Origin of the sequence: Streptacidiphilus melanogenes, from assembly GCF_000787835.1 — a bacterium.
Lineage (GTDB): Bacteria > Actinomycetota > Actinomycetes > Streptomycetales > Streptomycetaceae > Streptacidiphilus > Streptacidiphilus melanogenes.
Window position 1 is genome coordinate 1 of record NZ_BBPP01000010.1, and the last position, 57,671, is coordinate 57,671.

At 72.7% G+C, this 57,671-nt stretch carries 48 protein-coding genes (1 of these 48 running past the window's edge); 26 read left to right on the plus strand and 22 right to left on the minus strand.

Features of this window, described 5'->3' with window-relative positions:
• The coding region (locus TR49_RS45500) for a hypothetical protein (RefSeq protein WP_236653350.1) at positions 1–230 on the minus strand (230 nt) is incomplete at its 3' end.
• Positions 231–378: 148 nt separating this feature from the next.
• Here TR49_RS45500 and TR49_RS13510 point away from each other — a divergent pair.
• Together TR49_RS13510 and ptsP are read left to right on the plus strand one after the other, a co-directional pair.
• Entirely contained in the window at positions 379–828 is a 450-nt protein-coding gene (locus TR49_RS13510) for a PTS sugar transporter subunit IIA (protein WP_042381329.1), read from the plus strand.
• Between the two features lie 50 nt (positions 829–878).
• Positions 879–2,549: a phosphoenolpyruvate--protein phosphotransferase gene (gene ptsP, locus TR49_RS13515; protein WP_042381330.1), complete on the plus strand. Its 1,671-nt coding sequence runs from the start codon at positions 879–881 to the stop codon at positions 2,547–2,549.
• Between the two features lie 26 nt (positions 2,550–2,575).
• Here the strand turns inward: ptsP and TR49_RS13520 are convergent, their stop codons facing one another.
• Positions 2,576–3,577, minus strand: a complete 1,002-nt coding sequence (locus TR49_RS13520; RefSeq protein WP_042381331.1) for an EamA family transporter — start codon at positions 3,575–3,577, stop codon at positions 2,576–2,578.
• 146 nt (positions 3,578–3,723) lie between these two features.
• Here TR49_RS13520 and TR49_RS13525 point away from each other — a divergent pair, with 146 nt between their 5' ends.
• Positions 3,724–4,533, plus strand: a complete 810-nt coding sequence (locus TR49_RS13525) for a methyltransferase domain-containing protein (protein ID WP_042381333.1) — start codon at positions 3,724–3,726, stop codon at positions 4,531–4,533.
• A gap of 106 nt (positions 4,534–4,639) precedes the next feature.
• Here TR49_RS13525 and TR49_RS13530 read toward each other — a convergent pair whose 3' ends face one another.
• A complete protein-coding gene (locus tag TR49_RS13530) occupies positions 4,640–6,637 on the minus strand; it encodes an acetoacetate--CoA ligase (RefSeq protein WP_042381335.1) in 1,998 nt (665 codons plus the stop codon).
• Positions 6,638–6,809: 172 nt separating this feature from the next.
• Here TR49_RS13530 and TR49_RS13535 point away from each other — a divergent pair, with 172 nt between their 5' ends.
• A complete protein-coding gene (locus TR49_RS13535) occupies positions 6,810–7,766 on the plus strand; it encodes a S16 family serine protease (RefSeq protein ID WP_042381337.1) in 957 nt (318 codons plus the stop codon).
• Positions 7,767–8,109: 343 nt separating this feature from the next.
• Here the strand turns inward: TR49_RS13535 and TR49_RS13540 are convergent, their stop codons facing one another.
• The 5 genes from TR49_RS13540 to TR49_RS13560 form a co-directional block, all read right to left on the minus strand.
• Positions 8,110–9,411, minus strand: coding sequence for an adenylosuccinate synthetase (locus TR49_RS13540; RefSeq protein ID WP_236653351.1), 1,302 nt, complete (start codon positions 9,409–9,411; stop codon positions 8,110–8,112).
• Positions 9,408–10,418: a hypothetical protein gene (locus tag TR49_RS13545; RefSeq protein ID WP_042381340.1), complete on the minus strand. Its 1,011-nt coding sequence runs from the start codon at positions 10,416–10,418 to the stop codon at positions 9,408–9,410. Before TR49_RS13545 ends, TR49_RS13540 begins: the two co-directional genes overlap by 4 nt.
• Before the next feature lie 49 nt (positions 10,419–10,467).
• Positions 10,468–11,565 (minus strand): BUD32 family EKC/KEOPS complex subunit, encoded by a 1,098-nt coding sequence (locus TR49_RS13550; protein ID WP_042381341.1) that lies wholly within the window; start codon positions 11,563–11,565, stop codon positions 10,468–10,470.
• Positions 11,562–12,356 (minus strand): NUDIX hydrolase, encoded by a 795-nt coding sequence (locus TR49_RS13555; RefSeq protein ID WP_042381348.1) that lies wholly within the window; start codon positions 12,354–12,356, stop codon positions 11,562–11,564. Before TR49_RS13555 ends, TR49_RS13550 begins: the two co-directional genes overlap by 4 nt.
• A gap of 120 nt (positions 12,357–12,476) precedes the next feature.
• Positions 12,477–13,043 (minus strand): TetR/AcrR family transcriptional regulator, encoded by a 567-nt coding sequence (locus TR49_RS13560; RefSeq protein ID WP_042381350.1) that lies wholly within the window; start codon positions 13,041–13,043, stop codon positions 12,477–12,479.
• A gap of 103 nt (positions 13,044–13,146) precedes the next feature.
• On the opposite strand from TR49_RS13560, the gene TR49_RS13565 reads away from it, so the two are divergent.
• From TR49_RS13565 to TR49_RS13590, 6 genes are all read left to right on the plus strand, one after another.
• Positions 13,147–13,890: an SDR family oxidoreductase gene (locus TR49_RS13565; RefSeq protein WP_042381352.1), complete on the plus strand. Its 744-nt coding sequence runs from the start codon at positions 13,147–13,149 to the stop codon at positions 13,888–13,890.
• A gap of 195 nt (positions 13,891–14,085) precedes the next feature.
• A complete protein-coding gene (gene mmuM / locus TR49_RS13570; RefSeq protein WP_084724877.1) occupies positions 14,086–15,021 on the plus strand; it encodes a homocysteine S-methyltransferase in 936 nt (311 codons plus the stop codon).
• Between the two features lie 152 nt (positions 15,022–15,173).
• A complete protein-coding gene (locus TR49_RS13575) occupies positions 15,174–15,956 on the plus strand; it encodes an IclR family transcriptional regulator (RefSeq protein ID WP_042381354.1) in 783 nt (260 codons plus the stop codon).
• Between the two features lie 211 nt (positions 15,957–16,167).
• A complete protein-coding gene (locus TR49_RS13580; RefSeq protein ID WP_042381355.1) occupies positions 16,168–16,881 on the plus strand; it encodes an MIP/aquaporin family protein in 714 nt (237 codons plus the stop codon).
• 81 nt (positions 16,882–16,962) lie between these two features.
• Positions 16,963–18,492, plus strand: a complete 1,530-nt coding sequence (gene glpK, locus TR49_RS13585; protein ID WP_042381357.1) for a glycerol kinase GlpK — start codon at positions 16,963–16,965, stop codon at positions 18,490–18,492.
• 124 nt (positions 18,493–18,616) lie between these two features.
• Positions 18,617–20,203 carry a glycerol-3-phosphate dehydrogenase/oxidase gene (locus TR49_RS13590; protein ID WP_042381358.1) on the plus strand — a complete coding sequence of 529 codons (1,587 nt, stop codon included), beginning with the start codon at positions 18,617–18,619 and terminating at the stop codon, positions 20,201–20,203.
• 89 nt (positions 20,204–20,292) lie between these two features.
• Here the strand turns inward: TR49_RS13590 and TR49_RS13595 are convergent, their stop codons facing one another.
• The gene (locus tag TR49_RS13595; RefSeq protein WP_042381359.1) at positions 20,293–21,054 is read right to left on the minus strand and encodes an SDR family NAD(P)-dependent oxidoreductase; all 762 of its coding nucleotides are present in this window, start codon (positions 21,052–21,054) and stop codon (positions 20,293–20,295) included.
• Positions 21,055–21,200: 146 nt separating this feature from the next.
• On the opposite strand from TR49_RS13595, the gene TR49_RS13600 reads away from it, so the two are divergent.
• Positions 21,201–21,779, plus strand: a complete 579-nt coding sequence (locus tag TR49_RS13600) for a TetR/AcrR family transcriptional regulator (protein WP_042381360.1) — start codon at positions 21,201–21,203, stop codon at positions 21,777–21,779.
• A 117-nt stretch (positions 21,780–21,896) separates the two neighbouring features.
• Here the strand turns inward: TR49_RS13600 and TR49_RS13605 are convergent, their stop codons facing one another.
• Positions 21,897–22,298 (minus strand): guanyl-specific ribonuclease, encoded by a 402-nt coding sequence (locus TR49_RS13605; RefSeq protein ID WP_042381361.1) that lies wholly within the window; start codon positions 22,296–22,298, stop codon positions 21,897–21,899.
• Positions 22,299–22,446: 148 nt separating this feature from the next.
• Here TR49_RS13605 and TR49_RS13610 point away from each other — a divergent pair, with 148 nt between their 5' ends.
• Positions 22,447–22,629 (plus strand): DUF6011 domain-containing protein, encoded by a 183-nt coding sequence (locus TR49_RS13610; RefSeq protein ID WP_152627247.1) that lies wholly within the window; start codon positions 22,447–22,449, stop codon positions 22,627–22,629.
• A 29-nt stretch (positions 22,630–22,658) separates the two neighbouring features.
• Here the strand turns inward: TR49_RS13610 and TR49_RS13615 are convergent, their stop codons facing one another.
• On the minus strand, positions 22,659–23,240 hold the full coding sequence (locus TR49_RS13615) for a TOPRIM nucleotidyl transferase/hydrolase domain-containing protein (RefSeq protein ID WP_052434275.1): 582 nt from the start codon (positions 23,238–23,240) through the stop codon (positions 22,659–22,661).
• Between the two features lie 152 nt (positions 23,241–23,392).
• Between TR49_RS13615 and TR49_RS13620 the strand changes: the two genes are divergently transcribed.
• Complete coding sequence (locus TR49_RS13620; protein ID WP_042381364.1) at positions 23,393–23,899, plus strand: hypothetical protein; 507 nt, start codon at positions 23,393–23,395, stop codon at positions 23,897–23,899.
• A 72-nt stretch (positions 23,900–23,971) separates the two neighbouring features.
• Here the strand turns inward: TR49_RS13620 and TR49_RS13625 are convergent, their stop codons facing one another.
• Positions 23,972–24,241 carry a DUF3761 domain-containing protein gene (locus TR49_RS13625; RefSeq protein WP_042381365.1) on the minus strand — a complete coding sequence of 90 codons (270 nt, stop codon included), beginning with the start codon at positions 24,239–24,241 and terminating at the stop codon, positions 23,972–23,974.
• A gap of 332 nt (positions 24,242–24,573) precedes the next feature.
• Between TR49_RS13625 and TR49_RS13630 the strand changes: the two genes are divergently transcribed.
• Entirely contained in the window at positions 24,574–30,993 is a 6,420-nt protein-coding gene (locus TR49_RS13630) for an RHS repeat domain-containing protein (RefSeq protein WP_152627248.1), read from the plus strand.
• Positions 30,994–31,166: 173 nt separating this feature from the next.
• Positions 31,167–31,658, plus strand: coding sequence for a hypothetical protein (locus TR49_RS13635; RefSeq protein ID WP_042381367.1), 492 nt, complete (start codon positions 31,167–31,169; stop codon positions 31,656–31,658).
• Between the two features lie 88 nt (positions 31,659–31,746).
• On the opposite strand, the gene TR49_RS13640 is transcribed toward TR49_RS13635, so the two are convergent.
• The gene (locus TR49_RS13640) at positions 31,747–32,304 is read right to left on the minus strand and encodes a gluconokinase (protein ID WP_042381369.1); all 558 of its coding nucleotides are present in this window, start codon (positions 32,302–32,304) and stop codon (positions 31,747–31,749) included.
• A gap of 191 nt (positions 32,305–32,495) precedes the next feature.
• Between TR49_RS13640 and TR49_RS13645 the strand changes: the two genes are divergently transcribed.
• Positions 32,496–33,191, plus strand: a complete 696-nt coding sequence (locus TR49_RS13645; RefSeq protein ID WP_042381370.1) for a FadR/GntR family transcriptional regulator — start codon at positions 32,496–32,498, stop codon at positions 33,189–33,191.
• A gap of 36 nt (positions 33,192–33,227) precedes the next feature.
• On the opposite strand, the gene TR49_RS13650 is transcribed toward TR49_RS13645, so the two are convergent.
• Complete coding sequence (locus tag TR49_RS13650) at positions 33,228–34,544, minus strand: MFS transporter (protein WP_042381651.1); 1,317 nt, start codon at positions 34,542–34,544, stop codon at positions 33,228–33,230.
• Between the two features lie 89 nt (positions 34,545–34,633).
• Between TR49_RS13650 and TR49_RS13655 the strand changes: the two genes are divergently transcribed.
• The 4 genes from TR49_RS13655 to TR49_RS13670 all read left to right on the plus strand — a co-directional run bounded on the left by TR49_RS13655 (position 34,634) and on the right by TR49_RS13670 (position 36,006).
• Positions 34,634–35,131: an ArsR/SmtB family transcription factor gene (locus TR49_RS13655; RefSeq protein ID WP_042381371.1), complete on the plus strand. Its 498-nt coding sequence runs from the start codon at positions 34,634–34,636 to the stop codon at positions 35,129–35,131.
• Between the two features lie 138 nt (positions 35,132–35,269).
• Entirely contained in the window at positions 35,270–35,473 is a 204-nt protein-coding gene (locus TR49_RS13660; protein ID WP_439654102.1) for a hypothetical protein, read from the plus strand.
• Positions 35,463–35,723: a hypothetical protein gene (locus tag TR49_RS13665; protein ID WP_042381372.1), complete on the plus strand. Its 261-nt coding sequence runs from the start codon at positions 35,463–35,465 to the stop codon at positions 35,721–35,723. The genes TR49_RS13660 and TR49_RS13665 overlap by 11 nt, the downstream gene beginning before the upstream one ends.
• A gap of 16 nt (positions 35,724–35,739) precedes the next feature.
• Entirely contained in the window at positions 35,740–36,006 is a 267-nt protein-coding gene (locus tag TR49_RS13670) for a hypothetical protein (RefSeq protein ID WP_152627249.1), read from the plus strand.
• An 87-nt stretch (positions 36,007–36,093) separates the two neighbouring features.
• On the opposite strand, the gene TR49_RS13675 is transcribed toward TR49_RS13670, so the two are convergent.
• The 3 genes from TR49_RS13675 to TR49_RS13685 all read right to left on the minus strand — a co-directional run bounded on the left by TR49_RS13675 (position 36,094) and on the right by TR49_RS13685 (position 43,720).
• Positions 36,094–40,821 carry a coiled-coil domain-containing protein gene (locus tag TR49_RS13675; protein ID WP_042381652.1) on the minus strand — a complete coding sequence of 1,576 codons (4,728 nt, stop codon included), beginning with the start codon at positions 40,819–40,821 and terminating at the stop codon, positions 36,094–36,096.
• A gap of 339 nt (positions 40,822–41,160) precedes the next feature.
• Complete coding sequence (locus tag TR49_RS13680; RefSeq protein ID WP_042381374.1) at positions 41,161–42,036, minus strand: hypothetical protein; 876 nt, start codon at positions 42,034–42,036, stop codon at positions 41,161–41,163.
• A gap of 187 nt (positions 42,037–42,223) precedes the next feature.
• On the minus strand, positions 42,224–43,720 hold the full coding sequence (locus tag TR49_RS13685) for a hypothetical protein (RefSeq protein ID WP_042381376.1): 1,497 nt from the start codon (positions 43,718–43,720) through the stop codon (positions 42,224–42,226).
• A 438-nt stretch (positions 43,721–44,158) separates the two neighbouring features.
• Here TR49_RS13685 and TR49_RS13690 point away from each other — a divergent pair, with 438 nt between their 5' ends.
• The 4 genes from TR49_RS13690 to TR49_RS13705 all read left to right on the plus strand — a co-directional run bounded on the left by TR49_RS13690 (position 44,159) and on the right by TR49_RS13705 (position 48,033).
• Entirely contained in the window at positions 44,159–44,923 is a 765-nt protein-coding gene (locus TR49_RS13690) for a LamB/YcsF family protein (protein ID WP_042381654.1), read from the plus strand.
• Positions 44,924–44,991: 68 nt separating this feature from the next.
• Complete coding sequence (locus TR49_RS44980) at positions 44,992–45,630, plus strand: 5-oxoprolinase subunit B family protein (RefSeq protein WP_042381657.1); 639 nt, start codon at positions 44,992–44,994, stop codon at positions 45,628–45,630.
• Positions 45,627–46,598: a 5-oxoprolinase subunit C family protein gene (locus TR49_RS13700; RefSeq protein ID WP_236653352.1), complete on the plus strand. Its 972-nt coding sequence runs from the start codon at positions 45,627–45,629 to the stop codon at positions 46,596–46,598. The genes TR49_RS44980 and TR49_RS13700 overlap by 4 nt, the downstream gene beginning before the upstream one ends.
• Before the next feature lie 340 nt (positions 46,599–46,938).
• Positions 46,939–48,033: a WD40/YVTN/BNR-like repeat-containing protein gene (locus tag TR49_RS13705; protein WP_042381382.1), complete on the plus strand. Its 1,095-nt coding sequence runs from the start codon at positions 46,939–46,941 to the stop codon at positions 48,031–48,033.
• On the opposite strand, the gene TR49_RS13710 is transcribed toward TR49_RS13705, so the two are convergent.
• The 4 genes from TR49_RS13710 to TR49_RS13725 all read right to left on the minus strand — a co-directional run bounded on the left by TR49_RS13710 (position 48,020) and on the right by TR49_RS13725 (position 54,142).
• A complete protein-coding gene (locus TR49_RS13710) occupies positions 48,020–49,042 on the minus strand; it encodes an SGNH/GDSL hydrolase family protein (RefSeq protein ID WP_063770085.1) in 1,023 nt (340 codons plus the stop codon). The genes TR49_RS13705 and TR49_RS13710 overlap by 14 nt on opposite strands.
• Complete coding sequence (locus TR49_RS13715; protein WP_063770086.1) at positions 49,039–50,373, minus strand: glycosyltransferase; 1,335 nt, start codon at positions 50,371–50,373, stop codon at positions 49,039–49,041. The genes TR49_RS13710 and TR49_RS13715 overlap by 4 nt, the downstream gene beginning before the upstream one ends.
• An 11-nt stretch (positions 50,374–50,384) precedes the next feature.
• Positions 50,385–51,605, minus strand: coding sequence for a glycosyltransferase family 4 protein (locus TR49_RS13720; protein WP_084724879.1), 1,221 nt, complete (start codon positions 51,603–51,605; stop codon positions 50,385–50,387).
• Positions 51,606–52,672: 1,067 nt separating this feature from the next.
• Entirely contained in the window at positions 52,673–54,142 is a 1,470-nt protein-coding gene (locus tag TR49_RS13725) for a hypothetical protein (protein WP_042381384.1), read from the minus strand.
• Between the two features lie 431 nt (positions 54,143–54,573).
• Here TR49_RS13725 and TR49_RS13730 point away from each other — a divergent pair, with 431 nt between their 5' ends.
• A complete protein-coding gene (locus TR49_RS13730) occupies positions 54,574–55,053 on the plus strand; it encodes a PAS domain-containing protein (protein ID WP_042381386.1) in 480 nt (159 codons plus the stop codon).
• An 87-nt stretch (positions 55,054–55,140) separates the two neighbouring features.
• On the opposite strand, the gene TR49_RS13735 is transcribed toward TR49_RS13730, so the two are convergent.
• Positions 55,141–56,613: a DNA-binding protein NsdB gene (locus TR49_RS13735; RefSeq protein ID WP_042381388.1), complete on the minus strand. Its 1,473-nt coding sequence runs from the start codon at positions 56,611–56,613 to the stop codon at positions 55,141–55,143.
• 387 nt (positions 56,614–57,000) lie between these two features.
• On the opposite strand from TR49_RS13735, the gene TR49_RS13740 reads away from it, so the two are divergent.
• Positions 57,001–57,671 carry the 5' portion of an aminoglycoside phosphotransferase family protein gene (locus tag TR49_RS13740; RefSeq protein WP_042381390.1) on the plus strand. Its footprint extends 418 nt past the window's final position, so only the first 671 of its 1,089 coding nucleotides appear in the window; the start codon lies at positions 57,001–57,003; the stop codon falls past the right edge of the window.

Consider the following 57,671-nt stretch of genomic DNA (forward strand, 5'->3'; position numbering starts at 1 on the left):
ACATTCGCGTAGAGCGGTGCAACGCCCGCCGGAATGAGCAGGCTTGCACACAGCGTCCTCGCTGAAATTTGTTTCTCAAAAGTAACTGGCGTTGACTTTTGGCACGCTGTTGAGTTCTCAAGGAACGAGGCGTTTTCCGCGCCGTTCTTCAGGGGTTTTGCCCGGACCGCGCCGGGCACAACGAAGAAGTTACACACCTCCGCGTCGGGGAGCAAATCGGCGCTGGTCACCCGGATGACGTACAGTCGACGAGTCGGATAGTGGTCTAGACCTCTTGGGATCCCAGCTGTCCGGATTGACATGATTTAGGCTGATCAGCGATGCGGGCCCGCGTGGCCCGCACGCGGGTTCTCCGCCACTCGACGAGGAGGCTCATCCATGACGACCGTCACGTCCCCGCTGGCCGGCGAGGCGATCGGGCTCGCGAACGTTCCCGACCCGGTCTTCTCCGGCGCGATGGTCGGTCCTGGCACGGCGATCAAGCCGGAGCCCGGTCCGGGGGAGGCGGTCTCCCCCGTCGACGGGTCCGTGGTCTCCCTGCACCCGCACGCCTTCGTCGTGCTCGACGACCAGGGCCACGGCGTGCTGACCCACCTCGGCATCGACACGGTCCAGCTCAACGGCGAGGGCTTTGACCTGCTCGTCGAGAAGGGCGACACCGTAAAGCGTGGTCAGCCCGTCATCCGGTGGAACCCCACCGCGGTCGAGGCGGCCGGCAAGTCGTCGATCTGTCCCGTCGTGGCGCTGGAGGCGACGGCCGACCAGCTGTCGGATGTGGCGGAGACGGGTCGGCTCGCGACGGGCGACACGCTCTTCACCTGGAAGTAGCGAAGCGGCACGCAGCCCTTCCACGCAGACTCAAAGCGGAGACCGGTGAGATGACACAGACCCTGCAGGGCGTCGGCGTGAGCCACGGCGTGGCGATCGGCCAGGTGCGGCACATGGGGACGGCGGTGCTGGAACCCGAGGCCAGGCAGATCCCCGCCGAGGACGGGCCGCGTGAGCGGGCGCGGGCCAAGCAGGCTGTCGACGCCGTGGCCGCCGATCTCCAGGCGCGCGGGAATCTCGCCGGTGGTGAGGCGCAGGCGGTTCTGGAGGCGCAGGCGTTGATGGCGCTGGACCCGGAGCTGATGGCGGACGTCGAGCGGCGGACCACCGTGGGCAGCTCGGCGGAGCGCGCCGTCTACGACGCCTTCGCCGCCTACCGGGCGCTGCTCGCGGCTGCCGGCGACTACCTGTCCGGACGCGTAGCGGACCTGGACGACGTGCGTAACCGCATCGTGGCGCGGCTGATGGGTGTGCCGATGCCGGGTGTGCCGGACAGCGACAGGCCCTACGTCCTGTTCGCGCGTGACCTGGCTCCGGCCGACACCGCGCTGCTGGATCCGACGCTCGTGCTGGGATTCGTGACCGAGGAGGGCGGGCCGACCAGTCACAGCGCGATCCTGGCCCGTGCGCTCGGCGTCCCGGCCGTGGTCGCGCTGCCCGGCGCGACCGGCACGGCCGAGGGGGTGCTGGTCGCGGTCGACGGCAGCACCGGCACCGTCATCGTGGAGCCGCCGCTTGCGACGCAGGAGGCGCTGCGGGCCGAGGCGGAGCAGCGGAAGGCCGCGCTGGCGGCGTCGACCGGCCCCGGCCGGACGTCGGACGGACATCGGGTGCCGCTGCTGGCGAACGTGGGCGGTCCGGCGGACGTGCCGGCGGCGGTCGAGGCGGGGGCCGAGGGCGTCGGTCTGTTCCGCACGGAGTTCCTCTTCCTGGACGACTCGAAGAAGGCGCCGTCGGAGGAGACTCAGGTCGAGGCATACCGCAGGGTGCTGGACGCGTTCCCGGAGGGCCGCGTGGTCGTGCGGGTGCTGGACGCGGGCGCGGACAAGCCGCTGGAGTTCCTGACCCCTGCCGACGAGCCGAACCCCGCGTTGGGCGTGCGCGGTCTGCGGACGCTGCTGGAGCACCCGGAGGTGCTGGCCTCGCAGCTGCGGGCGCTCGCCCGCGCGGCGGAGGGCCTACCGGTGCACCTGGAGGTCATGGCGCCGATGGTGGCCGACCGCCAGGACGCGAGGGCCTTCGCGGACGCGTGCCGGGGGGCGGGGCTGCAGGCGAAGTTCGGCGCGATGGTCGAGATCCCCTCGGCTGCGCTGCGGGCGCGCTCGATCCTGCAGGAGGTGGAGTTCCTCTCGCTGGGGACCAACGACCTGGCGCAGTACACCTTTGCGGCCGACCGCCAGGTGGGCGCGGTGGCACGGCTGCAGGATCCGTGGCAGCCGGCGCTGCTGGACCTGATCGCGATGGCGGCGGAGGCCGCGAAGGCGACGGGCAAGAGCTGCGGTGTCTGCGGCGAGGCGGCCGCGGATCCGGTGCTGGCGTGTGTGCTGACCGGTCTCGGTGCGACGAGCCTGTCGATGGGCGCGGCCTCGATCCCCTATGTGCGGGCGAAGCTGGCCAAGGTCACACTCGCGCAGTGCGAGCGCGCCGCGGCGGCCGCTCGCGCGACGGACAACGCGTCCGACGCGCGTGCGGCGGCGAACCAGGTGCTGTCCGGGGAGTGACCCCGGGACAAGGCGGATCCCATGGGTTACGCCCGGGTCGGGCCCTCGTCCTTCGGGACGGGGGCCTGCTTGGTCTTGGCCTCGGTGCTGACCACCAGGAAGACGCCCGCCACGACGACGGCGCCGCCGAGCGCGATGGACCAGGTGACGGGCTCGGAGAGGATCAGCCAGCCCAGCCCCACGGCGACGACCGGGTTGACGTAGGCGTAGGTGGCGACGAGGGACAGCGGGGCGTTCTGCAGCAGCCAGGCGAAGGCGCTGAAGGCGATGATCGAGCCGAAGACCACCAGGTAGGCGAGGGCGAGCCAGGAGCTGGTGCTGACCGCGCCCGGGTGCAGGTGCTCGTGCCGGATCAGGCCGAGCGCCAGGTCGCCGAGGCCGCCGGCGAGCATCTCGTACGAGCTGGCGGTGAAGGGGTTGGCCGGCATCGGCAGGCGGGAGGAGGCGAAGGACCCGATCGACCAGAGCATCGAGGCGGCCAGCACCAGGACGATCCCGGTGAGCCGGACGCTGCCGGAGCTGCCCGGGAGGGTCAGCACGGCGAGGCCGCAGAAGCCCAGCAGGACGCCTCCGAAGGTGGCGGCGCGCGGGCGGTCCCCGAACAGGGTGCGCAACACGATGACCCAGAGCGGGACGCTGGCGACGAGGAGCGCGGCGAGCCCGGAGGGGATGTGCGTCTCGGCGAGCACGACGAGCCCGTTGCCGCCGACCAGCAGGAGCAGCCCGACCAGCACGACGGTGGCGAGGCGGCGCGCGTCGATCTTCAGAGCCGAGGGGCCGGAGCGCCAGGCGACGATCCCGGCGAGGAGCAGGCCGGCGACCAGGAAGCGGATGGCGGCGGAGAGGAACGGCGGCATCGTCTCGACGGCGATGCGGATGGCGAGGTAGGTCGAGCCCCAGACCACGTAGACGATGGTGAGGCCGGTCCAGAGCATGGCCTGCGGTCGACGGGTGGACTGGCTCGAGGAGTGGGCGGGGGCGGCGGTGGCTCCGGTGCGGGTCGAGGCGGCGGCCGCGTCACGCGTCATGTGCGTACCTCTCTGACGGGTCTGTACACCGCATCGTGGCGCAAGGGAGCGTCCCTCCGCTACGGGTATGTCGTCGACGTCTCGCATCACAAGACAACTCTTCTCGATGTATGAGACGTGATCTAGCGTCGTGACTGGAGGTAGAGATGACCGATCATCAGAACCACTACACACACGGCTTCCACGCCTCGGTGCTGCGCTCGCACCGGTGGCGCACGGTGGAGAACTCAGCCGCCTATCTGCTGCCGGAGCTCAAGCCCGGCCTGACGCTGCTGGACGTGGGCTGCGGACCGGGCACGATCACGGCGGGCCTGGCCGACCGCGTGGGCGCCGGGCTGGTGACGGCGGTGGACAGCTCCGCGGCGGTGCTGGCACAGGCCGAGCAGGCCGTGCCGCAGTCGGCCGGGGTGCGCTTCCTGACGGCCGACGTGCACGCCCTGCGCTTCCCGGACGCGTCGTTCGACGTCGTCCACGCGCACCAGGTGCTGCAGCACGTCGCCGACCCCGTGCGGGCGCTGCGTGAGATGCGCCGCGTCTGCCGTCCCGGCGGTGTGATCGCCGTACGGGACTCGGACTACGCCGGCTTCACCTGGTTCCCGGCGCTGCCGGAGCTGGACGAGTGGAATGCGCTGTACCACCGCGTGGCGCGCGCGAACCGGGGCGAGCCGGACGCCGGGCGAATGCTGCGGGCGTGGGCGCTGGAGGCCGGCTTCGATGCCGCGCACATCGAGGCCTCCTCGTCGACGTGGTGCTTCGCGGCCGACGAGGACCGTGCGTGGTGGGGCGGCATGTGGGCGGAACGGATCGTCGCCTCCGGCATCGCCGAGCAGGCGGAGGCGGACGGCTTCGCCACCCGCGCGGATCTGGAACGGATCAGCGCGGGTTGGCGCGCATGGGCGGCGGACGAACGCGGCTGGCTCAGCGTGCTGCACGGCGAGCTGCTGTACCGGGCATAGCCCGGCAGGGGCGCGAGAAGCCACCGGCGTGGGGACGGTCCGCAACGTGCACGACCATCCGCACGCCGGTGGATTCCCGCTCAGTTCCTCGCGCCCCTGACAGGGCTCAGCTCTGGGCCTGGCGGTACTGCTCGAAGATGCGGAGGGCGTCGGGGTTGTCGACGGAGCCGGGGTTGACCGCCTTCTCCAGCGGCGTGCCGCCCAGAATCCGCTTGACCGGCACCTCGATGCGCTTGCCCGTCAGGGTATGCGGGAGGGCCGGCACCGCGATGATCTCGTCCGGGACGTGGCGCGGCGAGAGCTGGGTGCGCAGGGCGTCCCGCACCGCCGTGCGCAGTTCGTCGTCGAGTTCCGCGCCTTCGGCGAGAACGACGAAGAGCGGCATCCAGTAGCCGCCGTTCGGCTGCTCCAGTCCGATGACCAGGGATTCCTTGATCTGCGGCAGGCGCTCGACGACCTCGTAGATGTCGGACGAGCCCATCCGCACGCCCTGGCGGTTCAGCGTCGAGTCGGAGCGGCCGTGGATGACGACGCTGCCGCGGTCGGTGACGGTGATCCAGTCGCCGTGACGCCAGACCCCCGGGAACATCTCGAAGTAGCTCTCGCGGTAACGGACGCCCTCGGGGTCGTTCCAGAAGCCGATCGGCATGGACGGGATCGGCTTGGTGACGACCAGCTCGCCGACCTCGTCGACGACCGGCTTGCCGCTCGCGTCCCAGGCCTCGACGGCCGCGCCGAGGCTCGGTGCCTGGATCTCGCCGAGGTGGACCGGCAGCGTCGGTACGCCGCCGACGAAGCAGCTGCACACGTCCGTGCCGCCGCTGACGGAGGCGAGCCAGACGTCGGAGCTGATCTCGTCGTAGATCCAGCGGAAGCCGTCCGGGGGCAGCGGCGAGCCCGTGGTGCCGATCGCGCGCAGACGGGAGAGGTCGAGCTCGTCGCCCGGGTGCACGTCGGCCTTCTTGCAGGCCATCACATAGGCCGCGGAGGTGCCGTAGACGGTCACGCCGGTCGCGGCGGCGATGCGCCACTGCGCGTCCGTGGTGGGGTAACCGGGGCTGCCGTCGTAGGTGACGATGCTCGCGCCCACCAGGAGACCGGCGAGCAGGAAGTTCCACATCATCCAGCCGGTGGAGGTGAACCAGAAGAACCGGTCCTGCGGCCCGAGGTCGAGGTGGAGGCCCGCCTGCTTGAGGTGCTCGACGGTGATGCCGCCGTGGCTCTGCACGATCGCCTTCGGCAGGCCCGTGGTGCCGGAGGAGTACAGCACCCACAGCGGGTGGTCGAACGGCAGCTGCTCGAAGACCGGCACGGCCGGTGCGGAGGTCAGCGCCTCCCACTCCAGCGCGCCCTCCGGCGCGCCCGTGCCGAGCAGCGGGACGTGCACGACGTGGCGCAGCGACGGCAGCTCGCGGCGCAGCTCGGCGACGACCTCGGTGCGGTCGTGCTCCTTGCCGCCGTAGCGGTACCCGTCGACGGCGAAGAGCAGGACGGGCTCGAGCTGCTGGAACCGGTCCAGCACGCTGCGGGCGCCGAAGTCGGGCGCGCACGAGGTCCACACCGCGCCGACGGCGGCCGTCGCCAGCAGGGCGACGGCGGCCTGCGGCACGTTCGACACGTAGGCGGCCACCCGGTCGCCCGGACCGATGCCGAGGCCGCGCAGCTCTGCCGCGAGCGAGCCGACCTGGCGGCGCAGCTCGGACCAGGTGGTGACGCGCGGCTCGGAGCTGCCCTCGTCGACGTGCAGGATCGCCGGGGTGTCGGCGTTGTGCGGGTCCTCGCCGTGGCGCAGCACGTGCTGCGCGTAGTTCAGGCGGGCGCCCGGGAACCACTCGGCGCCCGGCATCGAGGTGTCACCGAGGACGGCGCTGGGGGTGGTGGTGAACCGGACGTCGAACCACTGGGTCAGGGCGCTCCAGAAGACGTCGAGGTGCTCGACGGACCAGCGGTGGAACTGCGCGTAGTCGGTCTCCGGCTTCCCGTCCGCCAGCGGCTTGGGCGCGCCGTAGTACTCGGCGGCGAAGCGGTGGAATGCGGCGAGCCGGGAAGCAGCCGCTCGTGCGGGGTCGGGCTGCCACAGAGGAGTGATCTCGTCGCTGCTCATGCGCTGTGCGTGCCTCCGAGCTCAGGCGCCCTGCACGCCGGTGGGCAGGGTGGGGAACGCCTGTGCAGAATCTGCCACGAAGGCGGGTCGGCACGCCAGGCAACCCGTGGTGTCTTTGCTCGTAAGCTGTGCTGCGCCGCCCGGCGGAGGCGGCCCGTGAGGGGGGACGCCCATGCTGTTCAAACACACGAACCGGTTGAACCATCTGCGCGAGCACGGCCGGTCGGCGGCCGCCGAGATCCTCTCGGTCAAGACGGTCGGCGGCGGCAACCACCTGCGCGCGATGTGGGCCACCGACGACGACCTGACGGCCTCGTGGATGGACTGCTGGATGCACCTCCGCGTGGTGCCGAGGAACCCCGGGGAACCGCCGTTCGAGGCCACGGTGCTCACCCGCATCCACACGCTCCCGCTCCAGGGCGGCTCCGTCCCCGTCTGGTACGACCCGGCGGACCACGCGAAGGTGGTCGTCGACTACGAGGCCGACGTCCAGGGGAAGATGCACGCCCTGGCGCACGCCGACCTGCTCGGTCACCGCTACGACCAGCGCCTCGGCATGGCCTGGACGCCGGTCGCGGGCGAGCTGCTGCCGGTCGCGGTGATGGTGCAGCGCGGCCGCGGCAAGGTGACGGCGAGCGGGCGCCTGGGCGCACTTTTCGGCGCGACCGCGGAGGCGGCGGTGGCCGCGGTACGCGGACGGGCGGCGCAGCTGCTCCCGCAGCTCGCGTCGGACTGGTTCGCCCACCACGACGTGACGGTGGAGGAGCCGTACGGGGACATTCCACGGCACGCGACGCCGGAGGACGCGGCCGGGGCCGGGCTCGCGATCGCGGCCGGGCTGGTCTCCGTGCTGGGTGGGCACCTGGTCCGGGCCGAGATGGCGCTCACCGGCGCGCTCACCGCCGACGGCGCGCTCCAGCCCGTCACGGGCTTCCCCGAGCGCGAGGACGCCGCGCGGAAGGGCTACGCCACGCACCTGGTCGCCCCGGCAGGCAACGGCTCCGACCCGGCGCACGCGCAGGCCCAGCAGCGCAAGGGCCTCGAGCTGCACTTCGCCCCCGACCTCGACACAGCCCTCCGAGCGGCTCTGGCCCGGCACGCCCTCAAGACCTTCGTCCCGCCGGCCTGACATCCCGTAGGCCCCTCTCCGGACCGCCCGGCGCCACCTGAGCGCCGCCGACGCGCCGGGCGAAGGCCGCGAGCACGCAAGCTCGACGCCCAACACCGGCCCACAGCCGGGCCGCCCGCGCGTTCAACCCGCCGGGGAGAGCGGGGGCGGCACACGACGCGAAGGCCGCGAGCACGGGCGCTCCATGTCCGCCGCCCCGGCCCGAGGCCGGGTCGCACATATCGGGCGGTCCCGCCCGTCGCCCCGCCTCGGCGAGGGACGACGGCGCCGCGCGAAGGCCGCGAGCACGGGAGGCCGGTGCCCGCCGCCCCGGCCGGGGGCCCGGTCGCATGGACGCCGTCCGTCAGCCTGCCTGGGCGAGAGCAGAGCACGGGCCGGGGAGGAAGGTCGCGTCGCCGGTGCGGGGGCCGTGGGAGGTGAGGAGGAGTGGCAGGGCGAGGGCTTCGCTGATCGCGCCGGCCCAGTGGGGTGGGCGTGTCAGGTGGGCGGGGTGGGCGCGGAGCAGGTGGTCGGTGAGGCGCTGGCGGCGGTCGAAGTCGCCCGGGGGTGCCGGGGTCAGGTCGCGGACCTCGCCGCCTGCGAAGTCGTAGGCGTCGCAGAGGCGGAGGCCGTGCGCGCGGGCGGGGGCGTCGAGGTGGGTGACGGCGAGGGCGTCGGCGCCCCCGGCTGCGCGGAGCGCGTAGCGGTGGGCCACGGCGTCGAAGTGGCCACGGCGGAAGCCGCCTTGCCAGGGGCCGCTCGCGTTGTGGGGTTCGGGGAGCACCGCGTCCAGCGCGGCGTCCTCCGTCACCAGGGGGCCGGGACCGTGGCGCGTGGTGTAGCTGCGGACCACGCCCAGCCGCAGCGCGTCGTCCGCCGCGCCCGACTCCGCCAGCAGCGTCCTCGCGTTGGCGAACGTGGTCGTGGACCACGTCGTGTACGGGTGGAAGCCGTGCCACTCGTCGAGCAGGACGCCCTGCGCGCCCTCGAAGACGACCCGCTCGCGTCGCAGCATGCGCGCCAGGTGCTCCTCGTCGGTGAAGCGGACCGCCTGCGCGAACGCGCGGTACGCGGTCAGGCAGTCCTCGACCGGCGGCCCCAGGTGGGCCGCGGGCAGCCCGAGTTGCCCGGCCAGCCGATCCCGCAACAGCGAGAGGAGGCCGGCCAGCCGCGCCGGGACCGCGCTGTCCCCGACGGTGGGCGCGTCCTCGGGGTGCGCCAGCGCGTACGCCGCGGTCTCGCCGATGCCCATGCCGCAGGAGCCGTGGCGACCGGAGCCGCGTGCCCGCTCGCGCTGGCGGTTCGCGGCGGCGTGGTACGGGGTGGTCAGCAGCGCGCGGCGGTCGACGGTCAGGGCGCCGAAGGGGTCGGGGTGGCCGATGTCGACGAGGTGGCGGGCCTCCGCGGCCAGCGCGAGCGGGTCGACGAGCACGAAGCGGGACAGGTGCGTGCGCACCCCGGGGACGAGACTGCCGGAGCCGAACTGCGCGAAGGTGTGGTGCCGTCCGTCGTCCGCGACCACGTTGTGGGCCGCCTGGGCGCCGCCGTTGAAGCGGACCACGGTGGTCGCGCCCATCGACCGGCACAGGCGGTCCACGGTGGCGCCTTTGCCGGCGTCGCCGAACCCGAGGTCGACGACGACGGCGTGCCGCTGACGGATGTTCACAGCCGGGTGTTTCCCGTGCTGTTGGATCCTGCGTCGCCGCCCTTTCCGTCGCGGGGCAGCAGGGAGACGCCGGAGACGGCGACCTGGCCGGTGCCGCGGGCCACCTCGGCCAGCGCCCGGCCGACGGTCGAACCCGCGCGGGAGCCGATGTCGGCGAGGTCCTCGATGCCCTCGTCGAGGTCGATCGCGCCCTCCGCGAGGCCGATGGCGACCGCGATGGTCTCGCAGACGGCGTCGAGGTCGTCGAGTTCGATGACGTTGTTGCCCAGCAGGGTGCGCCAACGGCCGAGCACCTGGTCGTTGCCGACGTAGGAGGATCCGGCGGGGAGGATGTAGTAGACGTCCCAGCGGCGCTTCAGCTCGTCGAGCAGCGCCGAAAGCGGGATGTCCTCCGTGGCGCGCTCGCCGAAGACCTCCCGCACCTGGGCCGCGGACACCTGCCCGTAGGGGAGTTCGTCGCCGATGATGAAGAGGTAGCCGCGGCGGCCGCGCTTCTCGTGGCAGTCGATGGCGGTGTGACGGGCCATCGCGTACATCGCGAGCTCGTAGGACTCACTCATCTGACCGCCGCCCCCGCCCTCGAGGAAGATGCAGCCGAGGTTGTCGTCCATCCGGTTGTCCGACTCGAACTGCCCGAGCTGGAGCGGCACCCGGTCGCAGGTGGCATCGCCGATCGCGCCGAAGAGGATCTGCGGGTCGCGGACATAGCCCTTGCGCAGCAGCAGGCCGAACAGTTCGGGGAGCTTGGTCTGCAGCACGCGCGGGACGGTTCCCATGGAGCCGGTGACGTCGAAGAGGACGGCGATGGCCTGGGAGTCCGGGTGCTCGTCGCTGTCGCGGCTCTCCCGGACGGCCAGCCCGAGCGGGTCGAGGTCCGGGTGGGCGCGCCAGTCGTGGCGCGGGCCGCGGCGGGCGCGGTCACTGTAGTCGAAGGCGCCGATGCCGTGCGCGGCACGGTAGTCGGCGGCGGCGGTGTAGACGTCGGTGTCCCAGCGTCCGCTTCCCATGGTGTTCTCCCCGTTGTGGATCGTGAAGTCGTGCGGGCCGCGGCGTGGTTCAGGCGGCGGGCAGGCGCAGTGGGCGGAAGGTGCGCGGGCCGTAGAGGCGTTCGAGCAGTTGGTCGAGTTCGGCGAGCAGCCGCCAGGCGTCGTGCGGACGGCGGGGCTCGGCCGGGAGCATGCATCCGGCCAGGAAGCTCCGCATCGGCGACGGCGCCTGGTCACCCATCAGTTCGGCGATGCAGGAGCTGGCGAGGTGGATGTCGGTGGCCTCGGTGACGGGCCGGCGCGCCGCCACCTCGGGCGGGTAGCGATCGCGGTGGCGTTCGACCAGGGCGGGCGCGGCGGCGGGCGCGCCGGTGGTGGCGTAGCACCAGTCGACCAGCACCAGGCCGTGCTCGCCGGGGTGGATCAGCACGTGCTCGGGCAGGACGGCCCCGTGGCGGACGCCGGTGCGGTGCGCATGGCCGAGGGCGACGAGCAGTCGGCGCCAGATCCAGGCGGCGTCGCGCGGGTCGAGACCGTGGGGGAAGGCGGTGCGGAGCTGGGCCAGGGTGAGGAAGCCGTCGAGCCGCAGCAGCGCGTTGACCCGGCGGGGCACGGCGGCCGGGTCGGCCGGGTCCACGTGGGTGAAGCTCTCCAGCAGCGTCGGGACGTAGCTGCGGAAGCGCGGTTGGCCGTGCCGGGCGAGCCAGGCGAGGGCGTGGGCCTCGCGTTCCATCAGGTCGTTGTCGGCCGGGGCGTAGGGGGTCTTCAGGACCGCGTCCAACGCGGGGCCGCTGCCCGTACGGGGGCGGCTGCAGGCGGCGCGGAGGGTGGCGACGTCGCCTGCGGCCAGCTCTTCGCCGACCCGGTAGGTGTGCCGGCGTGTCGTCAGTGTTCGTTCAGAAACGCCGTGTTGGGCGGCGCGCAGGCGGTTCAGGGCCGCGCAGGCGGCGGTGGCCTCGGCGCGGCGCCCTGGCGGCGCGGTGTCCGGGTGGAGCAGGCGGGCCAGGCGGCGGTAGCGGCGTGCGGCGGCGTCAGGCGCGGCGGAGGAACCGAAGAGCTCCTCCGCAGTGCCGACCGACGCGAGCGCGGCGAGCGCCTCGTCGAAGGTGCGGGGCCGGGGCGGGTCGGGTGGCCGACTCGCCGCCGCCCACCAGGGTGGTTCGCTCAACGGACTCCCTCCTCGCGGTCGGGGCGCAGCAGCGCCGGGTGCAGCAGCCGGGCGTCGCCGGCTCGGTAGAGCCGGGCCCGGGGTCCGCCGCGGGAGCCGCCCCGTTCGGCGGTCTCCCCCGTGCTCTCCACGAAGCCCGGCACAGAGAGCACCTTGCGGTGGAAGTTGCCGGGGTGGAGCTTCTCGCCCCAGATCTCCTCGTAGACCGCGCGCAGCTCCGGGACGGTGAACTCCGGTGCGAGGAAGGCCGTCGCCAGCGGGGTGTACTCCAGCTTGGCGCGGGCCCTCTCCAACCCGTCGGCGATGATCTGCGCGTGGTCGAAGGCGAGTTGCCGGTCGCCGGTCCCACCCCCGTGGAGACCGACGACCGGGGTCCATGCGGCGCGGGCGGCGTCGCCGCCCGCGCGCGGATCGGGCAGATCAGGAGCGAAGGCCAGGTAGGCCACCGAGACGACGGGCATCCTCGGGTCCCTCCGCGGCGCGCCGTACGAGCCGAGCTGCTCCAGGTGCACGCGGCGCAGCGCGCCGGCGCTCAGCCCCGTCTCCTCGGCGAGCTCCCGTGCGGCCGCCTCGTCCAGGTCCTCCTGCCCGGCTTTGACGAAGCCCCCCGGCAGCGCCCAGCAGCCCTGGAACGGCGGGGCGGCCCGCTCGACGAGCAGCACGTTGAGCCGACCCTGACGCATCGTCAGCACGACGATGTCGACGGTCAACGCGATCGCCGGGAACTCGCGCGGGTCGTAGGCGGCGAGAAACGCGGCCTCGTCGTCAGGACGCGCGGGCGGCCGGCTCATCGTCGCTCCGTTGCTGTCGTCAGGGTCTTCGTGGTCCTGTGCTAGTTGTTCTCAGATCGAGTATTTCTCAGGACGAGAACAACGTAGCGCATGCGTGTGCGATGCGCCAGCGCTTCCCGCCTACGCGCGGAGCGACGCCACGACGGCCAGTACTTCCTCCGTCAACTCAGGCCCCACGGGCCCGTGTTGGTACATCAGCCGGTACCACATGGCACCGAAGACCAGGTCCACGACCGTCGACACCGGGACCTTCCAGCCGTCCGCGCCCTGACGCTCCAGCACCTCCGCCAACAGCGCCCGCCGACCCGCGATGTAGCCGCGCAGCGTCTGCGACAGGCCGGGGTCGGCGAAGGCGTCCGACAGCACGCCCAGCAGCACGTCCGCCGTCGGGGCCTTGGCCGCCAGCGCGAAGGTGCGGTCCAGGAAGAGCCGCAGATCGGAGACGGGATCACCGGAGGGCGCGGGCGCGCCGACCGTCGCACCCAACTCGGCGAGCGCTTCGAGCAGGACCGCGCCGCGGGTGGGCCACCAACGGTAGACGGTCTGCCGGCCGACCCCGGCCTCCTCCGCGATGGCCTTCATGGTGAGCGCGGCGTATCCGTCGCGCACGCAGAGCGCCACCGCGGCGTCGAGGATCGCGCGGTGGGCGTCCGCGCTGCGCGGACGGCCGAGGGGCTTGCTGTTCATGCCGTGACTTTACAAGACACCATGTCTCGATACACAATCGAGGCACAGTGTCTCGTAAAGAGGCGCGAAGCAAGTGCGACGAAGAAGCAGAGTGGGGACGGACATGGCACACACGTCGGAGCGCGTCGTCATCCTCGGCGGCACCTCGGGAATCGGCCTCGCAACGGCGGACCTGCTGCTCGACCGGGGGTACGAGGTCGTCATCGCCGGTCGCAACCAGGAGCGTCTGACGCAGGCGTTCAAGACGCTGGACACGAAGAAGGCCGACCGCCCGGTCACGGGCAAGCCGGTGGACGCGACGGACGGTGAGCAGCTCGCCGCGTTCTTCGCCGAGGTGGGCGGGTTCGACCACCTCGTCGTCACGGTCACCAGGAACGGCGGGGTCACCTCGCTGGCGGACCTGGAGGCCGCCGAGGTGCGCAAGCACAGCGAGGGCAAGCTGCTGGCACACCTGCTCAGCGTCCAGGCCGCGCTCGGCACGCTGCGCGCGGACGGGTCGGTGACGCTGGTCGGCGCGGTCAGCTCCCAGCTGAGCTCTCCGGGACTGGTGGTGCTGGGGGCGATCAACTCGGCCGTGGAGTCGGCCTCGCGGACCCTCGCCGCCGAGCTGGCGCCGCGCCGGGTCAACGCGGTCTCCCCCGGAGTCATCGAGACCCCGTGGTGGGACTGGATCCCGGAGGAGGCCCGGGCCGACGCGCTCACCGGTGCGACGAGCGACACCGCGGTCGGCCGCCCCGGCCGCCCGGAGGAGGTCGCGCACGCGATCGCCTTCCTGGTCGAGAACGCCTACACCACGGGCGTGGTCCTGCCGGTCGACGGCGGGGCGCGGCTGAACGTGCAGCGCTGACGCGGGCGGCAGGCCCAGGCCGACGGCCTTCGGGGGCAGGCGGGGTCGACGGAGCCCGGGATACGGACGCGTCCCGGGCTCTGTCGGTGCACGGAGATAGGGTGAGCACGACGTCGACGGGGCGGGTCTGCCGGAACTTCGGGAGGCTCGCCCCCACGTCGTCCACCAGCCCTTTCGCGCCGCCCGGAGGCTCCTGTGACGTCCACTCGGATCCCGCTCGCCACTGCCCTGGCCGAGGGCCCGGTCGCGCTGGACGGCGGCATGTCCAACGAGCTGGCGGCCGACGGGCACGACCTCTCCGACGCCCTCTGGTCCGCGCGCCTGCTGCGCGACGCGCCGGAGGCCGTCGCCGCCGTGCACCGGCGCTACTTCGCGGCGGGCGCGCAGGTCGCGATCACAGCCAGCTACCAGGCCAGCTTCGAGGGCTTCGCGCGCGTGGGCGCGGACCGTGCGGAGGCGGAGGAGCTGCTGCGCCGCAGCGTCACCCTGGCTCGCGAGGCGGCGGAGGGCGCGGGCGCCCCGGCAGGCGCGGGGGCCGCGGCCGACCGCTGGGTGGCCGCCTCGGTCGGCCCCTACGGCGCGGTCCTCGCCGACGGCTCGGAGTACCGCGGGCGTTACGGGCTCTCCGCTGCGGCACTGCGCGCGTTCCACGCACCCCGGGCGGAGGTCCTGGCCTCGGCCGCGCCGGACGTGCTGGCGATCGAGACGATCCCGGACGTGGACGAGGCAGTCGCCGTGCTCGACGCGGTGGCGGGGCTCGACATACCCGTCTGGCTCTCCTACAGCGCGGCAGCCGGCCTCACCCGCGCCGGACAGCCGCTGGCGGAGGGCTTCGCCGTTGCCCGGGACAACCCCCAGGTGATCGCGGTCGGCGTCAACTGCCTGGCCCCGGAGGAGGCGGCCGACGCCGTCGCCCTGGCGGCGGAGGTCTCCGGCAAGCCGGTGGTCGTCTACCCCAACAGCGGCGAGGGCTGGGACGCGGCGGCCCGCACCTGGACAGGCCCGGCGACCTTCTCCCCCGCACGCGTCGCCTCCTGGCTCGACGCCGGCGCCCGCCTGCTGGGCGGCTGCTGCCGTGTCAGCGCGGATCAGATCGAGGCCCTGAGCAAGACGCTCTCCGCACGACGCTGAGCCGCACTCACCCTGCACATCGGCATCGCTTCGCGCACCTGGATAGTGCAACGTCCGCATCTGCCAGTAGCTTCTGGCAGACTCTGTCTCAGCAGAGCAGCGTCGACATTGTCGAACGACGTTTCCAACAGTAAGTGCGCGGAGGTACTTCGATGGCCGGGTCGATCCAGTCGCTCGAGCGCGCGGCAGCGATCCTGCGGCTGCTCGCCGGCGGCGAGCGGCGACTGGCGCTCTCCGATGTGGCGAACGCGCTCGGCCTGGCGAAGGGCACCGCCCACGGGATCCTGCGGACGCTGCAGCAGGAGGGCTTCGTCGAGCAGGACAAGGACTCGGGCAAGTACCAGCTCGGCGCGGAGCTCCTGCGCCTCGGCCAGAGCTACCTCGACGTCCACGAGCTGCGCGCCCGTGCGCTCGTCTGGGCCGACGACCTGGCCAGGGCGAGCGGGGAGACGGTCTACCTGGGCGTTCTGCACCAGCGCGGCGTGCTGATCGTGCATCACGTCTTCCGGCCTGACGACACCCGGCAGGTGCTGGAGGTCGGCAGCATGCAGCCGCTGCACAGCGCCGCGCTGGGCAAGGTGCTGACCGCGTTCGACCCGGTCGCCCGCGCGGAGCTGATGGAGAGCGAGCGCGAGGCCTTCACCCCGCACACCGTCACCGGCCTGGACGCCATCGACGCGGAGGCGGCGGTCGTCCGCGAGCGCGGCTGGGCCCAGGCGGTGGAGGAGACCTGGACGGGGGTGGCCTCGATCGCCGCACTGATCCAGGACCGGCGCCGCAACCCCGTGGGCGCGGTGGCGCTGAACGGGCCGGTGGAACGCGTCTGCACGACGGAGCCGAACGGAACGGCCGGACCGGTCCGGCCGGAGCTGGTGGTCTCGGTCCGCGAGGCGGCCCGTGCGATCTCCCGCGACCTGGGCGCCCCCCGCTTCTGATCCGCCTGTTTCCCGCCCGCAGAGGGCTACTTCTCGCTGCCGCACGGACGGCGCGGGCACGTCGGCCTGTTCGCCGGCGCCAATTCGCACCTTTTGCCTCCCCTACACAGCCTTGGACGCAGCCTTGACGCACGCCTTACAGCCCCCGTAGTTTTCGCACAGCGGTCGACAATGTCGAACGCGAGCCGCAAACCGCACCCTGGGAGTCGCCGTGTCCGACAGCCACATCTTCTTCGGAGAAGTCATCGGTACCGCCCTGTTGATCCTTCTCGGCGGCGGAGTGTGCGCCGCCGTGACGCTGAAGAGATCCAAGGCTGAAGGGGCCGGCTGGCTGGCCATCACCTTCGGCTGGGGCTTCGCCGTACTGGTGGCCGCCTACACCTCCGCCAGCCTGTCCGGCGCGCACCTCAACCCTGCCGTCACCATCGCGATAGCCGTCAAGACCGGCGAGTGGAGCCACGTCCCGCTCTACCTCCTCGGCCAGTTCGTCGGCGCGGCGCTCGGCGCGCTCCTGGTCTGGCTGACCTACCTGGGCCAGTTCAACCAGAACGACGAGCCGACCCTCGGCATCTTCGCCACCGGCCCGGAGATCAGGAACCCCGTCCAGAACCTGATCACCGAGGCGATCGGCACCACCGTGCTCTGCCTGCTGATCCTCACCCAGGGCCTCAACAAGGAGCTCGGCCTGTCCGGCATGGGCGTCCTGATCACCGCGCTCACCGTGGTCGGCATCGGCCTCTCCCTCGGCGGGCCGACCGGCTACGCGATCAACCCGTTCCGCGACCTCGCGCCGCGCCTGGTGCACTCCCTGCTGCCGATCCCGAAGAAGGGCCACTCCGACTGGGGTTACGCCTGGATCCCCGTCGTCGGCCCGGTCATCGGCGCGCTCGTCGCTGGTGGCATCTACAACGCGGCCTTCGCATAAGCCAGGCTTCCTTCAGCGAAGCAGACCGCAGCACAGCCCCCGCCCCCGCCCTCCGCCCGCCCACTCGTCAACGAGGACGCCATGACCACCAGCAACGGCCAGTACATCGCGGCCATCGACCAGGGAACGACCTCCAGCCGCTGCATCGTCTTCGGTGCCGACGGCCGGATCGTCGCGGTCGACCAGCAGGAGCACAGCCAGATCTTCCCCCAGCCCGGCTGGGTGGAGCACGACGCCGAGGAGATCTGGACCCGCGTCCAGTCGGTCGTCTCCGGCGCCCTGGCCAAGGCCGGGCTCACCCGCGACGACATCCGCGCCATCGGCATCACCAACCAGCGCGAGACCACCGTCCTGTGGGACAGGAACACCGGCAAGCCGGTCCACAACGCCCTGGTGTGGCAGGACACCCGCACCGAGGACCTCTGCAAGGAGCTCGGCCGCAACGTCGGCCAGGACCGTTTCCGCCGCGAGACCGGGCTCCCGCTCGCGAGCTACTTCGCCGGCCCGAAGATCCGCTGGCTGCTGGACAACGTCGAGGGCCTGCGCGAGCGCGCCGAGCGCGGCGAGATCCTCTTCGGCACCATGGACACCTGGGTCATCTGGAACCTGACCGGCGGCGTGGACGGCGGCAAGCACGTCACCGACGTGACCAACGCGTCGCGCACCATGCTGATGAACCTGCACACGCTGCAGTGGGACGAGAAGATCGCCGAGTCGATGGACGTGCCGATGTCCGTCCTGCCGGAGATCCGCTCGTCCGCCGAGATCTACGGCGAGGCCGTGGGCGAGCTGGCGGGCGTGCCGGTCGCCTCCGCGCTCGGCGACCAGCAGGCGGCGCTCTTCGGCCAGACCTGCTTCGACGTCGGCGAGGCCAAGTCCACCTACGGCACCGGCACCTTCCTGCTGCTCAACACCGGCGAGAAGGTCGTCAACTCCTACCACGGCCTGCTGACCACCGTCGGCTACCGGATCGGCAAGGAGGCCCCGGTCTACGCGCTGGAGGGCTCCATTGCCGTCACCGGCTCGCTGGTGCAGTGGCTGCGCGACCAGCTCGGCATCATCTCCACCGCCGCCGAGATCGAGACGCTCGCCTCCACCGTCGAGGACAACGGCGGCGCCTACATCGTCCCGGCCTTCTCCGGCCTGTTCGCTCCGTACTGGCGCTCCGACGCCCGCGGCGTGATCACCGGCCTGACCCGCTACGTGACCAAGGGTCACCTGGCCCGCGCCGTGCTGGAGGCCACCGCCTGGCAGACCCGCGAGGTCGTCGACGCGATGGAGAAGGACTCCGGCGTCACGCTCTCCGCGCTCAAGGTCGACGGCGGCATGACCAGCAACAACCTGCTCATGCAGAACATCGCGGACGTGCTCGACGTCCCGGTCGAGCGCCCGTTTGTCGCCGAGACCACCGCGCTGGGCGCCGCCTACGCCGCCGGCCTCGCCGTCGGGTTCTGGCCGGACCTGGACACCCTGCGCGCCAACTGGCACCGCGCCGCGGAATGGACCCCGCGGATGGACGAGGCGACGCGCGACCGCGAGTACAAGAACTGGCTCAAGGCCGTCGAGCGGACCATGGGCTGGATCGAAGAGGACCAGACGACGGGTCAGTGACGCCCCGTCGTCGCCAGCAACTCGGCGCGGCCGTGCCCCCTCTCAGGGGGAGGGGGCACGGCCGCGCCTCTGGGCCCGCCCGCCGGGACCAGCACCACCTCCAGGAAATTTGAGGGATCTTCCGATGCACTCCATACCGACCCTTGGAGCCAACCGCACGGCCGACCGCGCGCAGGCGCGCGCGCTGCTGAGCAGTGCCACCTACGACCTGCTCGTCATCGGCGGCGGCATTCTCGGCACCGCTGTCGCCTGGACGGCCGCGCAGTCAGGCCTGCGGGTCGCGATGGTCGACGCCGGCGACTTCGCCGGGGCCACCTCCAGCGCCTCGTCGAAGCTGGTCCACGGCGGTCTGCGCTACCTGCAGACCGGCGCGGTGAAGCTGGTCGCGGAGAACCACAAGGAGCGCCGCGCGCTGTCCACGGACGTGGCACCGCACCTGGTCAACCCGCTCACCTTCTTCGTGCCGGTCTACAAGGGCGGCCCGCACTCCGCCCCGAAGCTCGGCGCGGGCGTCTTCCTCTACTCGGCGCTGTCCGCGTTCCGCGACGGCATGGGCCACGTCGCCACCGCCGCGCGCGCCGGGCAGGCCGTCCCGGCGCTGAAGACCGAGGGGCTGCGGTCCGTCGCCGTCTACGGCGACCACCAGATGAACGACTCGCGCGTGGCCGTGATGACGGTCCGCGCCGCGGTCGAGTCCGGCGCGGTCGTGCTCAACCACGCCGAGGTCAAGGGTCTGCGCTTCACCGGCGGGCGGGTCACCGGCGCCGAGGTGCGCGACCGCCTGACCGGCGAGGAGTTCGGCGTCGACGCCCGTCTGGTGCTGAACGCCACCGGTCCGTGGGTGGACCACCTGAGGGAGATGGAGGATCCGAACGCCGCCCCCAGCATCCGCCTGTCCAAGGGCGCGCACGTGGTGCTCAAGCGCAAGGCGCCGTGGAAGGCCGCGCTGACCATCCCGATCGACAAGTACCGCGTCTCCTTCGCCATCCCGTGGGAGGACCACGTCCTGCTCGGCACGACGGACGAGGAGTACACCGGCGACCCGGCCGACGTGCGGGCCACCGGGGCCGACGTCGACCAGATCCTCGGCGAGGCCGCGCACGCGATCCGCGAGGACCACCTGGACCGGGACCTGATCACCTACTCGTTCGCCGGTCTGCGCGTCCTGCCTGGCGGCCCTGGCCAGACGGCGGCCGCCAAGCGCGAGACGGTCGTCACCGAGGGACGCGGCGGCATGCTGTCGGTCGCGGGCGGTAAGTGGACGACCTACCGTCACATCGGCCGCGTGGTGCTGGAGAAGCTGGCGCGGGTGTCCGGCACCGGCCTCGCCGACGACATGTCGACCATCCCGCGCACCGTCCCGCTGCCGGGCGTGGCCAGCCCGAACGCAGTCGCCCACCGCCTGCTGGTGGACCGTGAGCCCGGCGCCCGGATGGACCCGCTGGTCGCACGCCACCTGGCCACGCACTACGGCACGCTCTCGTTCGACCTGGCCCGGATGATCGACGAGGACCCGTCGCTGGGCCGTCAGATCCACCCGGACGGGCCGGACGTGTGGGCGCAGGTCGCCTACGCCGTCGACCACGAGTGGGCGGTCACCACCGACGACGTCCTGCGCCGCCGCACCACCACGACGGTCCGCGGCCTGGACACCCCCGAGGTCCGCGACGAGGTCGAGAAGTTCCTGGCGACCCGCCTGCCGCAGGCCTGACGCTCCACCTCCCCCATCGCCTTGGCCCCGCCGTCCCGTGACGGCGGGGCCAAGGCGTGCGTACGGCGGACGCGATCCGGCCCGGCCGCTCAGACCTGCGCCATGCCGCCGTCGGCGAAGAGCTCGACGCCGGTGATGAAGCTGGAGGCATCGCTGGAGAGGAACGCCGCGGCCTTGCCCATCTCGCGGGGGTCGGCGATCCGCCCGGTCGGGTTGCCCTCGCCCATCGTCCGGACCGCGGCGGCAACGGCGTCGGCGCCCTGTGCCATACCCAGGGCGCTGCGCAGGGAGTCGGTGTCCACGGCACCGGGGCTGAGGACGTTCATGCGGATGCCGGTGCCCTTGACGTCCTGGATCCAGGACCGGATGAAGGCACGCACGGCGGCCTTGGAGCCGCCGTAGAGGCCCATGCCGGCCGGGGGCCGTATCGACGCGGTCGACCCGATGATGACGATCGTGCCGCCGTGCGGCAGCAGCGCGAGCGCCGGCTGGACGGTGAAGAGGACGCCCTTGGCATTGACGTCGAAGGTCCGGTCGAACTGCTCCTCGGTGATCGCGCCGAGCGGGGCGTGCGCGCCGATGCCGGCGTTGGCGACGACCGCGTCGAGTCGTCCGTGGCGGGCGACGACCTCCCGGTACGCCGTCTCCATGTCCGCAAGCCTGGTGACGTCGGCCACGATGCCCGAGGAGTTCGGGCCGATCCTGCCGACCGCCTCGTCGAGCTGGTCCTGCTGAAGGTCGGTGATGACGACGCGGGCGCCCTGGTCCACGAACTCCTGGACGATCCCCAGGCCGACACCGGACGCGCCGCCGGTGACCACGGCGACCTTGCCTGCGAGCGGGAGGCTCATCGTTTCTCCTCTGCCTTGCCTGACCGCACGATGCGGACGACGGCGGCAGGTGCCCTAGACTCGTAAGTGGAGGCACCGCCACTTAGAGACGCTAATCGGAGGCGCCGCCGCTTAGCAACTCTTCTCTTCGAGGAAAGAGCCCTCCGATGACGACAGAGACCGGCCGGCCGCTGCGGGCCGACGCGCGGCGCAACCGGGAGAAGATCCTCTCCACCGCGGTGCGCGTCTTCGCGGAGCAGGGGCTGGACGCACACCTGGAGCACATCGCCAAGGAGGCGGGAGTCGGGACCGGCACGCTCTACCGCAACTTCCCGACCCGGGAACTGCTGATCGAGGCCGCCTACCGAAACGAACTGAGCCGCCTGTGCGACGCGGCCCCCGAACTCCTGGCGACCATGCCGCCACGCGAGGCGCTTCGCGCCTGGATGGGGCGCTTCATCGACTACGCGACCGCGAAGCTGGGGATGGCCGAGGCCCTTCGCGCGGTCGTCGACTCCGGCGTCAACCCGTACGCCCACAGCCGGGAGTTGATGATGACCGCCCTCACCTCGCTGCTGGACGCCGCGGCCGCCACCGGCAGCATTCGATCCGACATCGGCCCGGCCGACATGTTCGCCGCCCTCACCGGCGTCGCCCTCGCCTCGGGCAAGCCCGAAGAGCGCGAACAGGCCGAACGGCTCCTCGACCTGACCCTCGACGGACTCCGGTACGGCACGGGGGACTGACTCCGCCCAGGACGCCGACGGCGCGCCGACCGGCGGCGCCGTCGAACCGACGAACGAGCATGGAAAACGGCCCGGCAAGGGGAGGGGATTCCCCAGCCGGGCCGTCGAACCGGACGATCAGCAGCTGAAGTCGATCTGCTCGAACGACGCGTAGTGGTCGTCGGTGTAGTAGTCGATCTGGTCCGGCTGGTCCTCGACGATGCGGCGCGCGCCGCGGGTGGGGGCGCCCGGGGTCACCACGGTGTACTCGTGGTAGTAGCCGTAGGGCTCGCTGGGCAGGACACCCTCGTTGTTGGAGAAGATCGTCCCGTCCTGGCTGTACGGGAACGGACCGCCCTGGGCGATCAGGTCGAGCGTGTCGTCGGCCTCCTGCGGGAGCGCGCTCTGGCAGACCGTGCCGTTCACGTCGGCGTGCGCACTGGCGGCCGGAAGCAGTACGGGGAAGGTCGCGGCGAGAACGCCGGCGGCGAGAACAAGGGTGGCGTTGCGCGCGTTCCACGCGCGTAGAGAGATGCTCATGACAATGAGTCTGCGGACGAACGGGGCGAGAAGGAAGGGATCATGACATTCCTTCACTGCTTGTTCGCCTAGGAACTTCTGACCCAGCAGAAGATGTCCGGCGAGTGACGCCACCGCAGCGACCAGGGCGTCGCCTACCCTGATGACCATGAGGGACGACGCGTTGATCCCGGCCTCCGCCGTCGAGGAGGCGATCGTGCGCTGCACGGGCTGCGGACGACCGCTGCGCGACCCGGCCTCCCGCGCCCGGGGCCACGGCCCGGTCTGCACGGAACTGCGCCTGCCGGAACCTCCCCGCGCACATCAGGAGGAGACCCTCCCGGGCCTCTGAGCCTCGGGCCTCGAATCGGCGTTGCGTGCCTACTGGTCGCTCGATGCGCGGGCGAGCACCCGTGCCAGCGGTCGCGGCACCCGGTCCGGGGCCACCGCCTCGGCCATCAGCGCCGCGTAGCGCTCCTTGCCGCCCGAGCGCCCGCTCATCAGTCGGCGCAGCTGGTCGTGCAGGCTGCGGTCGCGCAGCGCGGGCTGCTTCTGGAGCGTCCGAAAGGAGCGCAACTGCCCCTCCGCGGCGACCAGGCGCTCCACCTCCTCAGGCCCGAGCGCGCGGATCAGCTCGTCCTCCAGATCGGCCGAGCAGCCGAAGAAGCCGAGCGACTCCAGCCAGGCCCGATCACCTGCCCCCGCCACCGAGTTGACGAGACCGACCTGCTCCAGGCCGCGCAGCACGAACCGCTCCTCGGCCTCGTCGTACAGCCCGGCGATCCTGATCTCCGGGTCGAGCGCATGGAAGCGCGCCAGGAAGTGCCCGATGTTGGTGATCCCGTGCATGGCCACGACCGTGACACCGGCCGCCGCCAGATCCATCTCCTGTCGCCGGGCCAGCACTTCGAGCGCGACCTGGTCGCTGACCCCCTCGACGAGCACGACCGCCTCTGACGTCACCCCCTCATGGTGCGCCCCTGGACGCCCAGCCCACCATCGAATTGGCTCGCGCCCGGGCGTGCACACACGGTGCGACGAACCCGTCACCGATGGGTATGACTCAAGGCGATGGCGTCGGCCTACGGCCGGCATCCACGACCTGGGAGGTAGACATGTCCCAAGTGCAGCCGCTGCCTGGTGACTTCGCGGTGACATCGGTAAAGGGACGGGTGGGGTTCGCGATCTCGGTCGGCGAGTGGCTCAACGGCTCCCGCTTCGGCCACTGGGACCACGCCTTCGTCTACGTCGGCGACGACCAGCTCGTCGAGGCCGAGCCGGGTGGCGCGAGACTCGCCAACCTCGACGAGTACCAGGGCAGAGTGGTCGCCTGGTCCACGGGGCACATAGAGCTGACGGAGGAGCAGCGGACGGCGGTCGTGACCGCGGCGCGGTCCTACATAGGCGTGCCCTACTCGGCCGCCGACTACATGGCGCTCGCGCTCTGGCACTTCCACCTGCGGATCGGCTGGGCGCGCAAGGTGATGGCGTCCCGCGCATCGATGATCTGCTCGGAGCTCTGCGACGCGGCCTACGACGAGGCGGGCGTCCACCTGTTCGCCGACGGACGCGAGCCGGGGGACGTGACCCCGGCCGATCTCGCGCTCCTGATCAAGGCCTAGGGTCCTCACGGCCGAAGGGCTCCGCGACCCCCCTCGCGGAGCCCTCCCGTGCCTCCTGCTCGAAGGCGCGTCCTACTTGAACCAGTACCGGACGCCGTGGTGGTGCGAGCAGGTGCCCGAGGAGTTTCGGCTGTAGGACAGGGAGAGGTCCCGGCACTGCGCCGTCTCGTACCGGTTGGCGGGGCGCTGGCGGTGGGTCCACCCGCACAGCCCGGTGGTGTGGCTGACGCAGCGGTGGGCGGTGTTGGTGGCCGGGAGCGGGGTGCTCGCCTCGGCGGCGACGGCCGGCGCGAGGACGAGCGCGGCGGCGGTGGCGACGGCGGCTATGGAACGACGCAGCAAGGCATCTCCTGCATTGTGAAGGTCCTGTGAACAGACCCGTACTCTGCCAGATCAGCAGGGCAGTTGGCGGCCTGGATGCACGTTCGTGATCTGCCCGGCGAACTCCCGACCCCAGTGGGATGCGAGCGCTCCTTAAGACCGACGCCCACGAACCAGCTGACGCGGCGTCGTATGTCCGCGCAGGTCAGTGATCGCCTGAAGTGTCCAATTCAAGACGACGGTAAGAGCGCCTCGGTGGATCTTGTGTCTGATGTGAGAGTCCGGTTAGCGTCCGCCTGGACTGTCATGATCATCAAGGCTCCAGCAAGGGACAGAACGCCGTGATACCCGGCATGCACCAACGCACCTCCGACACCAGAACGCGCACGGCCCCAAGGCTGTTGCGCGTGCTGGCCGCCGGCGCACTCACTGTGGCGCTCGCCGCCGGCACCCTCGGTGCGGCCCCGGAGGCCGCCGCCCACGCGGACCCTCCGGGACTCCCGCACACCAAGCCGGTCCCGGTCGCGCCCGTGGCCTCCCACTACCGGCCCCCGAAGAAGGTGACCACCCGCCAACTGCCGCGACCAGCCTGGCCAAGCGGCACCGCAACCGTCCCACTGCCAGCTGCGGGCGGGACGGCGAGCGCGCCCAAGGACAGTCACAGTCCGGCCAGGACTCTTGGCTCCCCTGACGCGCCGGTGCGCGCTGGCAGTCTGCCGGTTTGGCTCGCCGCCGCCCCACGCGAACCCGGGACCGGAGCCAAACCGAGCCAGCCCGCGACGCCCGCCGCGGCGAACACCACCCAGGTGACCGTGCTGCCGCAGAGCGCGGCCAGGGCTGCCGGCATCAACGGCGTCCTGCTGCAGGTGAGCCCCCACACGCTGGACCGGATACACCTGACCCTCGACTACAGCTCCTTCGCCGACGCCTACGGCGGCGACTGGGCCTCCCGTCTCCACCTGAGCGTGCTGCCGGCCTGTGTGCTGACAACCCCGCACAAGGCTGCCTGCCGCACCGCCACAGCGCTGGCCACCGCGAACGACAGGCGCACCGCCCGACTCGGAGCGGACCTTCCGACGGCAGTCCTCACGCCCGCGCACACAGCCGCCGGCGTGCAACGGACGGCAACCGCCGCTGCCACAGCGGCGCAGCCGATGGTCCTGGCCGCCGACTCCTCGGCGGGCGGCGGGGGCGGCGACTTCACCGCCACCAGCCTCAAGCCCTCCGGCTCCTGGCAAGCGGGAAGCAGCTCCGACGCGTTCAGCTGGTCCTATCCGGTACCGACGCCGGAAACGCCCGGGAAGCTCGAACCCAAGCTCTCCCTGGCCTACAACTCGCAGGCCCTGGACGGTCTGACGTCGTCGACGAACAATCAGGCATCGGTCGTGGGCGACGGCTTCTCCCTGAGCGAGAACTTCGTCGAGCGCGCGTACCAGACGTGCCACCAGAACCCCACGGGAACGACGAAGACCTGGGACAACTGCTGGTCCCGCGACAACCAGCTGGTCCTGTCCCTGAACGGGCAGACCACCACGCTGGTCAAGGACGACACCACCGGCGCCTACCATCCGGTCGACGACGCCGACGAGAAGGTCGAGTACCTCACCGGGGCGTCCAACGGCGCTCAGAACGGCGAGTACTGGCGGGTGACCACCGACGACGGCACCCAGTACACCTTCGGTCTGAACCAGCTCCCGGGGTGGGCGTCAGGCGACGCCAAGACCAACTCGGTACTGACCGAGCCCGTCTACGCCACCGCGTCCGGGCAGCCCTGCTACAACGCCACCTGGGCCAGCTCCTGGTGCCAGCAGGCGTACCGCTGGATGCTGGACAACGTCAAGGACACCCACGGTGACGTGATGTCCTACTTCTACACCGCCGACACCGCCTACTACGCCCGCGACCTGGGCAAGACGGCAGACACCCCGTACACCCGCGACGCCTACCTCAGCAAGATCCAGTACGGTCAGCGTGACGGCTCGGTGTACTCCACCAGCCCGGCCGGCCAGGTGCTGTTCACCTACAACGGCCGCTGCAACACCGCGGCCACGGGCTGCGCCACCTCCACCCTGTCCTCGTCGACAGCATCGAAGTGGCCTGACGTGCCCTACGACCAGTACTGCGCCGACAACGCCTCCTGCTCGGTCAACTCCCCCACCTTCTGGTCGGAGGAGGAGCTGACCGGCATCCAGACACAGGTGCTGGTCGGCACGACCGAGACCAACGTCGACGCCTGGGCTCTGCAGTACTCCTTCCCGGCGACCGGGGACACGACCACGCCTTCGCTTTGGCTGTCGCAGATCACCCGCACCGGCCAGGACACCTCCGCCGGCGGCTCCGGCTCCCCCGTCGCCATGAACCCGGTGACGTTCTCGGGCACCCCGTTGTCCAACCGTGTCAATCTGAGCGACGGCTACCCGCCGATCACCCGCTACCGCCTCAACACCATCACCACCGAGACCGGCGAGGTCATCAGCGTCGGATACTCCGCGCCGGCCTGCGGGTCGTCCACGCCCAGCGACCCGAGCCAGAACTCCTCGCTGTGCTTCCCCGACTACTGGACCCCGTCCGGACAGACCAACCCCACCGAGGACTGGTTCAACAAGTACATCGTCACCGGTGTCACCGAGCAGGATCCTGCCGGCGGCGGCGTCAACGACACCATCGCGACCGCCTACACGCCGATCGGCAGCCCGGCGTGGCACTACGACGACAACCCGCTCACCCCGGCCAACCAGCGCACCTGGGACCAGTGGCGCGGGTACCAGGGCATCAAGGTAACCACCGGCACCGCACCGGATCCGGTCACCGAGACCGACACCTACTACTTCCGCGGCATGGACGGCGACACCCTGCCGAACGCCGGCACGCGCTCGGTGACCGTCACCGACTCGCGCAACGACCCGGCTGTCACCGACTCCGAGCAGTACGCCGGGATGACCTACGAAACGGTCGTCTACGACGGCAAGGGCTCCGGAAAGGTCGTCACCGACACCGTCACCGACCCCTGGAGCAGCGCCGCCACCGCCACCCACGCGCTGTCCGGCGGCCTCCCCGCCCAGCAGGCGTTCCACACCGGCAGCGCGAAGATCCGCGTGTACACCCCGCTCGCGTCGGGGAGCACGCGGGAGACGGAGACCGACAACACTCACGACTCCTACGGCCGGATCACCCGGACGAACGACCTGGGCGATGTCTCCACCGCTGCAGACGACCTGTGCACCACCACCAGTTACGCCGACAACACCACAGCCTGGATCCTGAACGCCTCGGACGAGGTCCTGACGGTCTCGGTGAACTGCTCCACCGCACCGTCGCTGCCCGCCGACGCGGTCTCGGACACACGCACGTTCTACGACGACTCCAGCACGTTCGGCGCCATGCCGACCATCGGCGACCAGACGACGGTGCAGAAGGCGACCGGCTACACCGGCTCGACGCCGAACTTCTCGACCATGTCGACCGCCACGGTCGACCAGTACGGCCGGCCGACCGCGACGACCGACGCCGACAACCGCAAGACCACCACCGGCTACACGCCCGCGACGGGCGCCGAGCCGACCAGCGTCGTGGTCACCGACCCGCTGGGGCACACCACGACCAAGGTGTACGACCCGGAACGCGCGCTGGAGACCAAGTCGACCGACGCCGCCGGCTACGTGACCAGTGCGCAGTACGACGCTCTCGGTCGCACCACCGCCGTGTTCCGCCCCGGTGTCACCGCCGCAGCAACAACCTACGCCTACACGGTCTCCAACAGCGCCCCGTCCGTGGTGACCACCCAGACGCTCAACAACGACGGCTCCACCTACCGCACGTCCGAAACCCTGTACGACGCGCTCCTGCGGGTGCGCGAGACGCAGTCCGCAACCGAGGACGGCGGCCGGAACGTCACCGACACCGTCTACAACACTGACGGCTGGACCGCGAAGACCACCGACCCCTACTACGCCACTGGCGCGCCCGGCTCGACGCTGGTGCAGGCCCAGGACGGTGACATCCCCTCCGAGACGGGCTACAGCTACGACGGGGACGGACGGAAGACCACCGCCACCGCATACGCGCTCGGTTCGCAGACCTGGCAGACCGGCTACTCCTACGGCGGCGACTACACCACCACCGTGCCCCCGGCCGGCGGCATCGCCCAGACCGAGTTCACCGACGCGCGCGGCCATACCACCGACCTGTACCAGTACCACTCCGGTGTGCCGGCCGACCCGGTCGACGACCCCGCCTCGGACTACTCCGACACGCACTACACCTACACGCCCGCCGGGCAGCAGGCGTCCGAGACCGATGCCGCCGGCAACTCCTGGTCCTGGACCTACAATCTGCTCGGCCAGCAGACGGACGCCGACGACCCGGACACCGGCACGAGCAGCAAGACCTACGACTACGCCGGCCAGCTGCTGACCCGCACCAACTCCGTCGGCGGCCAGATCAGCTACACCTACGACGCCGACGGCCGCAAGACCTTCGCCTACGACACCACCGGCAACGCCACCGCCTCCGCGACCGACGAGATCAGCGCCTGGACCTACGACACCCTGAAGAAGGGCTACCCCACCGCCACCACCACCTACGCGAAGGGCACCACCAGCGCGTCGGTCTCCACCGCCACGCTGGCGTACAACTCGTTCGCCCATGCCGCCGCGATCAAGACCACCCTGGCGAACCTGCCGGCGAACGAGGCGGCCCTGGCACCATCGGCCGGGTACACGACCTCCTTCACCTTCGACAGCGCCGGCAACCCCACGACGCAGGGCGACCCTGCCGAGGGCGGCCTGCCCGCCGAATCCGTCACGACCGGATACGACACCTACGGCCAGCCCACCAGCCTGACCACCACCGGCACCAATGCCTGGAGCTACGTCAGCGCCCTGGGCTATGACGAGTACGGCCGCCCCCTGCAGTACACGATGGGCCCATCCACCAACTGGGTCGACCTGTCCCTGTCCTACGACGCGCAGACCGGTGCCGTCACCGACGCGCGGACCACCGACTCCACCAGCAGCACCGTGGTCGACGACACCAGTTACACCTACCAGAACAGTGCGGTGTCCAAGGGCGCCAACCTGGTGGTGTCGACCGCCGACAGGCAGAACGGCGCCGGCACCGCCGACACGCAGTGCTTCACCTACGACTGGGCCACCCGCCTGACCGCGGCGTGGACCGCGACCGACAACTGCGGCACCACCCCGGCTCCGGGGCAGAGCAGCACCGTGGGCGGCAGCACCCCCTACTGGCAGACCTGGACCTACGACGCGGCCGGCGACCGGCAGACCGAGACCGACCACGACACCACCGGCAACACCGCCAGCGACACCACCACCACTTACGACTACCCCACCGCCGGCTCCGCGACCGACCAGCCGCACACCGTCACCCGCACCACGGCCACCGGCCCCGGAGCCTCGGCCGACACGGCGACCTACACCTACGACGCAGCCGGCAACACCACCGCCGTCACCGGCGGCGCGCTCGGCAACCAGACCCTGACCTGGAACGACGAGGGCAAACTCGACACCGACACCTCGAGCTCCGGGAAGACGGGCTACCTCTACGACTCCACGGGCAACCTCGTCCTGCGCACCGGCCCGGCCCAGGCCACCCTCTACCTCGGCAACGCCGAGATCACAGAAAACCTGAGCAGCCAGTCCCTCACGGCCACCCGGTACTACACCATCGGCGGCGCCACCGTCGCCGAGCGCTCCAACACCGGTAACATCCAGTACCTGGTCCCGAACCGGCAGGGCACCGACACCCTCGCCGTCGACTACCAGAGCCAGGCCGTCACCCGACGCCAGTTCACCCCCTTCGGCGGCACCCGGGGCAGCGCCCCCGCGACATGGCCCGGGGACAAGGGCTATGTCGGCGGCACCGCCGACACGGCGACCGGGCTGGAGAACCTCGGCGCCCGCGAGTACGACCCCGTCTCCGGCCGCTTCCTCGACGCCGACCCCCTCTTCGAGCTCAACGACCCCAACCAAATGGGCGGGTACGACTACGCAGGCAACGACCCCGTCACCGGCAGCGACCCCACCGGCAACATGCTCATCTCCGATGACGGCAGCGGGTGCGAGGGGGGCACCGGTGCCGCGATGGACGCTTGCGAGAAGTCGTACGTCACGCGCGAGCAGGACGAGGCGCTGGCCACCGCGGCCGAGCAGGCCATCGACGCGGAGGAGTCCTACGGTGAGGACCTCCACATCCGGCAGATCGACGGCGTGAACTCGGTGTCGGGAGCCATCGCCAAGGCGGACGAGCAGTGGGAAACCGAGCAGTACCTCGCCGCGTCCAAGCAGATCCGTTCCGCGGTCATGGCCCAGCTGCGTGAGCTGGTCGCCTCCGGAAAGTTGACCAGCAACCAGTTCAACCGCTTCTCGACACTCAGCATCGCCTGGGACGAGAAGAAGAAGATGCTCTACTGGGGTCTTCTCAAGTCACCTCGAAAGGGCCGCAGTCCGGTCTGTGCCGAGGACCTGTGTGACGACGAGGCGGAAGCCAACGGGTCCGCCAAGGACGATCTGCAGTTCGACAAGACCTACCGACCGCGCCTCGAAGACGGCGAGGAGGTGGACATCTGCCTGCGCTGCCAGGGACGCCACGAACTGGACCAGTTCAGGGCCTCGGGCGCGAAGTTCCAGGAGGGGGGCCGCCTCTACCTGATGCAGAACGACGAGGCCGCGGACAGCGCCGAAGCGGCCGCCAATGCGGAACTGGACGCCGACAGCCTCGCCGACGCGATGGCGATGGCGGAAGGCGACGAGTAGGGTGCCCCAGCTCCGGTCCCGTGCGGCACTCGCCCGCTGACGGGACGGGAATGGACAACAAGTCCTACGGTGGATAGACAGATCCGACGGGCCCGGGCGGCTTCGCCCCCGGGCCCGTCCCCACTCGATCTCAGATCCCGCGACACCGGGGATCGCGCACAAGGATGACCGGCATGCTGCAACAAGAATGGTTCTCCGTGGACGACACGGAGGTCGACGACACGCAGAAGGCATTTCTGGAGGTCGTCCGGGAACGGGCTCGGCACTGGCCGGAATGCCCACCGAGCCACGCCATCACCCTGGTATACAACGAGGAGGAGGACCTGGACGAGGACGGGAACGCCGAGCTGCTTCTCGTCGTCGACGTCAGCGATCTGCCCCACAAGCGGGTCCTGCTGACCCTCGGCGCCTCGCTCGTCGGCGACACCCTGAGCTGCGGCGAGGTGCACAACCAGACCTACCAGTTCGAGGAGCGGGAAGACAGGGCGGTGGCCGTGCGGGCTTCCGGCGGCCCGGAGGAGCTGGGGCGCATCGCGGCGTCGTGGTTCGAGGAGATCCTGCGCCGCCCCGTGATCCGGTCGGACAGCCAGGGATCCTGGTCGTTCCTCGACCCGTCCGGCTCGCTCCCGTCCGGCTACAGCCTCGCCCGCAGGGGTGGGCTCTAGCCCACGACTGGCATCGGCCGTCCCGTGACGGTCGGCCGGTTCCATGGCCGCTCGACAGCGCCCGTCACGGAGAGGGCGGGCAGGGGTCTCACGCGAGGTCTCCGTTGACAGGCCGCGACACCAGGTCCACTGCGGTCTCGACGAGGGTGTGGGGGTCGGGGCCGATGTCCAGCACCGCGCCGTTCTCGTCCGCGGCGAGCGGTTCGAGGATGGCGAGCTGGGAGTCGAGCATGTGGGCCTTCATGAAGTGGCCGCTTCGGTGCGCGAGCCTCTCCTCGATCAGCTCGTTCGCTCCGGTCAGATGGAGGAAGAAGGCCTCCGGACAGGCTTCGCGCAGCAGGTCGCGGTAGCTGCGCTTGAGCGCGGAGCAGGTGACGACTCCCCCGGTGCCGGCCGCGACCCGCTCGGCGAGCCAGGCTCCGATGGCCCGGAGCCAGGGCTCGCGGTCCTCGTCGTCGAGGGGGATGCCGGCGGCCATCTTGGCGATGTTGGCGGCGGGGTGGAAGTCGTCAGCCTCACCGTAGGGAAGGCCGAGGCGCTCCGCGAGGGCCTTCGCGACCGTGGTCTTGCCGACCCCGGCCACGCCCATCACCACGATCGCGGGGGCCGTCCTGGCCGGCCGCGGGTTCTCGACGCTGAGAGCCATTGCTGGTGCTCCGTTCTGTGCGGTCGCCCAAGTGTCGTCCAAAGGTATGACTTAATCAACCCGCTGCCATGAAATGGTCATACGTTTTGAAGCACGGTGCGGTATCCTCCACCCCGGCGCGGCCGGGACCGGCCCCATCGCGATCGGCGCCTCCGCATCCGGCTCCGCGCACCGGCCCCTAACCTGGAGCAATGGACATCCAGGGCCTGCCGGGCCGCCTGCTCGCCGACCTCGGGCCCGCGATCGCCTCCGGTGAGATCGCCGGGGGCTCGGTGCTGCGCATCGAGGAACTGGAGGAGCGCTTCGACGTCTCCCGGACGGTGGTCCGCGAGGCGGTGCGGATGCTGGAGTCCATGCAGCTGGTCGCCTCGCGCCGCCGGGTGGGCGTCACGGTGCGGCCGAAGTCCGAGTGGGACGTCTTCAACCCCACGCTCATCGCCTGGCGTCTGGCCGGCGCCGACCGGCCCGCCCAGCTGCGTTCCCTCGGCTCGCTGCGCGTCGCGGTCGAACCGGCGGCGGCCGGTCTCGCCGCCGTCCACGCCGACGACGACCAGCGGCGCGCGCTCGGCGCGCTCGCGACGGAGATGACGATGACCGGCCGCGCCGGCGATCTGGACGCCTTCCTGCGGCACGACGCCGACTTCCACGCCACCGTGCTCCAGGCCTCGGGCAACGAGATGTTCGCGCACCTCGGCGCCACCGTCGAGGCGGTCCTGCGTGGGCGCACCGAGCACCGGCTGATGCCGCATCACCCCGAGGACTACGCCGTCCGGCTCCACCGCGAGGTCGCCGAGGCGATCGCCGCGGGCGACGCGGCGACCGCCGAGCGGGCGATGCGCGCGATCGTCACGGGGGCGCTGGAGGAGCTGGACGCGGCCCTGGAGTGACGCGCGGACCGGCGAGGCGGCGCGCCCGCGACAGCGTCAGGACTCGCTGGCGACCAGGCCCGCGTCCGATTCGTCGCCCGAGGCCCGCTCCGCATAGACGGGCAGTTCGCGCATGGTGCGCAGCGGGGAGAGGAAGACCGGCAGGAAGGCCAGCGAACTGCCGACGCCCGCCAGCAGCAGGGTGCCGCGCACACCGATCGTGGTGCCGAGCACGCCGCCGAGGAACGAGCCGGCCGGCATGGTGCCCCAGACCAGGAAGCGCATGGTGGCGTTCATCCGGCCCAGCAGGTGGGGCGGGCACAGGGCCTGACGGAAGCTCACCTGGGTGATGTTGTAGACGACGATGCCGATCCACATCACCACCTGCGCCGCGGCAAGCAGGGCGAGCGTCCAGTCGCGCTGGACGAAAGGGACGACCAGCGCGCACGGGCCGGTGACCGCGATGGGGATCCAGATGGCGGGCCCCTGACCGATCCGGGCGGCCACCCGGGCGGCGACGAGCGCGCCGATGAGTCCGCCGACGGCGGAGGTCGAGCCGATCAGGCCGATCACGCCGGGCGAGAGCCGCAGTTGGCGGGCGAGCAGGACGTAGAGGACGGCGCCCGCCATAGAGGCGAAGAGGTTCGCCGACCCCGTGCACGCGGCGATCGCGCGGAGCATGCGGTCGCGCAGGACGAAGGCGAGGCCCTCGCGGATCTCCCGCAAGAGGTTCCGGTCCGGATCGGTTTCGGGTCGGGGCGGCCGCGCCTCGATGGCGCGCACCCAGCCCGCCGACCACAGGAAGCTCAGCGCGTCGACCAGGACCGCGTAGGGCGCGCCGAGCAGCTGGACCAGCGCGCCGCCGAGGCTCGGGCCCGCGATCTGGCTGACCGACTCGCTGGCCTGGAGCTTCGCATTGCCCTCGACCAGCAGCTCCCGGTCGACGAGCCGCGGCAGGTAGGACTGGTAGGCGACGTCGAAGAAGACGGTGGACACGCCGGTGGCGATGGCGACGACGTAGAGCTGGCCCATGGTCAGCACGCCGAGCAGCTGCGCCAGCGGGACCGAGGCGAAGAGGGCGGCCCGGACCAAATCGTTGACCAGCAGGACCGAGCGGAACCGCATCCGCTCCACCCAGGCGCCGGCCGGCAGTCCGACCACCACGAACGCCAGCGACTCGCACGCGGCCAGCAGGCCGACCTGGAACGTCGACGCGTGCAGTACCAGCACCGCCAGCAGCGGTAGCGCCAACTGGCTCACCATGGTGCCGAACTGGCTGACCGTCTCGCCGATCCAGAGGCGTCGGAAGTCGAGGTGGTGCCAGAGACCGCCGCGACGGGCTGGTCGGTCGACAGGCGGGGCTGAGGAGCTCATGGCGACCACCGTGGCCAAGTGATTGGGTTTTGTCAATCAGTTTGGGCAGGCCGGGATCCGAGCGCCTTTCCGTTCAGTACGCTGCTGCCATGACAGAACGCAGGCCGGCGTCCGACGAGGAAGCGAAGGCCCTCGCCTCCTCGCTGCGGCTGCGCATCCTGCGCATCTGCCTGAGCGAGCCGCACACCAACAAGGAGATCGCCGCGATCCTCGGCCGCGATCCGGCCAGCGTGCTGCACCACACCAGGACGCTGGTGCGCACCGGCTTCCTGGAGGCTCAGGAGGAGCGGCGCGGCGCGCGCGGCGCACGCGAGATCCCCTACCGGGCCACGAAGAAGTCCTGGCGGCTGGAGGCGCCCGCCATGGACCGCGTCCTGCTCGACGCGTTCCTGGAGGAGGTCGCGCTGGCCCCCTCGACGGAGGTCGACGCGACCCGGCTCGGGCTGCGCCTGTCTCCTCCCGACATGGAGGAGTTCCGCACCCGGCTGAGCGCCCTGCTGGAGGAGTTCGCCGCTCGCCCCGACGACCCGTCGGCCCAGGCGTGGTCCCTGTTCGTGGCGCTGCACCCGGACCCGAACCGTCCCTGAACAGGCCTCAACCCGGCCTCGACGGCCTCCATCCACCTCCCCCCGGAGCCGAACCCTCACTCGAACGGCCGAGCCTCGACCCGGTAGGGTCCGGGTAGCCTGCGGGAGGCAGGGACGCGGCGGCCTGGGGAGGGCCAAGTGAGTCAGCCGGGGATGGAGTTGGAGCCCGACGAGGCCGACGCGCTGCGCGCGTGGGCCGCGGACGAGCGCGCCAAGGCGGACAGCCTGGCCGCGGCTCTGGAGCAGATCGCGGCAAACGGGCTGCCCACCGACGAGGAGTGCGTCGCCTGGGAGGAGATCCGCGAGCTGGCGCTGGCGAGGCTCGACGGCCGTGTCCCGTAGGCTGCGGCGCCGACCGGCGCAGATCCGGTTCACCGACGGCGCCCGCAAGCAGGTCGACGCGCTGACCGACGCCGAGGAGGTACGCCGGCTGGACAGGGCCCTGAGCGAGCTCGCGATCGACCCGGAGATGGGCGTGCCGACACGTTTTCCACTGATCCGCGACTACCGCAACGATGCGGAGGGCATACGCGTCATCTACTCCGTATCGGTTCTGCGCTCGGCCATCCTGGTCGCGTACGTGGAGGCATAGGAGGCCGACGAACACCATGGCACGGGTACCCGACGAGGCACGGCGGGCGCGGGTGCGGCTGCTGCTCTCCCTCGCCTTCACGCTGGTCGCACTGGTCTTCACCATGTTCGGCTCGTTCGCCGAGGCGGCCTTCATGGGCTGGGCGCTGACGGTCACCGTGGCCGGGGTGTTCGTGACCACCTGGTTCGGCCTGGACGTGTGGATCACCCAGCGCAGCGCGCGCGAGCGCCTGCACGGCTCCGGCGGGATAACGCCCATGACGGGCGCGAAGCGCCCGCGTTGACCCGGAGCCCGTTCGGGCCCCGTCCGGAGCCCTTCCGGGGCCTGTCCCGGTCCGGGTCCGCGGGCGGGCCCGGCTCTCCGGCGGGGCCTACTCTTCGACCTCGGCCACCCCGGTGTGGCTCGCCGCCCCGACGGCGGGCGCATCCGGCGCGGCGGTCTCGTGCAGCACGGCGGTCTCGTCCTCCGCACGCGGGCGGCGGAAGACGCGCGTCGCGCTGACCGCGCCGTGGATCTCCGCCTCCTCCTCGTCGAGTTGCGGCAGCCCCGGACGCAGGTGCTCCTCCACCGAGATGTACTTGAGCCCGGCGCGCAGGTCGGCGTCGTTGCGCAGGCGGATGATCAGCGGGAACTCCGCCAGCGCCGTCGTGTCGAACAGCCCGGTGGTGTAGATCAGCTGAACCCCGAGCGCGTCGGCGACGGCGCGCTGGAGCTCCAGCAGGTACGTGGCGTTGGCACGCCCGATCGGGTTGTCCAGGAACAGCGTCCCCGCGTGCCGGAGCTTGGCCTGGCCGCGGTCGTTGGCGCGCAGCGCGGCCATGGTGCAGTAGAGCGCGATGGCCGCGGTCAGCAACTGGCCGCCGGAGAAGACGTCGGACATCTGACTGACCGACACCCGCTCGGCGCGCAGCACCGCGTCGGGCTTGAGGATCTCGACGGTGACGCCGCGCGGCTCCAACGCCGCGTGAACGCCGCGCAGCAGCAGCGACATACCGTCGCGGCGGTTCCAGTCCACCGCTCCGGACGAGGCATTGGAGCCCTGACGTCGCACGGCGGCGCGCGTCGCCTCGTCGATGACTTCGCCCAGACGCTCCGTCAGCACCGCGTGGTCGGGCTCGTCGAAGCGGATCCGCAGGAACTCCTGGCCGGACCACTCCCCCAGGCCCTCGGGCAACCGGGAGAGGCGCTGGGCCGCGCGCAGCGTGGCGAGCGAGGACTCGACGAGGCCGCGCAGGCGGTCCACGATGCTGTCGCGATTGCGCTCCAACTGGTCGAGCTCGTCGGTCAGCACGCGCAGACGGGGCGCGAAGGCGGCGGCCCAGTGAGCGGCGTGTTCGGGCAGCACCGAGACCGGCAGTTCGCGGATCTGCTGGCGGGCCGGGGTGCGGACGGCCTCGAAGCGCGTGGAGTTGGCGTGCCGGATCAGCGCGTCGCTCGCGTCCCGGACGGCGAGGTCCGCCGCCGACAGCTCGGCGCTCGCGGCGCGCAGGTGGCGGCGGGCGTCGGAGGCGGCGTGCCGGGCCTCGGGCAGGGAGCCGGTGACCGGGGTGACCTGTTCCTCGTCCTCCGCGTGCGCGACGCCTTCGGCGGGCTCGCGCAGGCCGTCGCGCAGCTGCGCGGCGGTCTCCTCGAACTCGGCGGCGGCGTGCTGCGCGGACTCCAGGGTGCGCTGCAACTCCGCGTGTGCGGTGCGACCCGCCTCCAGGGCGTCGCTGCGGGAGGCGAGTTCGGCGGTGGCGGCGCGCAGCAGCTCGCGGGCGTGGTCCTGGTCGGCCGGGACCAGCTCCTCGGGCAGCTCGGTGTGCGCCTCACCGGAGACGGGCGCGCTGCGCTCGGCTTCAGCGCGCAGACGACCGAGCTGCTCGCTGGCGGCGGAGGCGCGCGCCTCGATCGTCTGGACCAGGTCCTCGGCGCGGGAGGCCGCGGCCTGGCGGGCCGGGCCGTCTGCGCCGTCGGGGCTGCCGAGCAGCTCCTCGGCGCGGGTGCGCACCTTGTTGGTGAGCCGGTCCAGCTCGGCGCGGGCGGAGGACTCGTCGCTCTCCGCGCGGGCCTGCTCGGCGCGCAGGTCCGCGCCGACGCCGACCTTCTCGTAGAGCTGGGCGGCGACGCGGTGCGCCTCCCGCAGCGCGGGCAGGGACGCCGTGGGCACGTCCCCGCCCGTGGCCTCGTCGATGTCGTCCGGCAGGTCGGAGCTGGGCAGTTCGGCACGCTCGGCGCGCAGCGCCCGGGCGGTGCGGCGGGCGTCGTCGGCGGCGCGCTGGGCGGCCCGGCGGTCCTCGTCCGCGGCCTGGGCCAGCTCCGTGCAGGCGTGCTGGCGCAGTTCGGCCTGCGTGGTCTCGTCGGCGACCTCGCGCAGGCGGGCCGTCCAGGTGGAGCGTTCACGCAGGCGGTAGGCGAGCCCGGCCAGGGCGTCGGCGCGGCGGCGGGCCTGCTGTGCGGCCTCCAGCCGGGTCTCGCGCATCCGGGCGGCGGTGGCGCGCTCCTGCTCGGACTCGTCGTGGGCGGCTCGGGCGGACCCGCGCTCGGCCGTGGCGGCCTCCAGCGCCTCGCGCGCGGCCTCGACGTCGGCGGCCAGCTCGGTCAGGCGCCCGGCCGGGCAGCCGGCGCGCCAGGAGGAGAGGCGCCCCACGAGCAGCCGGTCCCCGCCGAGACGGGCGGCGAGCTCGCGGATCTGCTCGTCCCTGGCCCCAGCCCGGTCACGCAGCTGGCGGCGCTCCTCGTCGGCGGCCGACTCGTCGTGCATGGCCGGGTTCGGCGGCACCAGGAAGACGCCGTTCTCCCCCTCGGCCGACGGCTCCCGGGTCACCGGGCCGAGCAGCGCCGCGGAGGTGCCGACGGCGACGGCGGAACGCGGCAGCAGCGCGGCGGCGGCCAGGATCTCGCGGGCGCGGGCGAGGGAGGCCGGGTCGGTCACGATCACGCCGTCGACGAGCTGCGGGCGCGCGGCGAGGATCCGCTCGTGGTCCACCGGGTCGACGGACTGAGCCAGGTAACGCCAGCCCGGCAGGGCCGGGACACCGTGCTCGCCCAGGTACTCGACGGTGGCCAGCACGTCCGGGCCCGGCGGCAGCAGGCCGCCGTCGCCGAGGGCGGCGAGGATGCGCGAGTCGTCGGCGGCCTGGGTACGCAGGTCGAACAGGGTGCGCTCGGCGGTGGCGACGGCGTTGTCGAGCTGCTCGCGCAGCGAGTCGGCCGTACCGTCCAGCTGCTGCGGCGTCAACTCCCCGTCCGCCACGCCCAGCAGGGCCGTGATGCGCGGCTCCGCGGCAAGCAGGCTGAGGGTGTGCTCCTCCGTGGCGAGCGCGGTCTCGGCGGCGGAGAGCGCGTCCTGGGCGCGCGCGGCGGCGAGCTCGGCGCGGCCCTCGCGGGCGGCGGCCTCGCGGGAGCGGCCGGCTGCCTGCTCGGCAGCGGCACGAGCCTCCTCCCACGCCGCCCCCGCCGCCTTCTCGGCGTCGGCGGCCTCGAGCGCGGCACGGGCCGGATCGACGGCCTCGGGGCTGTCGGTGTCGCCGGTGGTGGTGTCGATCCAGCCGGAACGGACGGCCTGCTGGGTCTCCTGCTCGACCTCGGCGAGACGCTGGCGCAGGTGGTCGCCCTCGGAGCGGGCCTTCTGCGCAGCGGTAGCCGCGGCGGTGGCGTCGCGGCGGGCGGCCTCGCCCTGGGTCTGCAGCCCGTGGGCGCGCGACTCCTCGCTGTCGGCGCGCTCCTCGGCGGCCTCGGCGGCGGCCTCCAGCGCGCGGACCAGCGCGACGGCGGCCTTGGTGCGCGCGGCGAGCGCGGGCGCGGCGTCGCGCTCGGCCTCGCGGATCGCAGCGGACACCCGCGCCGCCCGGTCGGCGGCAGCGCGGTGACGGAGCACCAGTTCGGTGGCCTGCCAGGCGGAGTGGAGCGTGCGGGCGTCCAGCAGCTCGCGACGCAGTGCGGCGGCGTCGGCGGTGGCGTCGGCGAGCGCCAGGCTCGCATGACGGTGCGTCAACTCGGCGGTGACCAGCGACTGCCCGGTGCGCGCGTCGTGGGCCTCGGCGACGGCATCTGCCCCGGCCGCGACCTGCTCCTCCAACTCGCCGACGCGCGCCCGCTCCAGGCCCGCACGGGCGGAGAGCGAGCGAGCCAGGCGCCGGGCCCGGCGCTCGGCGGCGCGGTGGCTCTCGCGCACGCCCTCGCGGACGGTCGCGGCCTCGGCGATGCGGTGGAGCAGGTCGAGCGAGCCGCCGGTGAAGTCCCGCTCGGCGGTCAGCTCGGCGCGGCGGCCCAGCTTGGAGGCGAAGCCGTGGACCAGGTCCGCGAGCCCGTCGGTGTCGCGGGTGTCGGTGACGGCGCGGAGCAGCAGGTCGGTGAAGTCCTTGTCGCTCTTGACCGCGAAGAGGCCGGCTGCCTCGCCCTCGTCGGCGTTCATCTCGCGCTGGTAGCGGAAGAGTTCGGGGTCGAGCCCGAGCGCGCTCAGGTGCTCGGTCCAGCGCTCGTGGCCCTCCTCCCAGGTGATCTCCAGCTCCGGGGCGAGCTTGCCCGCCTCCATCAGCAGGTCGCGGAAGCCCTTCATGGTGCGGCGGCGCCCGCGTGCGCTCACCTTCGGCGCGTCCTGACCGGGCGCGGGCATCAGCACCGCGCGCTCGGCGACGGGAAGGGAGTCGAGGCCGAGCGCGGGACCGGGCCGGAACGAGTACCAGGCCTCGGCGAACTTGCGCGGGTCGGCGGAGACCTGCCGTCCGCGCCACTCGCTGACCTTGCCGACGACGACGGTCTCGCCGGTCAGGGTGTGCTGCCACTCCAGGGCGACGTGCCCGCAGTCGTCGGCGAGCAGGAACTTGCGCAGCACGCCGGAGCTGGCGCCGCCGAGCGTGTTGCGGTGGCCGGGCAGCATCACCGAGAAGATCAGCTTGAGCAGCACGGACTTGCCGCCGCCGTTCTCCAGGAACAGCACACCCGCGGGCGCGGGGCGGCGGACCGGCCCGTTGTCCTCCTCGTCGAAGAAGCCGGGCTGGCGCGGCGCGGGGTCGGGGACGGCCTCGCCGACGCCGCTCAGGTCGAGCACGGTGTCGGCGTACCGCGCACCGGCAGGGCCGATGGAGTACAGGCGGACCCGGTTCAGCTCGTACACCGTGCGCACTCATTCCTGTTCTTGATCGACAAGGCGGGGCGCCTGGTCTCACCAGAGGATATCCAGTGACAAGGGCAAATCTCCGGTTCGCCCGCTCAGCCGACAATCCGGACACGACCGCGACATGAAGCCGACCCGTTGCGCGTGACCGGCAACTGACGCCCGCGCCTCACCGGGGCACGCCGTCGGGCGTCGGCGGAGATCGTCTCCGGCCTGCGCACCCGCTCGCAACCACATCCGTATTGCCCCACCTGCGGCAACGCCGCTCACATCGCCCCCTGACCGCAGCACCCACGGCGCGGCGGAACTCCGGTCAAAGTCGCTCAGGGGTGCCGCTGGTCAGACGCTGTGGAACGGCAGACCGGCGTCGGTGACCAGGTCGTCCGACTCGTCCGGCGGCAGGAGGGTCGCGCTGCCGTCCGTGACGGGCACGACGCCGAGGGCGAGCAGCTCCGCCATCGCGGCACTGCCGGCCATGTCACGGACCTGGAGCTGGTAGCGGGCGGTGGTGCGGTAGGTGCCGCCCGAGTCGTCCGAGGTCTTCTGCAGGAAACCGGAGTCGACCAGGAACGACACCGCCTTGCCGACGATCCCGATCGTCGAACCGGCCAGCCGGCGGGCGTCCTTGGTCGCCCCGGTGGCGCTGCGCCGGGCGTAGACGCGCCAGGCCGCCTCCAGGCCCGGCGCGTCGCTGACCGGGTCGGTGTTGTCGCCCGACACGTCCGCCTGCTGCTCCAGCCTGCGGCAGGCCTGGCGGACGAAGGCGTCGACGCCGTTGACGGTGATCCGCCCGAGGTACCCGTCGTCGGCGAGATCCTCCGGGCGCGGGAACGCGAGTGCCGCGACGGCGAGGTGCGCCAGCCCGTGCAGGAAGCGGTCGGTGGACTCGGACGCGGCGCGGCGGGAGTAGTCGCCCATCCGCACGGCGAACACGCTGTCCTCGGCGGCGGCGACGGCCATGCCCGCACGGGAGGACACCTCCAGCACGATCAGCCCGAGGCCGGTCGCCACGGCGTCGGCGAGCCGCGCGAAGGACGGATCGTCCCGGTAGCGCCGGATCAGCTCGGCGTACTCGGTGTCGCGGGCCGGCAGCAGTTTCGGCTGGAGGCCGAAACTGACCAACCGGGAGGCGTCGGCGACGTCGGCGGCCGTGATCGGCGCGGGGCGCGCAGCACCCTCACCGGGGCTCGGTGCGTCGTAGTCGTCGTCGATCATCGGTTCAGCTCCGGACTCGGGGATGTTGCAACTTCCTCAAGGGCGCAAGGAAGTTCACGAGGAACCGCGCAAGAAACCATCCGGCGCGGATGGCCCTGCTCGTTCGGGGACACAGGTCCTCGGGTGGCTTGTCGCGCCTCTGGGCGGAGCCGCTGATCAGCAGCGCCCGCCGACCCTGGGCAGTGCATCAGCTCGCCTCCGCGCGGTCCGCGGCCATGCCCACGGCGTCGAGCAGCGCACTGCCGACGATCAGGTCGGCGCCGCCGAACTCCTCGTCGTCCAGGCGCGTGCCGTCGTCGACGGCGAAGAGCAGGCGCTCCTCACCCTGCCGGTAGGCCGTACCGACGCCCGGGCTCGCCGCGTGCACGGCCAGCAGGGCGAGGAGGTACGGCAGGTCGGGGTCCAACCGGCGGGCCTCGGCGAGCAGGCCGGAGAGGCGGCGCGGCGCGTCGGCGGGAAGGTCCAGCAGGCCGAGCGCGGTCTCCAACTGCTCGTCGGAGAAGCGGCTGTCGTCCGGCGTGGAGATCAGGTCCGGCTCGGGGAGCTCCGCTCCCAGATGCTCGCGCTCGACCGGCGGGGTGAACAGGACGTCGACGAGATCCGTCAGACGGACCGCGCTCGGGGTGCGCAGCCCTGTCCCCTTGCGGAAGAAGGCCGTCGTCACCGCCGACGCCTGCTCCAGCGGGAGCGGCAGCACGGGAGCGAGCAGCTGGCCGTAGAGGTCCAGGCCGCTGCGCGCGCTGGGCGCGGCGAAGGCCTGGCGGTCCTGCTCGGCGCGGAACAGCGGACCGGCCTCCAGCAGGCGGGTCTGCAGCTGGGTGTGGCGGCGGATGCAGTCCTTGACGATGTCGACGAGCTCCGCAGCACGGCGCTTGTGCTCAGGGTCCTCCGACTCGTCGCGAGCCTTGCGGATGTTGGTGAGGATGGCGTTCTCATGCCGGTAGCGGTCGGCGATGTGCTCGAGCGCCTCGGCGATGAGGTCAGGGACGGTCTCCATCCAGTCCACGGCGCGCACGTTGCGCCGCGTGGCCTCGAGCGCGCGGCGCAGCAGCTCGCTGTACTGGACGGTGCGGTAGCGGGCCTGCTCGGCGGCGAGCTGGGCGTCTGCGAGGCGGCCGCGCCGGATCAGCACCTCCAACTTGACCTCGGCGGCGATCTGCGCGGAGGTGACGTCCGTGTCGAGCGCGCCGACGAGGACGTTGACGGCCTCGTCCGTGGTGCGCAGGTAGACGCCGCCGTCGGGACCCGGCACCTCCTCGATGAGCTTGAAGTCGTAGTCGCGGCGGACGTAGGAGCCGTCGGAGCCGAAGGTGCCGTAGACGGCGCGGAAACCGCGGTCCACGCTGCCGACGTTGATCAGCGACTCGAGCACCCACTTGGCGACGCGCTCGTGCTCGCGCCACTCCCGCTCGGGGGCCTGGGCGGCGACGCGCGGCAGCAGCCGGGCGAGGACCTGGTCCCGGTCGGCGCCGGTGTCGAAGTCCATGTGCAGGGTGACCAGGTCGATCGCGGCGAGTGCGACCTCCGCCATGCCGTAGACCGCGTACTCGCCCGCCAGGTTGGCCTTGCGGCTGTCGAGGTCGTGCAGCGGCGCGGTGCAGGCGAGAGCGCGCAGCCTACGGGCAAGGCCCTCGTCGGCGGCGGGGCCCGGGGCCGTGCGCGCTGCTTCGGCGGTGGTGGTCACGGGGGTTTAGCGTAGAGGCTCGGACGGACAACGTCCCAAACAGCATGGATCGCCCCGCTCTGTCCGGCGGGCTCACTCCGCTCCGCCCCCCGAACCGGGTGCAATGGCACGCGTGCGCGCGGCATGGGCACGGGTGCATGGCGGCCCGGCGCAGCGCGGTCAGTCGTTCGCGGCGACCGTCGCCACCCTGGAGTGGCGCACTCAGCGAGACCCGAGGCCGATCGTGTGCGTACGGCTTTTCGGGCGAGGCCAGTCGGGTGATCTTCGCGGCGTGCCGTTTGCGCCACGCCGGGAGGGGGTTTGAACCGTTTCGCACCCCGGTCTCGGTCGGACCCCGGCCCGAGGGGTGAGCGCTCCGGACAGCCGTCGCGCGGGCGCATACGATCAACGCCGGACGCTGGCCCGCGGGTCATGTCGGACCTGGAGTCGGAGGTGGAGATGGATCTGAACGCCGATCTCGGCGAGGGCTTCGGCCGCTGGGCGCTCACCGACGACCAGGCCCTGCTCTCCGTCGTCACCAGCGCCAACGTCGCCTGCGGCTTCCACGCCGGCGACCCGGCCACCATGCGCCGGGTCTGCGAGGGCGCCGTCGCGCGCGGAGTGCGGATCGGCGCGCAGGTCTCCTACCGGGACCTGGCGGGCTTCGGCCGGCGCGCGATGGATGTGCCCCGCGCCGAGCTCGCCGACGAACTGACTTACCAGATCGGTGCATTGGAGGTCTTCGCGCGGGCCGCAGGGGCGGCGGGCGTCGCCTATGTGAAGCCGCACGGCGCCCTCTACAACCGGGCGGTCCGCGACGAGGACCAGGCCGCGGCGGTCGTCGACGCCGTCACCGCCTTCGCCCGCGCCTTCGGCCGCGAACTGCCCGTCCTCGGCCTGCCCGGCTCGGCCCTGCTGCGCCGGGCCGCCACCGCGGGACTGCCCACGGTGGCGGAGGCGTTCGCGGACCGCGCCTACACCCCGGAGGGCACGCTCGTCCCGCGCACCGAGCCGGGCGCGGTCCTCCACGATCCCGACGCCGTCGTCGCCCAGGCGCTCGCCGTCGCGGTGGCGGGCGAGGCGGCCACCGTCACGGGCGCAAAGGTGGCGGTCACCGCCGACTCCCTGTGTCTGCACGGCGACACGCCGGGCGCGGCCGCGCTGGCCATCCGGGTCCGGAGCGCACTGGAGGCGGCCGGCGTGACGATCGAGGCGTTCGCTTGAGCGGCGCCGAGCCCGAGGCCCTGGGGCGCGCGGCCGCGAAGGCCCCCGGTCGCCCGACCGTTCGCCCCATGGGAGCGCGGGCGCTCCTCGCCGAGGTCGACTCGGACGAGCAGGTCGCGGCACTGCTGGGCGACCTGATGCAGCGTCAGCACCAGGGCCTGCTCGGACCCGATGTCGAACTGGTGCCCGCCGCCCGGACGGTGCTGGTCGACGGCCTCACCGACGCACGCGAACGAAGCACCCTGACCGCCTGGTTGGGCGCGTGGGAACCGCATTCCGCGCAGGCGGGCACCGGACCGCTGGTCGAGATCCCGACCGTGTACGACGGCGAGGACCTGGCGGAGGTAGCGCGGCTGTGGGGCGTTCCTCCCGAGGAGGCGGTGCGACGGCACGCCGCATGCTCGTTCCGGGTGGCCTTCTGCGGCTTCGCGCCTGGATTCGCCTATCTCACCGGCCTGCCCGACGAGTTCGCCGTGCCCCGCCGCGCCACCCCGCGCACCCGCGTCCCCGCCGGGTCCGTCGCCCTGGCCGGGGCGTACACGGGCGTCTACCCCGGCCCCTCCCCCGGCGGCTGGCAGCTCATCGGCCGCACTGCGGTGCGCCTGTGGGACACGGACCGCACACCCGCCGCGATGCTGACACCGGGCACCCGTGTGCGGTTCGTGCCGGTGGCGCCCACGCCAGGTGCGAAGGGGGAAGCGACGTGACTGAGGGTCAGGAACGGCTGCGGGCCCGCCGGGTGTTCGAGGTGCTGCGCCCGGGGCCGCTGACGACCGTCCAGGACGCAGGACGACGCGGCGTGGCGGCGCTGGGCGTGCCCCGGGCCGGAGCGCTGGACGGTCCCGCGTACCGATGGGCCAACGCCCTGGTCGGCAACGACTCTTCCGGCGCGGCGGGCGGAAGCGCGCCGGGGACGGCAGTCGGGGCCGCCTCCGGCGCCGCGGTCCTGGAGGCGACGACGGGAAACCTGGCGCTGCGGGCGGTCGGCGGCGACGCGTGGATCGCCGTGACCGGCGCGCCCGCGCCCGTGCGGGTCGACGGGCGGCCGGTCGCCTGGTGCGCGCCGGTACGGGTCCGGGCGGGCGAGGTGCTCGAGGTGGGCGCGGTCACGGCCGGGGTGCGCTGCTACGTGGCCGTGGACGGCGGCTTCGAGGTCGCGCCCGTGCTCGGCAGCCGGTCGGCGGACCTGCTCGCGGGCCTCGGGCCCGCTCCGCTCTCCGCCGGGATGCGACTGCCGCTCGGCGCGCCGGGAACGCTCGGAGCGCTCGGCCCGGGGAGCGCAGAGCGGAGCCCGCTGGCCGGCCCACCCGCCGAACTGGTGCTGCGCCTCACCCCCGGACCGCGCCGCGACTGGTTCGAGCCGGAGTCGCTCGCCGCGCTCGGCCGTGCGCGCTATCGCGTCTCCCCGGCGAGCAACCGGGTCGGTCTGCGGCTCGCGGACGGACCGCCGCTGCGCCGCCGCGAAGGCCTGGGCGAGCTGCCGAGCGAGGGCATGGTGCTGGGCGCCGTCCAGGTCCCGCCGGACGGGATGCCGGTCGTCTTCCTCGCCGACCACCCGACCACGGGTGGCTATCCGGTCGTCGGCGTGGTGCCGGAGGCGGACCTGGCCGCGGCGGCTCAGGCGGCACCCGGAACGCCGGTCCGCCTGCTGCCCACGGCACGGCTGGACGTCTGAGGCTCGCGGCGGCCTGCGACCCGCGACCTGAGCCGGGCCGGGCTGGGCTCTCTCAGCCGATCCGACCTGGGCTTTTCTCGCGGTGTTCCCGACCGCTGCGGCGCGTCGCCCCTGAGTCGGCCCGGATTCCGGCGCATGGGCGGGATCCGCACGCTCCCTCGTTCGAGTTTTCGAGCGCGTTCGACGGGACATCGGGGGCGGGACGGGTCCAGACTGCTGGCAGAGCCCGAGGGCGCAGGCGCTCGGACCTTTCGCCCGTTGTCCGTCGGGCCGATGCGTACACGACCCTCCCCACCATCCCCATCCTCCCCACCCACGGTTCCGCCTGGAGGTGTTCCGCATGTCTGAGACGCTGCTCGCGGTCGGCACGGCCAAAGGCCTGTTCCTCGCCCGCAGCAAGGACCGCCGCTCCTGGTCCTGGACGGGTCCCCACTTCGTGATGCAGGGCGTCTACTCGGTCGCGGTGGACCGCCGGGGCACGACGCCGCGCATTCTGGTCGGCGCGGATTCCAGCCACTGGGGCCCGTCGGTGTTCACCTCGGACGACCTCGGCGCCAGCTGGCAGGAACCGGCCGCCCCAGCGGTCAAGTTCCCACCCGGGACGGACGCGTCGCTGGTCCGGGTCTGGCAGCTGCGCCCGGCCGGGCCGGAGCAGCCGGGCGTCGTCTACGCGGGCACGGAGCCGGCCGCGCTCTTCCGCTCCGAGGACGGCGGCGTCTCCTTCACCCTGAACGAGGGTCTCTGGCAGCACCCGCAGCGCGCGCAGTGGCAGGCCGGCTTCGGCGGCCAGGGGTTGCACACGATCGTGCTCGACCCGCGTGACCCGCAGGCGGTCACGATCGCCGTCTCCACGGGCGGCGTCTACCGCTCCCTCGACGGCGGCGCGACGTGGGAGCCGTCGAACACCGGCATCGAGGCCCGCTTCATGCCGGAGGAGGAGCGGTACCCCGCCTTCGGGCAGTGCGTCCACAAGGTCTCGCAGGACGCCGCCGATCCCTCCCGCCTCTACCTGCAGAACCACGGAGGCGTCTACCGCAGCGACGACGCCGGCGCGGTCTGGAAACGCATCGACGCCGGGTTGCCCGCCGACTTCGGCTTCCCCGTCGCGGCACACCCGCACCACGGCGACACCGCCTACGTCTTCCCGCTGGTCGCCGACTACGAGCGGCTGGCCCCGGAGCACCGCTGCCGCGTCTACCGGACCGAGGACGCGGGTGAGACCTGGCAGCCGCTGGAGAAGGGCCTGCCCGAGCGCGACCACTACGGTGTGGTCCTCCGCGACGCCCTGACCACGGACGACGGCGAGCCGGCCGGGATCTACTTCGGCAACAAGAACGGGGAGCTGTACGGCAGCGCGGACGAGGGCGAGTCCTGGTCGCTGATCAACGAGCACCTGCCCACGGTGCTCTGCGTCCGGGCGGTCACGCTGGACTGACCTCGGCGGCCGCGTCGCGCGACCACTCCATGCGGCGATGAGGCGCCGCCTCGTCGAAGGCCCGCTCCGCGAAATCCGGCTCGGCCAAATCCGGCTCGACGAAATCCGGCTGGTCGGCGGTGCGATCGACGGACGGTCGGCGGGAGGCCGCCTGGCCGTTGGGGCGGGCCGCCACGTGCTCGCGCCGGCCGGGCAGGGCCCGCAGGGCGGAGGCCGTCTGCTCGGCGGCCTCCCGGTCCAGCTGCTCGGCCTGGTTCTCCCGTCGCTCGGCGGCGGCGAGGCGCAGCAGGTCCGGCAGCAGATCCGTGCACCGGTCCAGCGCCCAGCGGGTGCCCTTGGTCGCCATCCACAGCACCTGGGCGGTGCGGGACGGCGCCACCCCGTCGGTCCGATCGTCCGGCGCGGGGCCCAACGCTATGCCGCGATCGACCAGTTCGCGGTGGAAGGCGCGAGCCAGGGCACGGTGCCCGCGCTCGCTCGGGTGGAGCCGGTCCACGCTCCACATCACGGGGTCAAACAGCCACGGCTCCTCGGCGGCGTGGACGTGCACGGCGTCGTAGCGCTCGGAGAGCGCGTGGACGACGGTGTTGACGCTGCGCATCCGGCGGCCCAGCGGGCGGGCCAGCGCGGGAGGCAGCCCCAGCATCCGGCCGGGGTCCGGGAGACAGGCGGTGAGCAGCACCGTCCCGTCCTCGACCAGGCTGCCGAGCGTGGTGTCGAGGTGCCGGGCCACCGCCTGGATGTCGTAGGTCGCGCGCAGGGTGTCGTTGCCGCCCACGATCACGGCCGCGACGTGCGGTCGCTTCCGGCGTACCTCGGGGAGCTGACGCAACAGCACGTCGGCGGTCTGAGCGCCGCTGGTGGCGTGGTTGGTGAACACCACGTCGCCCGGGTCGGCGGCGAGGCTCTGGGCGAGCAGCGCGGCCCAGCCGCGCCACCCGCCGGCGACGGGATCGCCGAGGCCCTCGGTCAGGGAGTCACCGAGCGCGGAGACGCGCAACGACGTCATCGGGAGGCTCCCTTCGCGAGAGACGCGGCTTGCGGCGTCGGGTGGGGCCGCGACGGCGGATCGGGGACCGGCTGCGTGCGCGGCTGCAGGTCGTGCTCCGGGCGGGGCTGCGGCCGCAGGTCGGACTCCAGGTCCGGCTGCCACTCCGGCTCGGGCTCGGAGTGGGGCTGCGGCTCCGGGAGCGGGCGGCTGGCGGCCGCCGGGCCGACTTCGTGGGCCGACAGGAAGGCGGCCACGGAGGCGTCCCAGCCGAACTCCTCGGCGCGGGCGCGGGCGGTGCCGCGACGGACCGAGGCCGGGCGCGCCAGCAGGTGCTGGACCGCGTCCGCGAACGCCGGTCCGGTGTCCGCGGCCGGCAGGCCGGCCTCGCCGATGATCGGCGGCAGCGCGGAGGCGGCGGACGCGACCACGGGCGTGCCACAGGCGAGCGCCTCGAGCGCGGCCAGGCCGAAGGTCTCCACCGGGCCGGGGGCGAGGGCGATGTCGGCCGAGGCGAGCACGGACGAGAGGCGCGCCGGGTCCGCGATGTGGCCGAGGAGGCGGGCGGGCAGCCCTTCCCCTTCGATGCGGGCCTCCAGCCGCGCCCGCAGCGGCCCGGCCCCGGCGATCGCGAGCACAGCCGGCACGCCCCGGCGTCGGAGCTCGACGAGCGCGTCGAGGGCGCGTTCGGGCCGCTTCTCGTGGGAGAGGCGCGAGCACATCACCAGCAGCGTCTCGTGGGGCGCGGCCAGCTCCGCCCGCAGCGCCTCGTCACGGCGGGAGGGGTGACGCAGGGTCAGGTCGACCCCGAGAGGTGCAAGCCGCAGGTCGGGGCCCAGGCGTCCGAGCTCCAGACGCCGGAACTCCCGGGCGGCCCACTCCGTGGTGCAGATGATCCGGGTGAAGTCGCGCGCCGTCCGGGCGTTGAGGATGTCGGCCGCGCGCCGGGCCGCCGGGCGGGGCAGCCCCCACATCCGCAGCACGCCGTCGAGGCTCTCGTGGGAGACCATCGCCGCGGGGACGTCGTGCTCCCGGGCCCAGCGGCCGGTCCACCGCAGCGTGGTCCGGTCGGACACCTCCAGCCGGTCCGGGCGCACCGCCTCCAGCGTCGCCGCCACACGGGCCCGGTCGCGCAGGACGCGGTAGCCGCCGGTGCCGGGGACGACGGGGCCAGGCAGGGTGATCACCCGACCCTGCTCGGTCTCCTCATCCCCGGCCTCGGGACCGGGCACGATCAGCACGGGGCGGTGCCCGGCCGCGAGATAGCCGGCCCCGAGGCGGCGCAGCGCGGTGCGCAGTCCGCCCGAGGTCGGGGTGACGAAGTTCGCCACCCGCACGATTCGCAGTGCCATGTCGCCCGCCCCTATGCCGCGGCGGCCGTGCCGGCCCCGGCGCTCGCCGCAGCCGCGGCTGCGGCGGTGGCGGGCGCGGTGGCCGAGGTGACGGGCTGGCGGACGTCGCCGGCGGTGCGGCCGCGCTTGGCGATGACCCAGCGGTAGTGCTCGATCAGCTCGTCCCCGACCGACTCCCAGGTGCGGGACTCGACCTCGGCGCGAGCTGCCGCGCCGTACCGAACCCGCACCGACTCGTCGGCCGCGAGCTCACTGACGGCACGCGCGAGGGCCGCGCCGTCACGGGCCGGCACGAGCAGTCCGGTGCGCCGGTGACCGATGAGGTCCAGCGGTCCGCCGACCGCGGGCCCGATCGCGGGCACGCCGCTGGCCATGGCCTCCTGGATGGTCTGGCAGAAGGTCTCCATCGGACCGGTGTGCGCGAAGACGTCCAGGGACGCGTAGAGCGCGGCGAGCTCGTCGCCGGTGCGGCGCCCGAGGAAGACGGCGCCCGGCAGCGCCTGCCGCAGCGAGTGGTCCGAGGGGCCGTCGCCGATGACGACGACCCGCACGCCCGGCAGGGCGACCGTCTCGGCCAGCAGGTCCACCCGCTTCTCGGGCGCGAGACGCCCGACGTACCCGACGAGCACCTCCCCGCCGGGGGCCAGCCCGCGCCGCAGCGCCTCGCTGCGGTGGCGCGGGTGGAAGCGGACGGAGTCCACCCCGCGCCGCCACAGGTGCACCCGCGGGATGCCGTGGGCGGTGAGGTCCTGCGAGGCGGGTGTGGACGGCGCCAGCGTGCGGTCGGCGGCGCAGTGCACCGTCCGCAGCCGCCGCCAGGCGGCGGCCTCCCCGAGCGCGCTGCCCGCGCGGTAGGCGCGGGCGTACCCGGCGATGTCGGTCTGGTAGACGGCGACCGTCGGCAGTCCGAGCCGCTCGGACGCGGCCATGCCGCGCGACCCGAGCAGGAACGGGCTGGCCAGGTGGACGACGTCGGGGCGGTGCCCGGCGATCAGCTGCTCCAGCTTGCGGCTGGGCAGCGCGATCCGGACCTGCGGATACCCGGGCAGGGGCATGGCGGGTACGCGCACGACCGGGCACGGGTCCCCGGCCGCCACCGGCACGGCGGGCGCGGGAGTGATGACGAGGGGCTCGTGCCCACGACGCACCAGATGCTCGGCGGTACGTAGGACGGAGTGGGCGACCCCGTTGATGTCTGGCGGGAACGACTCGGTGACGAGGACGACACGCATGCCAGCGTTATTCCGAGCCCCGGCGTGCGGCGAGGCACGTGGATCTAACTGAACGGCGAACGGCGCACGAATCCTCGTGTCGGCGGTTTTGCCAGGTGTCGCGGCCCGGATCACGGCGTTCTCGGAAGATTCCGTTCGTGTTCCCCGGCTCGTCCGGCACCGGCCGCATCACGTCCGCGCGGCCGACCAACCGGTCGCCCCCGAACCACGAGCCGTCCACGATCACGGCCGGCGCACGACCCCGTCGCAGCTCTCCCCCAACTGCGTTGCCGCCGACCGGTTTCGGTTTTCGGCGGCGCGGACTGGACGAGCCGGGCTCACTCGTCCGTCGTGCTTGCGGCCGGGTGGGAGGGGCTGAACCGCGTCCGCGGCGAGGGCGGGCGAGAGGCCCCGCCGAGCGTGGCCGGCGTCCCTCGGGGCGAGCGTGGCCACCGGACCGACACCGAGCCCGCGGGGACGTTTCCGGTCAGCCCGGCGCACCGGCCACCCGCCCCCCGGCCCGGGCTCGTGACATCTGACCGGGCGGCGAGACGGCCGCCGTTCAGGCCGAGGATCTGCCAGGAGGGCGCAGAGCAGATGCCCGCGCTCACGCGCCCACGCACGGCCACGTAGGCCCGTCCCACGCCCGGCGCTGCCGCGCGGCAGAGCCCGCGCCAGTGACCGCCAAGCCGCAGGCCGACCCGGCAGGACGGAGGGGGCTGGTGACCACCAAGCCCCAGGCCCGACCCGGCAGGACGGAGGGGGCTGGTGACCACCAAGCCCCAGGCCCGACCCGACAGGGCCATGCGCCGGTACCCGCCAAGCCCCAGGCCCGACCCAGCAGGGCGGTGGGGGCTGGTGTCCGCCGAGCCACAGGCCGACCCGGCAGGGCCGTAGGCCGGCGCCCGCCGAGCCACAGGCCGACCCGGCAGGGCCGTAGGCCGGTGTCCGCCGGGTCTCAGGCCGACCCGGCAGGGCCGTGCCCCAGCGACCGCCAAGACGCAGGCCCAACCCGGCAGGGCCGCAGGCCGGTGTCCACCGAGCCGCAGGCCGACCCGGCAGGGCCGCAGGCCAGCGACCGCCGGGTCTCAGCCCGCGCTCAGGCGGCCGCGGACGGCGGCGTGGACCTCGGCCTCCTCGCCCGGATCTGCGGCGAGACGGCGCAGGCGGTCGAGGACGCGGACGTTGCCGCTGGTGCGGACGTGGCGGGCGGCGAGTTCGCGGGTGGCCTCCTCACAGTCCCAGAGGCATTCGACCGCCGCGCCGGTGGCGAAGTACGGGTCGATCAAGGCGAGGCCGCGCGCCGCGCCGAGGCGGAGCTGTGAGCAGACCGTTTCTGCGTAGATGTGGCGCAGCACCGACACGGCCTGTCCGGCCGACAGACGGCCGACGCCCTCGACGAGGGCGAAGAGCCCCTCGCCGTCGGGGCCCGAACGGGACACCTCGCGGTGGAGGGCGGCGACGACGAGCGGGGCGTCCTCCGGGCCGCCCGCGCAGGCGAGCAGGCGGGCCGCAGCGTCAGCGAGACGGCTGCCGTCGGTACGCGAGGCCCAGGCGCGGGCGTGGACGAGGATGCCCTCGCCGCGCATCCGGCCCAGGGTGTCCAGGGCGAAGTCGACGACCGCCTCCGAGAAGTCGTCCGCCGCGAACTCCATCAGCTCGGGCAACTCCGGGTCGTCCACCTCGCAGAGGTGGCGCAGGGCGGCACAGCGGGCACCCGGGAGTCCGGTGCGGGCGGCGAGGCGCAGGACCGGACGATCCGCCGGGCCGGCCACCGCACCCAGCAGGCGGGCCGCGGCGGCGGCGCGGCGCAGGACGGCACGCCCCTCGGGACGCTCTGCGACGCCTGCTCCGCCGGCGACGCCGCCACCGACGCCGGTACCGGGCGACGGCTCAGCCTCGGCGTCCGCCCAGGCCAGCACCGCCTCGGTGCTCCACTCCGGCGTCTGGGGCCGGGACATCTGACGTTGCCACAAGTCGAAGGGGGCCCGCTCGGTCGCCGCGGCGACCCGCGGATGTCCGGCGGCCCACAGGTGCCACGGACGCGGCTCGTAGGCGTCGCGGATCGCGGCCCGCAACTCGGTGTCGCCCTCCGGGCCCTCGGGGAAGCGCGCCAGTACGGCGTCCGCCAGTCCGCGCAGGCCCTCGTCGCTGTCCCGCACCGCCAGCTCGTCCAAGGCCCAGGCCCAGCTGCAGCCCTCGGCGGCGTAGCGGCGCAGCAGTTGCAGCGCGTCCCGCCGGCCGTAGCCGACGAGACGACCCAGCACGGCGAGGGTGAGGCCGGTGCGGCTCTCCCGGGTGTCCAAGTCGTCCCACGCGTCGAAGAGGTGCGCCTCCAGCCCCGTCAGCGGCGCCTCGAGCTCCATGAAGAGGCGCGCGTAGTAGAGGGAGCGGTTCTCGACCTGCCAGTCGCGGCGGGGGTCTCTGGTGACGCACTCCTCCAGGGCGGCGAGCGCGTCGGAACGCTCGGCCGCCAGAGCGTGCAGGGTGCCGTCCCCCCGGCCCCGCTGGAGCAGGCCGAGAAGGGAGGCGCTGGGCGCTATCGCGGGCTCGAACATGAGGTCAGCATCCGTTGCGGCGGTCCTGGTGGCAATGGAATTTCAGTGCGCGTGGCGGTTGACCTGGTGAGTCAGCCCCGGCACGGAGGGTCGGTTCGGGTCCGCGACGGTCGCCGCGGGGATTCTGGCACCGGCTGACGACGCCCGCCAACCGGAAGCACGGAATCGTACCGTCCGCACCCCTTACCGCGCACCTGCCCGCATTCGTTCCGCGCCAACCGCGCCACCCCCGCGACCTGCGAAGCGCCAGGGCGCACCGCAACGCGTCAGCCCGGGGGGACGAGCGCTGGCATATGCCGGATGCAAAATTAGGCCAAGGTTCGGTGAAAGCCCTCCACGGGTGCCACGCTCTGTGCAACAGTCGTAACGTTCACGAACCTCACCGGCCTCTGCGGGACGCCATGCACCCCCACATTTCCCCTCCTTCGCTCGTGCAGCAGGTCTCCGCGCTGCGTGACCGACTGGAGACGGAGTACGGCGAGGGCCATGACCGCGCCGAACGCGCACTGCTGGCCCACGCCCGCTCGCACCTGGTCGAGCTGGAGCGCCTCACGGGCGCGCTGAGCGGCCCGGCCGGGACGGACACCGACGCCGTCCTCCTGGGCGACGCGGAGTGGGACCTCGTCCACGACGCGGTCGCCTGGTCCGCCGAGATGTTCCAGATCTTCGCCCGCACAGCGCAGGACGGCCCGCTCACCCTCGACCAGCTCCCGGGCGCACTGCACCCCGAGGACCGTCGTGCCGTCTCCCGCATGCTGACCGACGCGCTCGTCGACGGACGTCCCATAGACGCCGGGTTCCGCCTGCAGCTCGCGAACGGCACCGTGCGCCCGGTCCACTGTGTGGGCGCGCCCCGCTTCGCCGACAACGGCTGCATCCACGCCGTCTGGCTCGCCATCCGCACCTGCTAGCGCCCAACGGCCACCAAACCGCCGGGCACGCCCTCGCCCCTGCCCCCGCACCGCCGCTCACCCGCCCGAAGCGGAGCGAACGGCGGCTCAGATGATCTGCGGGCGGGACTTGGGCGGCATCGCCTTGCTGATCTGCGCCCGAAGGTGGGCGACCTCGGGCATCTTGTCGTAGCGACCGGTCAGCCGGTACATCTGCCGCAGCCGGTGCCAGGTGCGGTGCGAGGACATCTCGCCCGTGGAACTGAGCGCGAGCTGCGCGTAACGCTGCGCCTCGTCCGGCTTGTTGGCCAGAAAGCACGCCGACGCCATGGAGATGTGGTCGAACAGCTTGGACCGCTCGTGCCCGCCCTCGCGCAGTTGCAGCGCGAGCTGTGCATGGCGCTGCGCCAGGGCCGCCGCGCCCGGGTCGTGGTCGGCCAGGGTGCGGTACGTGAGCGCCTCCATGCCGTGGAGGTCCGCGAGGTCGAAGAACTGCAGCCAGTTCGGCCCCGGTTCACCGCTGTCCTGGGCGAAGAGGTCTTCGGCCTCGCCAAGCGTGCGACGGGTGGCCTGGCTGCGGCCCAGCGAGGCCTGCGCCCAGGCCTCGACCGTGCGCAGCATGGCGCGGGTGCGCGGCAGCGCCTCCTCGCCCGCACCGGCGTCGGCGACGCGCATCAGGTCCAGCGCGTCCCCGGCGCGGCCCAGGTGAACCATCTGGCGCGCGGCGCGCGCCAGGGCCTCGCTGGCGCGCGGGCGGTCCTCGGCCTCACGGGCGGAGTGCACCGCCATCACGAAGTACCGCTGGGCGGTGGGCTCCAGGCCGACGTCGTGGGACATCCACCCCGCGAGCACCGCCAGGTTGGCCGCCACACTCCACAGCCGCCGCCGCAGGTGCTCGGGGTGGTCGTAGGTGAGCATGCTGCCCACCTCGTTCAACTGCCCTACCACAGCCTTGCGTTGGAGACCGCCACCGCGCGAGGCGTCCCAGCGGCGGAAGACGTCGACCGACTCCTCCAGGGCGACGACCTCGTCCTCACCCACCGGACCGGCCTCGTAGTAGTCGAGGGCCGGCAGCGCCGAGGCGCTCCGGACCACCGCCGCCGAGCCGCCCGCCGGGGGGATCGCGGCCGGGGACCGCATCCAGTCGTACAGAGGGTTGGCGATGACGGCCCCCGCAGCGAGAGCCGTGCTCGCTCCCATCAGTCCGCGTCGATTCAGCATCAGGTCCATTCCCGTGAACTCGGTGAGGACCGCGGCTGTCTGTCCTGGTGCCGGTCTGGAGCCGTCCGGCTCGCTGCCGCGCGAGCTCGGGGCGGATGGCCGTTCCCGGTGGAAGCCGAGGTCCTCAGGCGTGACTACTCGGCCGAGCTGCTCGCTGAACAGCGCCGCCAGGATGCGCGGAACGGGGTCGCGGGGGATCTCCCCGCGCTCCATCCAACGGCGCACCCGCGAGGTGTCGGTCGACAGCTGCTGCTGACCGGCCTGCGCACCGCGGCGGTTGACCAACCGCGCCAACTCCCCCTTCGACCATCCGGTCAGGGCGAAAAGGTCGGCGAGCTGGTGGTTCGGTCCTCTGTTCACGTCGTGCCCCCAGGTTCTCGGCACTTCGACACTAACCACCCGTCATGTGCCAGGCGAGCATTCGCCAGGGTTCGCCAGGGTGCGCCAACTGTCTCGCTCGGGGCGGCGGGGTGTGTTGTATGAATGCGCCACCCCAACCTGGGAAATCGCCCGGCCGATGGCTCCGGGGGCAGGTGTGGCGCAAGGGGTGGCGCACCGTCGCCACGCGCCAGGGTTCGCCCGGGAGACGCAACTCCCCAGGGTGCGCCGACCGGGCTCCGGCCCGCGCGGCGCCGGGCCGCCACCCCGACCAGGCACTCGTCCGCCGGCCCGACCCCGGTCGGCGGACGGAGGCACCGGACGCACCGGACGGACACACCGGTCAGACGAAGGGATCAGGACGCACCCATGTACTCACCGGCTCTCTCCCCCGCACCGGTGGCCCGCCCGCAGGGCGCGCCCGCCGCTCCGCTCCGGCGTCGGACGGGCCTGGGCCTGCGCGAGCCCGGCGGACAGCCCTCCGCCCGTCCCACGCACGGAGCGCAGCAGCTCCGTCGCCCCGCACCCGCCGTCGCCCGCCCCGGCGCCGCACCGCGCCCCGAGACCCCCGTGCAGCACTCGCCCCAGGTCCGCGCCGTACTGGCCCACATCTCGCGGATAGCTCCCGCCTTCGTCCCGCGGCAGCTGCTGCAGGACCGTCGGCACGTGCTGATCGCAGGTACCTCCGGCCGTACCCCGGTGGTGGCGAAGGCCCTGGCGCGTCCCGGCGAGGACCTCGACGGGATGGAGCGCTTCCAGCGCGAGATCGCCGCGCACCGCGCGTTCGTGCGCCACCGTCCGCCGGTCCGGCTGCCGAAGCTCGTGGCCGCCGACACCGACCGCTGCGTGCTGCTGATGGAACGCGTCCCCGGCCGCCCGGCCGCGCGTGAGCGTCACCCCTCGGACACGCCCACGCCGGGTGAGGTGCGGGCCATCGTCGGCGCGATCCGCGCCCTCAATCTCTGGCGGCCGCCGACGGGCGTCTTCGACCGCCCGCTCGAGTACACCCGCGAGATCGCCCGCTACCACGCCCTCGGCCT

Excerpts from the sequence above, each read along its gene's own strand:
- TR49_RS13610 (WP_152627247.1), top strand. The coding sequence starts at position 22,447 with ATGAGGGACGACGCGTTGATCCCGGCCTCCGCCGTCGAGGAGGCGATC.
- TR49_RS13690 (WP_042381654.1), top strand. The coding sequence starts at position 44,159 with ATGGATCTGAACGCCGATCTCGGCGAGGGCTTCGGCCGCTGGGCGCTC.
- TR49_RS13510 (WP_042381329.1), top strand. The coding sequence starts at position 379 with ATGACGACCGTCACGTCCCCGCTGGCCGGCGAGGCGATCGGGCTCGCG.
- TR49_RS13645 (WP_042381370.1), top strand. The coding sequence starts at position 32,496 with ATGGACATCCAGGGCCTGCCGGGCCGCCTGCTCGCCGACCTCGGGCCC.
- TR49_RS13655 (WP_042381371.1), top strand. The coding sequence starts at position 34,634 with ATGACAGAACGCAGGCCGGCGTCCGACGAGGAAGCGAAGGCCCTCGCC.
- TR49_RS13595 (WP_042381359.1), bottom strand. The coding sequence starts at position 21,054 with ATGAGCCTCCCGCTCGCAGGCAAGGTCGCCGTGGTCACCGGCGGCGCG.
- TR49_RS13620 (WP_042381364.1), top strand. The coding sequence starts at position 23,393 with ATGTCCCAAGTGCAGCCGCTGCCTGGTGACTTCGCGGTGACATCGGTA.
- TR49_RS13530 (WP_042381335.1), bottom strand. The coding sequence starts at position 6,637 with ATGAGCAGCGACGAGATCACTCCTCTGTGGCAGCCCGACCCCGCACGA.
- TR49_RS13600 (WP_042381360.1), top strand. The coding sequence starts at position 21,201 with ATGACGACAGAGACCGGCCGGCCGCTGCGGGCCGACGCGCGGCGCAAC.
- TR49_RS13635 (WP_042381367.1), top strand. The coding sequence starts at position 31,167 with ATGCTGCAACAAGAATGGTTCTCCGTGGACGACACGGAGGTCGACGAC.
- TR49_RS13520 (WP_042381331.1), bottom strand. The coding sequence starts at position 3,577 with ATGACGCGTGACGCGGCCGCCGCCTCGACCCGCACCGGAGCCACCGCC.
- TR49_RS13705 (WP_042381382.1), top strand. The coding sequence starts at position 46,939 with ATGTCTGAGACGCTGCTCGCGGTCGGCACGGCCAAAGGCCTGTTCCTC.
- TR49_RS13560 (WP_042381350.1), bottom strand. The coding sequence starts at position 13,043 with ATGAACAGCAAGCCCCTCGGCCGTCCGCGCAGCGCGGACGCCCACCGC.
- TR49_RS13565 (WP_042381352.1), top strand. The coding sequence starts at position 13,147 with ATGGCACACACGTCGGAGCGCGTCGTCATCCTCGGCGGCACCTCGGGA.
- TR49_RS13630 (WP_152627248.1), top strand. The coding sequence starts at position 24,574 with ATGCACCAACGCACCTCCGACACCAGAACGCGCACGGCCCCAAGGCTG.
- TR49_RS13535 (WP_042381337.1), top strand. The coding sequence starts at position 6,810 with ATGCTGTTCAAACACACGAACCGGTTGAACCATCTGCGCGAGCACGGC.
- TR49_RS13680 (WP_042381374.1), bottom strand. The coding sequence starts at position 42,036 with ATGATCGACGACGACTACGACGCACCGAGCCCCGGTGAGGGTGCTGCG.
- TR49_RS13640 (WP_042381369.1), bottom strand. The coding sequence starts at position 32,304 with ATGGCTCTCAGCGTCGAGAACCCGCGGCCGGCCAGGACGGCCCCCGCG.
- TR49_RS13545 (WP_042381340.1), bottom strand. The coding sequence starts at position 10,418 with ATGGGAAGCGGACGCTGGGACACCGACGTCTACACCGCCGCCGCCGAC.
- ptsP (WP_042381330.1), top strand. The coding sequence starts at position 879 with ATGACACAGACCCTGCAGGGCGTCGGCGTGAGCCACGGCGTGGCGATC.
- TR49_RS13720 (WP_084724879.1), bottom strand. The coding sequence starts at position 51,605 with ATGCGTGTCGTCCTCGTCACCGAGTCGTTCCCGCCAGACATCAACGGG.
- TR49_RS13670 (WP_152627249.1), top strand. The coding sequence starts at position 35,740 with ATGGCACGGGTACCCGACGAGGCACGGCGGGCGCGGGTGCGGCTGCTG.
- TR49_RS13605 (WP_042381361.1), bottom strand. The coding sequence starts at position 22,298 with ATGAGCATCTCTCTACGCGCGTGGAACGCGCGCAACGCCACCCTTGTT.
- TR49_RS13650 (WP_042381651.1), bottom strand. The coding sequence starts at position 34,544 with ATGAGCTCCTCAGCCCCGCCTGTCGACCGACCAGCCCGTCGCGGCGGT.
- TR49_RS13525 (WP_042381333.1), top strand. The coding sequence starts at position 3,724 with ATGACCGATCATCAGAACCACTACACACACGGCTTCCACGCCTCGGTG.
- TR49_RS13590 (WP_042381358.1), top strand. The coding sequence starts at position 18,617 with ATGCACTCCATACCGACCCTTGGAGCCAACCGCACGGCCGACCGCGCG.
- TR49_RS13725 (WP_042381384.1), bottom strand. The coding sequence starts at position 54,142 with ATGTTCGAGCCCGCGATAGCGCCCAGCGCCTCCCTTCTCGGCCTGCTC.
- TR49_RS13555 (WP_042381348.1), bottom strand. The coding sequence starts at position 12,356 with ATGAGCCGGCCGCCCGCGCGTCCTGACGACGAGGCCGCGTTTCTCGCC.
- TR49_RS13710 (WP_063770085.1), bottom strand. The coding sequence starts at position 49,042 with ATGACGTCGTTGCGCGTCTCCGCGCTCGGTGACTCCCTGACCGAGGGC.
- TR49_RS13715 (WP_063770086.1), bottom strand. The coding sequence starts at position 50,373 with ATGGCACTGCGAATCGTGCGGGTGGCGAACTTCGTCACCCCGACCTCG.
- glpK (WP_042381357.1), top strand. The coding sequence starts at position 16,963 with ATGACCACCAGCAACGGCCAGTACATCGCGGCCATCGACCAGGGAACG.
- TR49_RS13575 (WP_042381354.1), top strand. The coding sequence starts at position 15,174 with ATGGCCGGGTCGATCCAGTCGCTCGAGCGCGCGGCAGCGATCCTGCGG.
- TR49_RS44980 (WP_042381657.1), top strand. The coding sequence starts at position 44,992 with ATGGGAGCGCGGGCGCTCCTCGCCGAGGTCGACTCGGACGAGCAGGTC.